The following is a 56,513-nucleotide window of genomic DNA, read 5'->3' on the forward strand; positions in this document are numbered from 1 at the left end:
GGAACACTCCTCCAAAATCGCTAGGGGTTTTGTGGCCCGCCACATTGCGCAAGTCAATGCGGCGGCGCAGCAAGGGCTTAGCCGTCGTCGCTGGTCCCCGCCTTCTTCGGCGCGGCCTTTTTCGCCGCAGGCTTCTTGGCGCCAGAGGTTTTGCTGGTAGGCTTGGCGGCTGCTTTTGCCGGGGCCTTTTTCGCGGGCGCTTTGCGGGCAGGGGTCTTCTTGCCCCCCTTGGCGGCCTTGGCCGCCAGCAGGGGCAGGGCCTCTTCCAGGGTGATCGCCTCGGGTGCGCTGTCCTTGGGGATGGTCGCGTTGACCTTGCCCCATTTCACATAGGGCCCATAGCGCCCGGGCATGACCTGGATCACGCCGCCATCGGGATGTTCACCCAGATCCTTGATCGGCTGGGCGGCGGCGCCCCGCCCGCCGGGGCCGCGCGCGGCCTTTTGCGCCAGAACCTCGACCGCGCGGTTCATGCCGATGGTGAAGACCTCATCGATATCGGGCAGGTTGGCGTAGGTCTTGTTGTGTTTCACATAGGGACCAAAGCGGCCGATGCTGGCCTCGACCGGCGCGCCATCCTCGGGGTGCGCGCCTATCTGGCGCGGCAGCGACAACAGCATCAGCGCGCGGTCCAGGTCGATGCTTTCGGGCGACCAGCCCTTGGGCAGGCTGGCGCGCGGGGGCTTGGGCTGATCGGCCGTTGCCTCGCCCTTCTGGACATAGGGGCCAAAACGGCCAATCCGCAGGGTGATGTCGGCGCCGTCATCCTGGCCCAGAACCTTGCCATCCAGCGCCGCCGCGTCGCCATCTTCCGGGGCGGACAACGGGCGGGTATAGCGGCATTCGGGATAGTTGGAACAGCCGATGAAGGCCCCGCCCGAACGCGCGGTTTTCAGGTTCAGCCGCCCCGCGCCACAGGTCGGGCAGGCGCGCGGGTCGCCACCATCGGCGCGCGGCGGGTACAGATGTGGACCCAGCACCTCATCGATCTTGTCCAGCACCTCGGAAATCCGCAGTTCCGCCGTTTCCCCCAGCGCCGCCGAGAAATCGCGCCAGAAGCGTGCCAGCACCTCTTTGTAATCACGGTCCCCGGCCGAGATGTCATCCAGCTGGTCTTCCAGATCGGCGGTGAAGTCATATTCGACGTAGCGGCGGAAGTAATTGGCCAGAAAGGCCGTCACCAGTCGCCCGGTATCTTCGGGGATCAGGCGGTTCTTGTCCTTGCGCACATAGCCGCGGTCCTGGATCGTGGTGACGATCGAGGCATAGGTCGACGGTCGCCCGATGCCCAGTTCTTCCATCCGCTTGACCAGCGTCGCCTCGGTATAGCGGGGTGGGGGCTGGGTGAAATGCTGTTCGGGCGTGATCGCGCGCTTGTCGGCGGGCTCACCCTGCATGATCTGCGGCAGGCGGGCGCCGTCTTCGCCTTCGTCGTCGTCGCGGCCCTGGTCATAGATCTTGAGGAAGCCGTCGAAGGTCACCACCTGGCCGGTGGCGCGCAACTCGACCTGGCCATCGTTGCTGCCCACGTCCACCGTGGTGCGTTCCATCCGCGCCGCCGCCATCTGACTGGCAATCGTGCGCTTCCAGATCAGATCATACAGCTTGCGCTGATCGGCCTCGACGTTCAGCCGGTCGGGCGACATTGCCATGTCGGTGGGGCGGATGCATTCATGCGCTTCCTGCGCATTCTTGGCCTTGTTCTTGTACATCCGCGGGCTGTCGGGGACGTAAGCCTCACCAAAGCGCCGCCTGATTTCATCGCGCGCGGCCATCACCGCCTCGGGGGCCATGTCGATGCCGTCGGTCCGCATATAGGTGATGTGACCCGCCTCATACAGCCGCTGCGCGGCCGACATGCAGGCCTTGGCGCCCATGCCGAACTTGCGGCTGGCTTCCTGCTGCAGGGTTGAGGTCATGAACGGCGGGTAGGGGTTGCGGGTGGCGGGTTTCGCCTCGACCGATTTGACCGCAAGCGGGCGCGATGTCACCGCCTGCACCGCCAGTTCCGCCGCCGTTGCATTGGCCAGATCGAACTTGTCCAGCTTCTTGCCGCCCAGCACGGTCAGCCGCGCGCTGAATTCCTGCCCGCGCGGGGTGACCAGCGTGGCGGTGACGGTCCAGTATTCGCGGGCCCGGAACGCCTCGATCTCCATTTCGCGCTCGACGATCAGGCGCAGGCAGACCGATTGTACCCGACCGGCCGACTTCGCACCCGGCAGCTTGCGCCACAACACCGGCGACAGGTTGAACCCCACCAGATAATCCAGCGCGCGGCGGGCCAGATAGGCCTCGACCAGCGCGGTATCCACCTGGCGGGGATGCTTCATCGCCTCCAGGATCGCGGGCTTGGTGATCGCGTTGAAGGTGACGCGGCTGACCTTCTTCTTCCTCAGCTTGTCGGCCAGCGCCTCTTGCAGGTGCCACGAAATTGCCTCGCCCTCGCGGTCGGGGTCGGTGGCCAGGATCAGTTCGTCATCGGTCTTCAGCGCCTCGGTGATCGCGCGGATGTGTTTCTTGCTGTCCGCCGCGACCTCCCATTTCATGGCGAATTCATGGTCGGGATCGACCGATCCATCCTTGGGCGGAAGGTCGCGCACATGCCCGAAAGAGGCCAGGACCGTATAGTCGGACCCCAGGTATTTGTTGATCGTCTTGGCCTTTGCGGGGGATTCGACAACGACAACGGCCATGATTTTCTCTTTCCATACTCGGGCAAAACGCTTTGGGCGCGGAACATGTGTGCCTTGCGGGGGGATTGTCAATGAGACTTTGCCGAAGTCCGACCGGGGGGGGGCGGGCGCGCCCTGCCTGCCCAGTGATCCGCGGGCCGGGCCGGTCCGCTAGACCGCGCGGGCGATCAGGCCACCGGGCTGGCGCTGGATCTGTCCGTCCATTTCCAGCTGCAACAGGGCGCCCGCGAACTGCGCTGCCGACAGGCCAAGATCCCGGATCAGCTGATCCTCGGCCACGGGGCTGGGACCCAGACGGTCCAGGATCCGCGCGCCGATCGCGCCGGAAACCGGGGCATTGGCCGGTTGCGCGGGTGTGACCGGCGATACGGGGGGCACCGCCGCCTGAGGCGCGCGGCCGGTTTCAGGCGCGGGCAGCCCGAAACCGGCCGCGTCAAGGGCGGCCAGAACATCCCCGGCGCCGCGGATCAAGGTTGCGCCGTCGCGGATCAGCGTGTTGCACCCGCCCGCCCGCGGATCGAGTGGATGACCCGGAACCGCCAGCACCTCGCGTCCCTGGTCCAGCGCCATCCGGGCGGTGATCAGGCTGCCCGATCGCGAGGCAGCCTCGACCACGACAACGGCGCGGCACAGCCCCGCGATGATACGGTTGCGCATCGGGAAATGGCGCGCCTGCGGTTCAAGCCCCATCGCCTGTTCGGACAGGCGCAGCCCTGATGCGGCGATCTGCGCGGCAAGGCCCGCGTTTTCCTCGGGGTATATCGTGTCGACCCCGCCGGCCTGAACCGCGACCGTGCCGGTGCCCAGTGCGGCCTGATGGGCCGCCGCGTCGATCCCGCGGGCCAGTCCCGAGACGACGACATAACCCGCCACGCCCAGCTCCTGGGCCAGCTTGCGCGCCATGCGCCCGCCTAGGGATGAGGCGTTGCGTGCGCCCACAAGCGCCACCATCGGGCGCGCCAGCAGCCCCGCATCCCCCAGGGTCCAGATCAGCGGGGGCGCATCGGGCAGGGCAGCCAGAAGCTGCGGATACCCCGGCGCGCCGATCCGCAACAGCCGCGCGCCCAGACGCCGCGCCGCCCGGATTTCGGCCCGTGCGACGCCTTCGGGGCAGGGGGCGTAATCCGCGATCCCGGCGGCGCGGGCCATCTCGGGCAGGGCAGCCAGCGCGGCATCTGCGCTGCCATGTTCGGCGATCATGCGGTGAAATGTCGCCGGCCCCACGCGGCGGGAACGAATGAGACGGAGCGACGACAGTTCATCTTCTTCCGTGGTGGGTGGGGTGAAGGGGGTGGGGTAAGAAAACAAATCTGCTTTCATCCGTCCCTCCGTCTCATTCGCAGGATCGGTATAGCGCCCTTAACGTTAACAAGTGGTTTACGTCGCAGCGATTCGGTGCCGGTCCGGCGATTTTCATGCGCGCCACCCCTGACCGCCGCGCAGGCGGAAAGGGGGCAGGGGGGCGCTGCCCCCCTCGGCGCGGGCGCGCCTCACCCCCCGGAGTATTTCGCCAAGAAGAAGCACAGGTTTCTTCTTGGCCCAAATACTCCCGCGCGGAGCGCTTCCGCAGGTGCCGACCGCGCCGCGTCCGTCAGCTGGCCGAACCGCCCACCGTCAGCCCGCCGATCATCAGCGTGGGTTGGCCCACGCCCACAGGCACCCATTGCCCGGCCTTGCCGCAATTGCCTATGCCGGGGTCAAGCGCCATGTCATTGCCGATGGCGCGGATCTGGCGCATTGTGGTGGGGCCGTCGCCGATCAGGGTGGCGCCTTTTACCGGGGCGCCCGCCACGCCGTTCTTTACCCGGTAGGCCTCGGTGCAGGAAAAGACGAATTTGCCGTTGGTGATGTCGACCTGCCCGCCGCCGAAGCCCACGGCATAGATTCCGTCTTTCAGATCGCTCAGGATTGCGGCCGGATCGGCGGTGCCGCCCAGCATATAGGTGTTGGTCATGCGCGGCATAGGGATATGGGCATAGCTTTCGCGCCGTCCGTTGCCGGTGGGGGCCACGCCCATCAGGCGCGCGTTCTGGCGATCCTGCATGAAGCCCACCAGGATGCCGTCCTCGATCAGCACGTTTTTCCCCGAAGGCGTGCCCTCATCATCCACCGAGATCGAGCCGCGCCGGTCGGGAATCGTGCCATCGTCCAGCACGGTCACGCCTTTCGCGGCCACCTGCTGACCCATCAGCCCGGCAAAGGCCGAGGTTTTCTTGCGGTTGAAATCGCCTTCCAGCCCGTGGCCCACCGCTTCATGCAGCAGAACGCCCGGCCAGCCGGGGCCAAGCACCACGTCCATCTGACCGGCCGGGGCGGGTTCGGCGCGCAGGTTCACCAATGCGATGCGCAACGCCTCTTGCGTGACGGGCTTCCAGTGCGCCGGGTCGATCAGTCCCGTCAGGCCAAAGCGCCCGCCGCCGCCATGGCCGCCCGATTCCCGGCGGCCGTTTTCTTCCACGATGACCGAGATGTTCAGTCGCGCCATCGGGCGGATGTCGCTGACCAGGCCACCTTCGGGGCGCAGGATGAAGACCTCTTGCAGGCTGGCCGCCATGCTGGCCGAGACCTGCACCACGCGCCGGTCCAGGTCGCGGGCATAGGCGTCGATGTCGCGCAGGATGTCGATCTTGGCGGCGAAGGGGGCATCGGCCATCGGATCGGCATCGCCATAAAGGTGGCGATTGGTGCCGGGCGGGGGCGGGGCCATGACACCGCCGCCATCGCCTACCGCCAGCCGTGCGGTTTCGGCGGCACGTTTCAGCGCCGCGCCCGAAATCCCGGTGGAATGGGCATAGCCCGCCACCTCGCCGCGCACGGCGCGCAGGCCGAATCCTTCCGAGGCATCATAGCTTGCGGTCTTGACCCTGCCATCGTCGAAGACCAGCGCCTCGGACCGGCGGCGTTCCAGGAACAATTCCCCATCCTCTGCACCGGCCGTGGCCGCGCGCAACGTGGCCAGGGCCTCGTCACGATCCAGCAAGGTGTCGAAGGGGGCGAAGCGCTCTGCGGTCATCGGTATCTCTTTCGTCATTGATCTGGATCAAAAAGCGGCATGGTGTCGCAGCTTTTGCTTGTTGCTGTGCATCTAATATGATTTTAAGCTGCCGTCATACAACGGGGGTGGGCCTTTCGGGGCCCAAAGGCGTTGCGCGGCAGGGAGAGCCGCATCAGGGAACGGGAAAACACTATGCGTTTTGCGACCATTCGCCGCGGTCTCGCGGCTGCTTTCACCTCGACCATGCTGGCCGGGACCGCGCTGGCCCAGGACATGATTGCCGGCCTGCCGCGTGTCGGCAAGCCTGTGGCCGACGGCATTGGCTTTCAGCCCGCCGCGACCGAACTGGCGCGCGACCAGCAATGGCTGGACGGGATGGTGCTGTATATCATCACCGCGGTCACGATCTTCGTGGTGGCGCTGATCGTCTATGCCATCCTGCGCTTCAACCGCCGGGTGAACCCGACGCCGGCGCGTTTTACCCACAACACCCCGATCGAGGTGACCTGGACGGTGGTTCCGATCCTGATTCTGGTCGTGATCGGGTCCTTCTCGCTGCCGGCGCTGTGGAAGCAGCAGGAAATCCCGGCGGCCGATGTCGTCATCAAGGCGACCGGCTATCAGTGGTACTGGGGCTATGAATATGCCGATGAGGGCATCGCCTTCGACGCGCTGATGCTGCCCAGGGAAGAGCTGGCCGCGCATGGCTATGAGCCCGACGAATATCTGCTGGCCACCGACAATGCGGTTGTCGTGCCGGTGAACAAGACCGTCGTCATGCAGGTGACCGCGGCCGATGTGATCCATTCCTGGACCATTCCGGCCTTTGCCGTGAAGCAGGACGCCGTTCCTGGCCGCATCGCGCAGCTGTGGTTCAAGGCTGAACAGGAAGGCGTCTATTTCGGCCAGTGTTCCGAACTGTGCGGCCAGGCCCATTCCTACATGCCCATCGTCGTCAAGGTCGTCTCGGAACAGGTTTATGCCGACTGGGTGGCCCGCGCGCAGGGTGGCTTTGCGGCGCTGGATACCGACACGCCCGTCAAGCTGGCGTCGAACTGATCTGATCGCGGCGCGCCGGGGCAGCCCGGCGCCCACACCCGGAGGGAGTAACGGGACATGAGCGATATCGGCATCATCGATCGCGGGGGCGAGGCGCAGTTCGGCGATTATGTCGCGCTGCTCAAGCCGCGGGTCATGTCGCTGGTGGTGTTCACCGCGCTGGTCGGGCTGTTGGTCGCGCCCGTGCCGGTGCACCCCTTTGTCGCCTTCACCGCCGTGCTGTTCATCGCGCTGGGCGGTGGCGCATCGGGCGCGCTGAACATGTGGTATGACGCCGACATCGACCGCGTGATGCGCCGCACCCGCAGCCGCCCGATTCCCGCGGGCCGTGTCAGCGAGGGCGAGGCGATGGGCTTTGGTCTGGCACTGGCCGGGATCAGCTGTGTCATGCTGGCGCTGGCGGCCAATGTCTTTGCCGGGCTGTTCCTGGCCTTTACCATCTTCTTCTATGCCGTCGTCTATACGATGTGGCTGAAACGCACGACCCCGCAGAACATCGTGATCGGCGGCGCGGCGGGGGCCTTTCCGCCGATGATCGGCTGGGCTGTGGCGACGGGGGGAATCAGCATCGAATCGGTGGCGATGTTCCTGCTGATCTTTCTGTGGACGCCGCCGCATTTCTGGGCGCTGGCGCTGTTCATGAAGGATGATTATTCCAATGCCGGCGTGCCGATGCTGACCGTGACGCATGGCCGCAAGGTTACCCGCCGCCACATCCTGGGCTACACGCTGATTCTGGCGCCGGTGGCGGTGGGCACGGCCTTCACCACGATCGGCGGGCCGGTCTATCTGTTGACCAGCCTTGTGCTGAACGCGCTGTTCATCCGCGGTGCCTGGGCGATCCGCGCCCGCGATGAGGCTGCGGCCGAGGCCGATGGCTACAAGGCCGAGAAGGCGTTTTTCCGGTTTTCGCTGCTGTATCTGTTCGCGCATTTCAGCGCGCTATTGGCCGATTCGGCGCTGCGCGCCTTTGGGTTGGGGATCTGGTAAGATGGCAATCACGAAAGACAGCGCCCTGCATCAGCGCCGCTTCGGGCGCAACATGGGGCTGGGTCTGGTTCTGCTGGGCTTTGCCGCGCTGGTCTTTGGCCTGACCATCGCCAAGGTGCAGACCGGCGCCAGCCTTGAGGGATTCGATCACCAGCCGCGCGTCTCGATCACCCCGGCGACCGAGACTGTCAGCCGCCCCGCCGCGCCGGTCATTGCCCCCGGCGCCCCGGTCGCGCCAGCCACCACCGGGTCCGGACAATGAGCGCGCAAGCCAACAACCGCATCGCCCTGCGTCTTGCGGGCGTGGTCGTGCTGATGGCCGCGCTGGCCTGGGCGGCGGTGCCGTTCTACGACTGGTTCTGCCGTGTCACCGGCTATGCCGGCACCACCAATGTCGCCGAGGCGGAATCCGACATCATCCTGGATGAACTGGTCACCGTGCGCTTTGACGCGAACACCGCCAAGGGGATGGACTGGCAGTTCAAGCCGGTCCAGCGTGAGATGACGCTTCGGATCGGTGAAACCGGTCTTGCCTTCTATGAGGCCTACAACCCCACCGACCGGGTGATCGCCGGCACCGCCAGCTACAACGTCGCCCCCGACCTTGCCGGTTACTATTTCGACAAGATCGACTGCTTTTGCTTTACCGAACAGGTGCTGCAACCCGGCGAGCGGGTGCAGATGCCGGTTTCGTTCTACGTCGATCCCGCGCTGGTGAAGGATCGTGATGCCGGCCACATCCGCCACATCACGCTGTCCTACACCTTTTATGAAACCAAGTTGCCCGAACAGCAGGCCGCCCTTGGGCCTGCGGTAACGGCGCCCGTCAACTGAGGCCCAACAGGAAATCGAAATGGCGCACGCGAAAAACCACGATTACCACATTCTGCCCCCGTCGATCTGGCCGCTGCTCAGCGCGGTTGGCGCTTTCGTCATGCTGTTCGGCGCCGTCCTGTGGATGAGCGGGACGACACCCTGGGTCTTCTTTATCGGCCTCGCGCTGGTGCTGTACTGCATGTACGGCTGGTGGGCCGATGTCGTGCACGAAGGGCAGACCGGCGATCATACCCCGGTGGTGCGGATCGGCCTGCGCTACGGCTTCATCCTGTTCATCATGTCCGAGGTGATGTTCTTCTCGGCCTGGTTCTGGAGCTTTTTCAAGCATGCGCTTTACCCGATGGGCCCCGACAGCCCGCTGGTCGATGGCGTCTGGCCGCCCGCGGGAATCGAAACCTTCGACCCCTGGCACCTGCCGCTGATCAACACGCTGATCCTGCTGCTGTCGGGTGCCACGCTGACCTGGGCGCACCACGCGCTGGTGCATGAAAACAACCGCAAGGATGTGATCAACGGCCTGGTGCTGACGGTGATCCTGGGTTTCTTCTTCACCCTGCTGCAGGCCTATGAATACAGCCACGCGGCCTTTGGTCTGGCCGGCAACATCTATGGCGCGAACTTCTTCATGGCGACGGGCTTCCATGGCTTCCACGTCATCGTCGGTACCATTTTCCTGCTGGTCTGCCTGATCCGCGTGCTGAAGGGTCATTTCACCCCGCAGCAGCATGTCGGCTTTGAGGCCGCGGCCTGGTACTGGCACTTTGTCGATGTGGTCTGGCTGTTCCTGTTCGCTTCGATCTATGTCTGGGGCCGCTAGGTCCTGACCGATGGAATCACGACCGGCGCGGGGGGAAACCCCCGCGTCTTGCATTTGGAGCCTGTGATGATGCGCTATGTCTTTCCCCTTCTTCTGGGCCTTGGCGGCTGCGCTGTCCTGCTGGCGCTGGGGTTCTGGCAGCTGGACCGCCTGGAATGGAAACGCGCGATGCTGGCCGGGATCACCGCCCAGATCGGTGGCGCGCCGGGGCCGCTGCCCGCGGCGGGGGGGGATCCGGCGGTGTTGAAATACACGCCCGTCGAACTGGCCGGCGCGACGACGGGGCAGGAAATTCTGGTGCTGTCGGGGCAAAAGGGCATCGGCGCTGGGTTTCAGGTGATTGCCGCCTTTGAAACCGGCGATGGCCGGCGGATCCTGCTGGATCGCGGCTTTCTGCCGGAAACGGGCCGCCGTGCCCCGCGCCCGGCGGTGCCGCTGATCGTCACCGGCAACCTGCACTGGCCCGCCGAGGCCGACAGCTATACCCCCGCGCCTGATCTGGACGAAGGTCTGTGGTTCGCCCGCGACGTACCCGCCATGGCCGCCCATCTGGGAACCGAGCCGCTGCTGGTCGTGGCTGCGCAGGTCGCGGGCGATACCCAGGGCATCAGCCCGCAGCCGGTATCCATAACCGGCATTCCGAATGACCATCTGCACTACGCCATCACCTGGTTTTCGCTGGCCGCCGTCTGGGCGGGGATGACAGCGTTCCTTCTGTGGCGTATCAGGCAAAGACAAATCTGAAGGGCGAGTTGATGCGCTATATCTCCACCCGGGGGCAGGCCCCGGTCCTGAGCTTCGGCGAAGCGATGCTGACGGGTCTGGCCCGCGACGGCGGCCTGTATGTGCCCGAGACGATTCCGGCGATGACCCCGGCTGAAATCGCCGCGTTGGCCGGTCTGCCCTATGAAGAGGTCGCGCTGCGCGTGATGAAGCCCTTTGTGGGCGACACTTTCACCGAAGACGAGCTTCGGGGCGCGATCGGGCGCGCCTATGCGGGCTTTGGCCATGTGGCGCGCGCGCCGCTGGTGCAGCTGGCACCAGGGCATTTCCTGCTGGAGCTGTTTCACGGGCCGACGCTGGCCTTCAAGGATTTCGCCATGCAGGTGATCGGGCAGCTGTTCCAGATCGCACTGGCGAAGGAAGGCCGCCGCATCACCATCGTCGGCGCCACCTCGGGCGATACCGGATCGGCCGCGATCGAGGCGTTCCGTGGCCTGGATAATGTCGACGTCGTGATCCTGTTCCCGCATGGCCGCGTGTCGGATGTGCAGCGCCGGCAGATGACCACCCCGTCCGAAGCCAATGTCCATGCGCTTGCGCTGGATGGCACTTTTGACGATTGCCAGAACCGTCTGAAGGACATGTTCAACGACTTTGCCTTCCGCGATGAGGTGGGGCTGGCGGGGGTGAACTCGATCAACTGGGCACGGGTGCTGGCGCAGGTGGTCTATTATTTCACCGCCGCCGTGGCGCTTGGCGCGCCCGCCCGCAAGGTCAGCTTTACCGTGCCGACCGGAAATTTCGGCGACATCTTCGCAGGATTCATCGCGCGCGAAATGGGCCTGCCGATCGACAAGCTGGTGGTGGCGACGAACCAGAACGACATTCTGCACCGCTGCCTGACGACGGGCGAATACCGGATGGACGGTGTGAAACCCTCGATCAGCCCGTCGATGGACATCCAGATCAGCTCAAACTTCGAACGCGCGTTGTTCTGGGCCTATGGCCGCGACGGCGCGGCGGTGGCGCATCTGATGGATGAATTGAAGGCGCAGGGCGGCTTTGGCGTCAGCCAGGGCGCGTTGCAGGCCCTGCGCGAAATCTACACCTCGGGCCGCGTTTCCGAGGCCGAGACCTCGGAAACCATCACCCAGGAACTGGCGCGGTCGGGCGAATTGCTGTGCCCGCATTCGGCGGTGGGCGTGCGCGTGGGCCATGCCAGGACGGCTGCGCCGGTGCCGATGGTGACGCTGGCCACCGCGCACCCCGCCAAATTCCCCGATGCGGTGCAGGCCGCCACCGGCATCCGTCCCGCGTTGCCGGCCCGTATGGCCGATCTGTTCGATCGGCCCGAACGGGTGACCCGTGTTCCCAATGACCTGTCGGCGCTTGAGGCGCTGATCCGCGAAAGGCGCCGCCATTGAGCATCAACCTGACCACGCTTCCCAACGGCCTGCGGATCGTGACCGAGAATATGCCGGGCCTGGCTTCGGCCTCAGTCGGGATCTGGGTGACGGCGGGCGGCCGGCATGAACGGGCCGAGCAGAACGGCATCGCGCATTTCCTGGAACACATGGCCTTCAAGGGCACCAAGACCCGCAGTGCCCTGCGCATCGCCGAGGAAATCGAGGATGTGGGCGGCTATATCAACGCCTATACCTCGCGCGAGATGACGGCCTATTACGCCCGCGTGCTGGGCGAGGATGTGGCCCGCGCGCTGGACGTGATTTCCGACATCGTGCTGAACCCGGTTTTCGACCCACGCGAGATCGAGGTGGAACGCCATGTGATCCTGCAGGAAATCGGCCAGGCGCTGGATACGCCCGATGACATCATCTTTGACTGGCTGCAGGAAGCTGCCTATCCCGATCAGCCGATGGGGCGCACGATTCTGGGCCCGGCGGAACGGGTTTCGGCCTTCGGGCGGGGGGATCTGTCGGGATTTGTCGCCGAACATTACGGCCCCGACCAGATGATCCTGTCGGCGGCGGGCGCGGTGGACCATGCCGCGATCGTGAAACAGGCCGAGGCGATCTTTGGCGCATTGCGTCCCGTGGGCGCGCATCCGGTGCAGCCCGCGCGCTGGCAGGGCGCGGAACGGCGCGAGGTGAAGGACCTGGAACAGGTCCATTTCGCGCTGGCGCTGGAAGGTCCGGGCTACCGCGATCCGGCGATCTATACCGCGCAGGTCTATACCACGGCGCTGGGGGGGGGCATGTCCAGCCGCCTGTTCCAGAAGATCCGCGAGGAACGCGGCCTGTGCTATTCGATCTTCGCGCAGGCCGGGGCCTATGACGATACCGGGATGATCACGATCTATGCCGGCACTTCGGCCGAGGAAATCGGTGAGCTGTGCGCGTTGACGATTGATGAGATGAAGCGCGCCGCCGAGGATATGACCGAGGCCGAAGTGGCCCGTGCCCGCGCGCAGATGAAGGCGGGAATGCTGATGGGGCTGGAAAGCCCTTCGGCCCGGGCTGAACGGATGGCACGCAACCTGGCGATCTGGGGCCGCATTCCGGGCCTGGAGGAGATCACCGCCAGGATCGACGCGGTCAGCCGTGATGCGGTGCGCGCCTATGGTGAAAGCCTGGCCGGGGCGGGCGGCGGCCGATCGGCGCTGGCGCTGTATGGCCCCGTTCAGGCCGCACCCACGCTGGAGGGCTTGCGCGACAGGCTTGCCGCCTGATGCTGACGCGCCGCCGGAAGCTGCGGATCGAGACGGAGCGGATGACGCTGCGTCTGCCGCAGCATTCGGATTTCCGCGACTGGGCCTGGCTGCGCGAGGAAAGCCGCGAATTCCTGACCCCGTGGGAGCCGTCCTGGTCGCATGACCATCTGGGCCGCAAGGCCTTTGCCAACCGTGTCTATTGGGCGGCGCGGGCGGAAAGTTCGGGTACGGCGCTGCCGCTGTTCCTGATCCGGCGCCAGGATGGCGCGGTGCTGGGCGCGATCACGCTGGACAATATCCGGCGGGGCCCCGCACAGGCGGGGACGCTGGGCTATTGGATCGGGGCGCGCCACGCCCGTCAGGGGTTCATGCGCGAGGCGATCCGCGCGGTGGTGCATCATGCCTTCAGTGTTCTGGACCTGAGCCGGATCGAGGCGGCATGCCTGCCGGAAAACGCGGCCTCGCGCGGGGTGCTGGAGAAGTCGGGCTTCAAATATGAAGGCGTGGCGCAAAGCTATCTGCAGATCAACGGGCGCTGGCGAAACCATGTGCTTTACGCCAATCTGCGTGGGGACAGGCGGGGGCGAACCGAAGTCGGCTGAGGGAATGGGGGCGCTGCCCCCGTCCTTCGGACTCCCCCGAGGTATTTGGGGCAAGATGAAAGCGGGAAGCGATGCTGAAACCGGCGACTGAAGAATTTGCGCGCGTTCTTGAGGCCGAGGTGGTGGGGCTGCGGGCCGAGCGGCCCGAGCCGCGGCATCTGGAAGAGCCGCGGGGCCGGTTCGCGGGAACCGGCGGGGTGCTGGTGCGCCCCCGTTCGGTTGATGAGGTGGCGGCGGTGGTGCGCCTGTGTTCCGCGGCGCGGGTGGGCGTGGTGCCCTATGGCGGTGGCACCGGGCTGGTCGGCGGGCAGGTTGCGCCCGGGGGTCCAGCGCCGGTGATCCTGTCGTTGGAGCGGATGGCGGTGGCGCGCGCGGTCGATCCGGTGGGCAATGTGCTGATCGTCGAGGCGGGGGCGACCTTGCAGGCGGTGCAGGAGGCGGCGGAGGCGGCCGGGCGGTTGTTTCCCTTGTCGCTGGCCAGCCAGGGCAGTGCGCGGATCGGCGGGTGTCTTGCGACCAATGCGGGCGGGGTAAATGTGCTGCGCTATGGCAATGCGCGGGATCTGTGCCTGGGGATTGAGGCGGTTTTGCCCGATGGCGCCGTGCTGCGCGGGTTGAAACGCCTGCGCAAGGACAACACCGGCTATGATCTGAAGGATCTGCTGATCGGGGCCGAGGGCACGCTGGGCGTGATCACCGCGGCCTGCCTGCGTTTGTTTCCGCGCCCCGCGGGGCAGGGGACGGCGATGCTGGCCGTGCCGGGCCCGGCCGAGGCGCTGGCGTTGCTGGCGCTGGCCGAGGCGCGGATGGGCGGCTGTGTGTCGGCCTTTGAACTGATCGGGCGTCAGGGGCTTTTGTTTCTGGATGAGGTTGGTCCCGAGCTGCGCCAGCCTTTTGCGCCCGCGCCGGCCTGGATGGTGCTGGTCGAGGTTGGCCTGCCGCAGGGTCTTGATCCCGAAGAGGCGCTGGCGGGCCTGTTCGAGGCGGGGGCCGAGGCCGGGCTGGTCAGCGATGGCGTGATCGCACAAAGCGAGGCACAGCGTGCCGCGTTCTGGACCCTGCGGGAAAGCCTGCCCGAAGCGAACCGCCGTATTGGCGCGATTTCCAGCCATGACATCTCGGTCCCGCTGGCGGCCTTGCCGGCGTTCATCGCGCGGGCCGATGCGGCGCTGGCGGCGATGGGGGATTATCGCGTCAACTGCTTTGGGCATGTGGGCGATGGCAACCTGCATTACAATGTCTTTCCGGCCGCGGGGCGGGCCCGCGCCGACCATGAGGCGGACCGGCCGAGGATCAAGGATTGCATTCATGACATCGTCGATTCACTGGGGGGATCGGTTTCGGCCGAGCACGGGATCGGGCGGCTGAAGGTGGCCGATCTGGAACGGTTCGGCGATCCGGGCAAGATGGCGGCGATGCGCGCGATCAAGGCGGCGCTGGACCCCCATGGCATCATGAACCCCGGCGCGGTGCTGCGTGCATCGTGATCCGGGGGGGCAAGACGCCCTGCCGGGGGGAACGGCAGGGCGCGGCATTTTGGTTCACATGTTTTGCAAGCAGCCCTGAACCATCAGGCATCTTCTGTGTGGCATGATTCGGGTTGCGGAATGGTTACCGACCCGCCGAATCCTGCGGGATCGCGCCTGAGGCCCCCCTAGAGCCCTTCGAATTCGCACAGGACATTGACCTGGACACCCAAGGATTCCAGAATCTTGCGTCCGCCCAGTTCGGGCAGATCGACGATGAAGGTGCAGCCGACGATTTCCGCGCCCAGGCGTTCGATCAGGCGGATGCCTGCCTCGCAGGTGCCCCCCGTGGCCAGCAGGTCATCGACGATCAGCACCCGCTCGCCCGGCTGCAGCGCATCGGCGTGTATTTCCATGATCGCCTCGCCATATTCCAGCTTGTAGGCCTGGCTGATCGTGGCACCCGGCAGCTTGCCCTTTTTCCGGATCGGCACGAAGCCCCTGGACAGCTGATGCGCGATCGCACCGCCCAGGATGAAGCCGCGCGCCTCAAGGCCCACGACCTTGTCGATCCGTTCGCCTGCCCAAGGGTGCAGCAGCTGATCCACCGCCATGCGAAAGCCGCGCGCATCGGCAAACAGCGTGGTGACATCGCGGAACAGGATGCCTTCGTGGGGGAAATCGGCGATGGTGCGGATGTAATCCTTGACGGTTTTCATGCTGTCTCCGGTCGGGGGGGAAGGACGCGGCCTGCCACGGCATCCAGCCGCGCGACAAGCTGGGGGTCGCGTTTGTCAGGCGCGGTCATGATCGCGTTGTCCAGCGCCCGGTCACAGCCGCAGGGGCAGGGCGCGCGGGGGCCGGGCAGGGCGCCGGGCAGATGCGCGACCATCTGGCGCGCGGCACCGGCGTTGCGCCCCAGCGTCTGGATGACCACCGCCACATCGACCGCGTCATGGTCGGGGTGCCAGCAATCGTAATCGGTGACCATGGCGATCGAGGCATAGCAAAGTTCCGCCTCGCGGGCGAGCTTGGCTTCGGGCATGCCGGTCATGCCGATCACGTCGCAGCCCCAGCTGCGGTACATCCGGCTTTCGGCAAGGGTGGAAAACTGCGGCCCTTCCATTGCCAGGTAGGTGCCGGTTCCGTGCACCATCACGCCGGTCCCGGCGGCGGCGCTGGCACAGGCCCGCGACAGGCGCGCGCAGGTGGGATGCGCCAGGCTGACATGGCCCACCAGGCCCGGCCCGAAGAAGGATTTCACCCGGCCGAAGGTGCGGTCGATATATTGATCGACCACCACGAAATCGCCCGGCGCCATTGCCGCATTCAACGACCCCACGGCCGAGACCGCGATTACGTCGGTGACCCCAAGCCGTTTCAGCGCATCGATATTGGCGCGGTAGGGCACGGTTGCCGGGGTATGCACATGTCCCCGTCCGTGGCGGGGCAGAAAGGCCATTGGCCTGCCGTCCAGCGTGCCGGTCAGGATCAGGTCCGAGGGCGCCCCCCAGGGGGTGTTCACCTCGACCCAGGTCGCGTCCTGCAGCCCCGCGATGTCATAGATCCCTGAACCGCCGATCACGCCGATCATGGTCTGCATCCGACACGCCTCCGTTGTGGTGGGGGCAGATTATGCCTGCGCATCAGCCGGGGAAAGCCCCGATTGCGCCTGTAAGCGCGTCGTGCCTGCGCTATACCAAGGCGACAGGGGCAGGGACGGCAAAGACGGGGGGCGCTTTGGAAAACATCCGGGGATCGGTGCTGATGGTCGCGGCCATGGGGCTGTTTGCGCTGGAAGACATGTTCATCAAGCGCGCGGCGCAGGCGCTGCCGGTCGGTCAGGTGCTGATGCTGTTCGGCCTTGGCGGAATGCTGGCCTTCATGGCGCTGACGGCGCTGCGCGGCGAACGGCTGTTTCATCCCGCGTTTCTGGGCCGCGCGATGATCGTGAAGGCGGTGATGGAGGTGATCGGCAGGCTTGGCTATACGCTGGGCATCGCGCTGACGCCGCTGTCGAACGCTTCGGCGATCCTGCAGGCGACGCCGCTGGTGGTGGTGGCCGGGGCGGCGCTGATCTTTGGCGAAAGGGTCGGGCCGCGGCGCTGGGCGGCCATTGCCATTGGTTTTCTGGGCGTGCTGATCGTGCTGCGCCCGGGGCTGGAGGGGTTCGTGCCGGCCGCGCTGTTCACGGTGATGGGCATGCTGGGCTTTGCCGGGCGCGATCTGGCCACGCGGGCCGCGCCGAAGGTGCTGTCGAACATGCAACTGGGCATCTACGGTTTTGCCATGCTAATCCCCACCGGGGCGGGGCTTCTGGCCTTCACCGGGGGGGCGGCCCTGCCGGGGCTGGGGGTGGCGGGCCAGATCCTGGCCGCCACCGTCTTTGGCGTCGCGGCCTATTGGGGCCTGACGGCGGCGATGCGCATCGGCGAGGTGTCGGTGGTGACGCCCTTCCGCTACACGCGGCTGATCTTTGCGCTGATCCTGGGCGCACTCGCCTTTGGCGAACGGCCCGATGCCGCCACGCTGATCGGTTCTGCGGTGATCATCGCCAGCGGCGTCTATACCCTGCTGCGGGGGCGCCGCGCCGCGTCTGGCGGCTAGGCACCGGGACGGCGCATTGCGAAGGTGCCGCGCACCGCCGCGTAATCGTGATAGCCCAGCCGCACCAGCCGGTCCGGCGGGGCATAGCGCCCGTCTTGCAGGCAATCGGGTCGGATATGCACGCCCGTCACCTGACCCAGCACCAGAAAGTTGTTGTCGCCCAACAAGGGCTCGATCCGCATCAGCCGGCATTCCAGGGCGGCCGGGGCCTGGGCCACGCGCGGGCAGGGGATGGTTTCGCAGTCTGCCTTTTCCACGCCCGCCACCTGGAATTCATCCGTCCCGGCGGGCAGGTCCGCGCAGCTTGCGTTCATCGCATCCTTCAGTGCAAGCTCTACCAGATTGACGCAGAACACCCCCGTTTCGCGGATCTGCGCGACCGTGTCCTTGGTGTCGCCCCGATCCGCCTTGGCCGAGGTCGAGGCGAACATCACCTGTGGCGGAACATAGGCCACGGCATTGAAAAACGAATAGGGCGCCAGGTTGTCACCCAGCCTGCCGCGGGTCGAAATCCAGGCGATGGGACGCGGGGCGACGATCGCGTTGAACGGGTTGTGGGGCAGACCGTGGCCGTCCTCGGGTCGGTAGAACATCGGGCAATCCTTACATGTTTGCCCCTGACCTAGCCCCGTGCTAGGCGCGTTTCCAGGTGATTCCGGGGGGCGGGGCGGGATGTATCAACTGGAAGAGGAAGCCGATGCCGACTGGTGGGAAGTAGAGGCCCTGTATGACCTGTGCTTCGCGCCGGGGCGCACGGCGCTGTCTTCCTACCGCCTGCGCGAAGGCGTGCCCAAGGTTGCGCCGCTGTGCCTGACCTTGCGCGAAGATGGCGTGCTGGCCGCCGTCATCCGCTATTGGCCGGTCGAGGTGGGCGGCAAGCGCGTCCTGCTTCTGGGTCCGGTGGCGGTGCACCCGACCCGCCAGGGCGAAGGCCTGGGCGGGCTTTTGATCCACGAAAGCCTGGCCGAGGCGCGCAAGCTGGGTTGGGAACGGGTCATGCTGGTGGGCGATGCGCCCTATTATTCGCGCTTCGGCTTTGAAAAGCTGGATGGGGTGATCATGCCGCCGCCGACCAACCCCGACCGTGTCCTGGGCCTGGAACTGGTGCCCGGTGCCTGGGTAGAGGTTCGGGGTGAGGTGAAAAAGGCGCGCGTCTGATCTGGCACAGCCCGCGCAACCCCCCATATCAGGGCGATGCGAAGGAGAAGGCGATGACCGCACAGCCCGAAATCCTGCCCCCGGTCACCGATCCGGCGATCCTTGGGGAACTTGATGCGCTGGCGCGCCGGCACAATGGCGCCAGCGGCCTGGGGATGCAGCTGCTGACCTATATCGGGGGCTCTGCCGAAACCCTGATGGCAAAACTTCCCGTCCCCGTGCGCGACGGGCTGGAGGGCGCGACCGCCCGCGCGCTGGAAACCGCCTTCGGCGCGGCCGAGCGGTCGCGCGGGCTGCTGGCCGACCGCGGCGACTGGGTCAACCGCGCGCTGACCACCGCAATGGGGGCGGCGGGGGGCTTTGGCGGCTTGCCGGGCGCGCTGGCGGAACTGCCTTTCACGGTGACGATGCTGCTGCGCGCGATCCAGGGCATCGCCGCCGAACACGGCTTTGATCCCGCGGATGAGGCGGTGCGCCTGGAATGCCTGCGGGTCTTTGCCTCGGCCGGGCCGCTGGCATATGACGACGGCACCGACATGGGGTTTCTGACGGCCAAGGTCACGATCACCGGGGCCAGCCTGCACGGCCTGATCGCACGCGTGGCGCCGCGGCTGGCGGCGGTCATGGGCCAGAAACTTGCGGCGCAGACAGCCCCCGTCCTGGGCGCCGTTGCGGGGGCCGCTATCAATTATACCTTCACCAGTTATTACCAGGATATCGCGCGCGTTCATTTCGGCCTGAAACGACTTGCCCGTGACAGCGCGCTGGATGAGGGGCTCTTGCGCGAGGAACTTGTGGCCCGGATCACCGCCAAAGCCTGACCGTTCCGCCAGCGTGGACCGCGGATGCCTCCGGCGGGAGTATTTGGTCCAAGAAGAAACGGCATGCTTCTTCTTGGACCAAATACTCATCCCCCCCATCGCCGGCCTGCCGCCGGGCTAAAGCGATGACAGATAGGCCGTCACCGCCGGGCGGACCGAGGGCGCGCCGTCTGCCCGGGCCTGGTCGATGACCGCTTTCAGCCGGGTCAGATCGGCGCGGCGCACCAGGTGCTTGACCGGCCCGATCGAGGCGGGCCGCATCGACAGCGTGCGAAAGCCCAGGGCGGCCAGTGTCATTGCCTCAACCGGACGGCCGGCATCCTCGCCGCAGAAGGACAGGGCCGTGCCGGATGCCGCGCAGCGCGCCACGATGGTTTCCAGGAAGGTCAGAAAGCTGGTGTCCAGCGTGTCATAGCGCCGACGCACGCGTTCGTTTTCGCGGTCGGCGGCAAAGAAGAACTGTTTCAGGTCATTGCCCCCGATCGACAGGAAATCGCAGCCCCGGAAAAAGTTGTCAGGGGCGTAGGCCAGCGAGGGTGTTTCCAGCATGGCGCCGACCCGCAGGTCTTCGGGCACGGCATGGCCCAGGCTGGCCTCACGGTCGCGTTCGCGCAACAGCATGGCGCGGGCGGCCTCGAATTCGCCGGGGGTCGCGACGAAGGGGAACATGACCGACAGCGGCCGTCCGCGCGCGCCGCGCAGCAGCGCCTGCAGTTGCATCCGCAGCACGCCCGTCTTGTCCAGCCCCACCCGGATCGCGCGCCAGCCCATTGCGGGGTTCGGCTCATCTTGCGGCTTCATATAGGGCAGGACCTTGTCTGATCCGATGTCCAGCGTGCGGAACTGTACCCGCCGGCCCTGGGCGGCATCCATCACCCGGCCATAGAGCGCCGCCAGTTCGGCGCGCCGGGGCACGCGGCTGCGGATCAGGAACTGCAGTTCGGTGCGGAACAGGCCGACGCCATCCGCGCCCGACCCTTCCAGCGAGGGCAGATCGGCCATCAGCCCCGCATTCATCATCAGCGACAGCCGTGTGCCACAGCGCGCCTCGGCGGGCTGGTCGCGCAGGCTGGCATAGCGTTTCTGTGCCTCGGCCTGCATCGCGATCTTGTCGCGGAAGGCGCTGGCGACGGTTTCTTCGGGGCGCAGATGTACCATGCCCTGATCGCCATCGACCAGGATCGCATCGCCGTTCAGCGCCTCGATGGTGATGCGGGCGGCGTGAATGACCAGCGGAATCGCCAGCGCCCGGGCCACGATGGCGGCATGGCTGCCGACCGAGCCTTCTTCCAGCACCACGCCTTTCAGCGCGCGACCATATTCCAGCAGTTCAGCCGGGCCGATGTTGCGCGCCACCAGCACCGGATTGTCGGGCAGTTCGGCGCCGGTATCCTTGCCCTGGCCGGTCAGGATGCGCAGCAGCCGGTTTGACAGGTCGTCGATGTCATGCAGGCGGTCACGCAGATAGGCATCGGTCGATTGTTCCAGCCGCGCCCGCGCGGTGGATTGTTCCTTTTCCACCGCCGCCTCGGCCGACAGGCCAAGGCCGATGTCTTCGGTCATCCGTCGCATCCAGCCGCGGGAATGGGCCAGCATCCGGTAGGTTTCCAGCACCTGCCGGTGGTCCTTGTCCATGCTGCTGCTGTCGGCCAGCATGCCGTCGATCTGGGCGCGCAGTTTCTCGACCGCCTCTTCCAGGCGGGCGCGCTCGGCTTCGGGGTCGTCGCCGACGGGGTTGATCACGACCACGCGCGGTTCATGCAGCCAGACGCGGCCTTCGGCGGCGCCTTCCTGGCCGGTGGCCCCGCGGAAGACCAGCGGGAACTGATGCGCCGCGCCTATGCCTTCGCCTTCGCCGTCGCCCACGAAGGCGCCCAGTTCCGTCATCTCGGCCAGGACCATCGCCACGACCTCAAGGCCATAGACCTCGTCTTCGGAAAACTGCCGCGCGTCTTTCGACTGCACCACCAGTACGCCCAGCCGTTCGCCGACCCGCTGGATCGGCACGCCAAGGAAGCTGGAATAGATTTCCTCGCCGGTTTCCGGCATGTAACGAAAGCCCTTTTCCGAGGGCGCATCGCCGGTATTGATCGGCCGGCCCGATCGGGCGACCCGGCCCACCAGACCCTCGCCCAGTTTCAGGCGGGTCTGGTGCACAGCTTCGGGTTTCAGCCCTTCGGTGGCGCACAGTTCAAGCGTTTCGGGATCACGGAACAGGTAGATCGAACAGACCTGCGTCTGCATGGAATCCGCGATCAGATGGGTGATCCGGTCAAGCCGTTCCTGCCCCTTGCCGGGGGTTGCCAGCGTGTCGCGCAGGCGCCGCAGCAGGGTGCGGCTGTCGCTCTTACTGCGGTCGGGCATGTGCCCTGCTTCGCCCCCGTGGTGCAGGCCGTCAGATCAGGCCGTTTTCTCCAGTTCGAAGGCATCATGAAGCGCCTGAACCGCCAGTTCCATATATTTTCGGTCGATGAGAACGGAAATCTTGATCTCTGAGGTGGAAATCACCTTGATGTTTACATTTTCCGCGGCGAGCGCCTTGAACATGGTCGCCGCAACCCCTGCGTGTGACCGCATGCCGATGCCCACGACCGAAACCTTGGCCACCTCGGTGTCGACGGCCAGATCGTCATAGTTGATCTGACCCGCGGTGCGGGCGTCTTCCATTGCCTTTTTCGCGCGCGCGACCTGGTTGATCGGACATGAAAAGGTCATGTCGGTCACCGCGCCGGGGTGGTTTTCATAATCCTTTTCGGAAATGTTCTGGACGATCATGTCCACGTTCACGCCGGCCTCGGACAGCGGGCCAAAGATTGCGGCGGCGATGCCGGGGCGATCCTCGACGGTGACGAGGGTGATCTTGGCTTCATCGCGGCTGTAGGCCACGCCGGAAACAACTTTCGATTCCATGATTTCTTCCTCACCGCAGACCAGGGTTCCAGAGGTTTCGTCGGTTTCCTCGAATGAGGACAGCACCCGCAGGCGCACGTTGAAGCGCATCGCCAGCTCGACCGAGCGGGTCTGCAGCACCTTCGCGCCCAGCGAGGCCAGTTCAAGCATCTCCTCATAGGCGATCTTGTCCAGCTTGCGCGCCTTTGAACTGATGCGCGGGTCGGTGGTATAGACCCCGTCCACATCGGTGTAGATGTCGCAGCGTTCCGCGCCGAAGGCGGCGGCAAAGGCCACGGCGGTCGTATCCGACCCGCCCCGGCCCAGGGTGGTGATCCGCCCCTCGGGGCTGACGCCCTGGAAACCCGCGACCACGGCAACCTTCATGCCTTCGGCGAATTTCGCGTCGATGTTGTCGCGGGGGATATTGACGAACCGGGCCGCCGAATGCGCCGAGGTTGTGTTGATCGGCACCTGCCAGCCTTGCCAGCTGCGTGCGGGAACGTCCATTCCCTGCAGCGTCAGCGCCATCAGGCCGGCGGTGACGTTTTCCCCTGACGACACGACCGCGTCATATTCGCGCGCATCGAACAGCGGCGAGGTCTGTTCGACCCAGCCCACAAGTTCGTTCGTCTTGCCCGACATGGCCGAGACGATGACGATCACGTCATAGCCGCGTTCCACCTCGCGTTTGACCTTTTGCGCCGCGTTCTTGATCCGCGCCAGATCGGCCACCGAGGTGCCACCGAATTTCATCACGAGAAGCGGCATGGATACCCCCCTGGACCGCCCGAAAGAATTGCGCCCCTGCTAGCGGAAGGGGACCGCGCTTGCAAGAGCGTGCTGCCGCGTGCCCCCCCCCCTTCATCGTGGTAACGCCTTGCGCTGTCCCATGCCGATCGAACGGGGGCGCCGGTGCAATTGCCCGCTGGCCGTGTCGGTCATGCCGGGGCCTGCGAATCGCGCTGCGGATCAGTTCGTCTTGCGGCTGGGAAGAAAGGGCAGGGGGGCCACGGCGATGCCGTCTTCCAGAAGGGCGCGGGCATCCTCAAGCTTTGCTTCGCCGTGGATCGCGCGTTCAGGCGACTCGCCCAGATGCATGGCGCGGGCCTCGGCGGCAAAGTTCAGGCCGACGTAATCGGAATTTTCCTCGACATGGCGGCGCAGGGCGGTGATCGCCTGTTCCAGCTCGGATGGCGGCGCGGCCAGGGGGCGTTCGGCGGCGGGCTGGGGGCTGGCCGCCTTGCGCGCGGGGCGCACCGCAGGGGCCATCAGCGCCTTTTCCACCTTGGCCGATCCGCAGACCGCGCAGGATACCATCCCCGAGGCCCTGAGCGTGTCGAAGGCTTCGGCAGATTTGAACCAGCTGTCAAAGCTGTGTTCCTGATCGCATTTTAGCGTGAACCGGATCATTGGCGCACCTGTTTCCCTGTCCCAACATCTATGCCAGCGCGCGGCGAATGCAAGCCTTTGGCCGCGCGGATGGCGCCCCCATCGCGGTGCGACGGGGGGCCATGGTTCAGGGACTGCGGGTCAGCCCGCGGCCAGCCTGGCTTCGCGCGCGGCGCGCCAGGCTTTGTCGGACGGCGAGATGAAGGTGTAGAACATCGGCACCACGAACAGCGTGAACATGGTGCCCACCAGCAGCCCGGCAAAGATGACGACGCCCATCGCCTGCCGGGCGGCGGCGCCTGCGCCTTCCGCGATGATCAAGGGCACCACTGCCAGCGCCATCGCCGCCGTCGTCATCAGGATCGGCCGCAGGCGGATCTTGGCGGCCTCAACGATCGCTTCGCGCCGGGTCAGGGCGTGGTCCTCGCGCTGCTGGTTGGCGAATTCCACCATCAGGATGCCGTGCTTGGTGATCAGCCCGATCAGTGTGATCAGACCCACCTGGCTGTAGATGTTCAGCGTCCCCAGCCCAAGGTTCAGCGGCAGCACCGCCCCGAAGATCGTCAGCGGCACCGACATCAGGATGATGAACGGGTCGCGGAAGCTTTCGAACTGCGCGGCCAGCACCAGATAGATCACCACCACCGCCGCGGCAAAGGCGATCAGGATGGTGTTGCCCTGCTGCACCTCCAGCCGGGACTGGCCGGAATAGTCGATGAAGAAACCGTCGGGCATCACCTCACGCGCGATCTGTTCGATTTCGGCCAGGCCGTCGCCGGTTGATTGACCGGGCAGCGGCAGCGCCGAGATAGTGGCGGAATTCAGTTGGTTGAACTGTTCGACCGAGGCGGCGGCGACGCCGGTGTCGATCGTCACGACCGAGGACAGCGGCACCATTTCGCCGGTCGCGGCGCGCACGAAGAAGCTGCCCAGCTGTTCGGGATTGGCGCGGAAGTCGCGCGGGACCTGAGAGATGATGTCATAGCTGTTGGAATCCCGGTCGAACTGCGCCACCGCACCGCCGCCCACCAAAAGGCCCAGCGTCGCGCCGATTTCGGCCACCGGCACGTTCAGCGTGGCGGCCCGGTCGCGGTCGATTGTCACCCGAACCTCGGGCGCATCGAAGGCCAGCGAGTTCTGGACGATGATGAATTTGCCCGTCGCCTGCGCGCGCGCCTTGATCTGGTCTGCCACCTCGGCCACGCGGTCGGGGGCGTGGATCGACTGGATCACCATGGAAATCGGCAGGCCGCCGCCCGTCCCCGGCAGGGTGGGGGGCGCGAAGACAAAGCCCTGCACGCCTGGCACGCTGTTCAGGCTTGCCTGGATGTCCTGCTGGATCTCTTTCTGGCTGCGGGTGCGTTCGGCCCAGTCCTTCAGCGCCCAGATATAAATGCCGGTATTGCCCTGGCCACCGAAGCCCGCGATGGAAAAGTCGGTTCGCACCTCTTCCATGTCGCCGGTGATCGCCTCGACCCGGTCGATATACATCTGCGTGTAATCGTCGGTGGCATAGCGCGGCCCGTTGAGGAAGGCGAAAAGCGCGCCCTGATCCTCTTCCGGGGCCAGCTCGGTCGAGGTGTTGACGAACATGAACCCCGTCACCCCCACCAGCACCGCCACGATCAGCACCGTGACCGGCCGGTAATCCAGCGACGACCCCACGCGCCGCCCATACCAGCCCGCCAGCCAGTCGGACTTGCGGTCCACCCAGCGCTGGAACCGCGAGGTGGTGCCGTGGCTTAAAAGGCGCGCCGACATCATCGGCGTGATCGTCAGCGCGATGATCCCCGACAGAATCACCGCCCCCGCCAGCGTAAAGGCGAATTCGGTGAACAGCGCCCCGGTCAGCCCGCCGGTAAAGGCCAGCGGCGCCAGCACCGCGGCCAACGTGATCGTCATGGCGATGACCGGGCCGGTGATTTCCTTCATGCCCTTTACCGCGGCGGGCAGGGGCTTCATGCCGTCTTCGATATGGCGGTGGATGTTTTCGACCACCACGATCGCGTCATCGACCACCAGCCCGATCGCCAGCACCATCGCCAGCAGCGTCAGCAGGTTGATCGAATAGCCCAGCGCCAGCAGCACCGCCATCACCCCCACCAGCGACAGCGGGATGGTGACGATCGGCATCAGCACCGACCGGAAGGATCCAAGGAACAGCAGGATCACCACCACCACGATCGCGACCGCCTCGGCGATGGTCTTGAACACCTCGGTGATCGAGGCCGAAATCGTCTCGGTCGAATCGTAGACCAGCTCGATCTTCATGCCCTGCGGCAGGGTTTCATTGATGCGCGGCAGTTCGGCGACCACCGCCGCGGCCGTGTCCAGCGGGTTGGCGGCCGGTGTCGGGAAGACGCCAATGAAGGTGCCGGGCTGGCCGTTGAAGGTGACGATCTCGCCCGACTGGTCCGAAGCGAGTTCGACCTGTGCCACATCGCGCAGCCGCACCACCGCATCGCCCGTGGCCCGGATCGGCAGCGCGCCGAACGCCTCGGATGTCTGCAGGGTGGATTTCAGCGTGATCGACTGGGCAACGAATTCGTTTTCGGTCTTGCCCGGCGCAGACAGGAAGTTCGACGCGCGAATCGCGGCCAGAACCTCGGATGCGGTTACGCCGCGCGCCGCCAGCTTCAGCGGATCGATCCAGACCCGCATCGCATAATTGGACGCGCCGATCACCTGAATTTCAGCGACACCCGGGATCGTGGACATGCGCGGGCGGATTACGCGTTCCAGATATTCGGTCAGCTGTTCCGGGGTCATGTTGGGGTTTTGTGCGGCCAGATACATCAGCGCGAACTGCATCCCCGTGCCCTTGACGATCACCGGGTCCTCGGCCTCGCCCGGCAGCTGGCCGCGGACCTGCTGCACCTTGGCCAGAACCTCGGTCAGGGCCACGTCGGGGTTGGCGCCCAGCTGCATCTGCACCGACACGACCGAAGCCGAGGGCCGCGATTGCGAGGTGACATAGTCGATGTTTTCCGTCGTCGCCACGGCGGCGGCGATGGGGGCGGTGATGAAGCCCTGGATCAGTTCGGGCGCGGCGCCGGGATAGATCGTGGTGATCGTCACCACGGTTTCCTCGACCTCGGGATATTGCCGGACGGGCAGGTTGAAAGCCGCCTGGAACCCCAGCAGCAGCATGAAGGCGCCAAGGACGGTGGACAGGACCGGGCGGCGGATGAAAAGTTCGGTAAAATGCATCGCACGCGCCTCAGTTGCCGGTCGCGGTGTCAGGCGACACGGTATTGTCGATGACCACCGTCGCACCAGATGTCAGCTTGTTCTGCCCCGCATTGACCACCCGGTCGCCGGGTTGCACCCCCTCGACAAGTTCCACCAGCGCGCCGGACCGCCGGCCCAGACGCACGAAGACCTGTTCCACCTTTTCGGGCGCGTCCGCCGTGTCGCCAGCGCGAACCACATAGACAGAATCGCCGTAAAGCGTTGAACTAACTACCGTTTGCGGCAGCGCGATCACCCCGTCTTCGGCGGGCAGGGCGACGGTGACGCGCAGGAACTGGCCCGGCGTCAGGCGGTCTTCGGCGTTTTCAACATCGGCGCGGATCGTCACCAGGCGCGAATTCGGGTCGATCTTGGGCTCGATCCCCGTAACCTTGCCCGTCAGCACCAGATCGCCCACCTCGGACACGACGGTCACCGGCTGCCCCGCCGAGACCAGGCCCACCTGCTGTTCGGTCAGCGTGAAATCGACGCGCATCCGGTCGCGATCCTGCAGCGTGGCATAGACGGTGCCGGGGGTGACGAACTGCCCCGGTTCCACCTGCGGAATGCCGATCACGCCGGAAAACGGTGCGGTCAGGCGCTTGGTTTCCAGAACCGCGTTCAGCTTGGCCACGGTGGCGCGGGCCGACACCGCCTCGGCCTCGGCCTGATCCAGCGTGGTGGTGGCTGAAACGCCGCGTTCGCGCAGTTCGCGCACCCGCGTCAGCGCGGTTTCGGCCAGCTCCAGCGCCGCCTGCGCCGCGGCCAGATCCGCCCGTTCGGTCCGGTCGTCGATCTGCAGCAGAACCTGCCCCTCTTCGACACGGTCATTGGCGGAAAAGGCGACCTCGCGCACGATGCCGGCAGCCTCGACCGCCAGGTCGACGCCCTGTGCGGCCCGCGCGGTGCCGATCGCATCAAGGCCCGGCTGCCAACGCTGCGGCTGCGCCTCGGTGATGGATACGGTTACCGGGGCCACGGGCATGTTGGCGAAGAAATCGGCGATCATCTTTGAACGGAACAGGTTGAACCCGACGATGCCGCCGCCGATGATCCCCAGAAGGATGACAGCGATGATGAGACGTTTGATCATGTTGGCCCCTGAATCCCGTTTAAACACATACTGCCAGCGCGGCGCGCGCCTTCTGGCGAATACTGAACCGAAAGGTTCAGATGCTGTCGGCAGAGTCAACCGCTTCTGCGCTGATGTGATGCACGAGACGATTTCGTAAAGGGAAATGTTGCAAAATCGCCCGACGCGGGGCGCGGTCCAGCCCCGGGCATCAGCCCCGGCAGGGTTTGGCGAAAACCTGCACCCACCAGGGACCCTGGTTGCCGGTGCGCGGCACATAGCCAATGCCGATTTCCCCTACGTTGCGGCGCAGGATGTTGTCGCGGTGGCCCTTGGATTGCATCAGATCCTGCATTACCTGTTCCGCCGATCGCCACCCGAACGAAATGTTCTCGGCCGTCAGGCAGGTCTTGTAGCCGACTTTCTTCACCCGCGTCCTGGGCGTGGACCCGCCCGGGCCGTTGTGCGAAAAGAAGCCGCGCCGCGCCATGTCGCAGGCATGGGACTGGGCGGCCTTGTCCAGTTTTCTGTCATGGCCAAGCGCGGGCAGCCCGACGCGCTTGCGTTCGGCATTCACCATCTGGATCATGGCGCGCGTCACCTCGGCCGGGGCGCCGCCGCAGCTGACCGCCAGCGCCGGCGCGGCGCCCGCGAACATCCAGCCAGTTGCGATCAGAATGAGAATTTCCTTGAAACGCCGCACCCAGCCCCCCTTGAACTGACAACTGCCGCGTGTGTAAACCGGATTCGCGGCCAAGTTCAGCCATGCTTGCGGAAATTTCATGACAAACCGTTAAGTCCGGCGGATTTTCGCGCGCTTGTCAGGCCAGACGGCCCCACAGGTCATAATCCCCCGCTTCTTCAACCGCGACGGTAACCATATCGCCGGGGGCCAGCCCTTCGAACCCGTCATCGATGAACAGGTTGCCGTCGATCTCGGGGGCGTCGGCGCGGGTCCGGCAGGTTGCGCCTTCGTCATCGACCCCATCCACGATCACCTGCTGGATCGTCCCCACCTTGGCGGCCAGTTTCGCCTCGGAAATGGCCTGCGCCTTTTCCATGAAGCGGTCCCAGCGTTCTTGCTTGACGGCATCGGGCACATGGTCGGGCAGGACGTTTGAGCGGGCGCCCGCCACATTTTCATACTGAAAGCATCCGACGCGATCCAGCTGCGCCTCGTCCAGCCAGTCCAGCAGGGTCTGGAATTCTTCTTCGGTCTCTCCGGGATAGCCCACGATAAAGGTCGAGCGCAGCGTGATGTCGGGGCAGGCGCGGCGCCAGGCGGCGATTTCATCCAGTGTCTTTGCCGCGGCGGCGGGCCGGGCCATGCGCCGCAGCGTATCGGGATGGGCGTGCTGGAACGGGATGTCCAGATAGGGCAGGATCAACCCGTCCGCCATCAGCGGGATCAGGTCGCGCACATGTGGGTAGGGGTAGACATAGTGCAGCCGCACCCAGGCACCCGCAGGCTGCGCCAGATGGCCCAGTTCGCGCGCCAGATCGGTGATGTGGGCGCGCACCTCGCCGTCTTTCCAGGGCGACAGGTCGTGCTTGCGGTCCACCCCATAGGCCGAGGTGTCCTGGCTGATCACCAAAAGCTCGCGCACCCCGGCATCCAGCAGCTTTTCGGCCTCGCGCAGAACGGCATGGGCAGGGCGGCTGACCAGACGGCCGCGCATGTCGGGGATGATGCAGAACTTGCACTTGTGGTTGCAGCCTTCGGATATTTTCAGATAGCTGAAATGGCGCGGGGTCAGCTTGATCCCGGTCGCGGGCAGCAGGTCGATGAACGGGTCGGGCGCGGGCGGTACGGCGGCATGGACCGCGTCCAGCACCTGTTCGTATTGATGCGGCCCGGTCACGGCCAGCACCCTGGGATGGGCACCGGTGATGTAGTCGGGTTCGGCGCCCAGGCAGCCGGTAACGATGACCTTGCCGTTTTCCTGCAACGCCTCGCCGATGGCTTCCAGGCTTTCCGCCTTGGCGCTGTCCAGAAACCCGCAGGTGTTCACGATTACCGCATCGGCGCCCTTGTAGTCGGGGCTGATCGCGTAGCCTTCGGCGCGCAGCCGGGTCAGGATGCGTTCGCTGTCAACCAGCGCCTTCGGGCACCCCAGCGAGACCATCCCGATCGTTGGCTGCCCGGCGCGGCGCGCGCTGTCGAACACCGGCGCGGGCGCCAGATCGGGGCGAAGGTTCGGGGGGTTGGTGGTCATTGCGGCCTCTGAATGAAAAAGCGGACCGAAACGGTCCCGCTTTCCTTGGGGTCGGACAGGGTCCGGGGCGGTCGGCGGGGGCAAGGCCCCGTCGCCTGTCGGTGCTGCCCGGTCAGCGCCGCCGGTCGCGGCGCGCGCTCATCGGTTGGAAAGCAACGCCGACATGGGCCTCGCAATAGGGTTTGCCGGGCTGGCTGGGCAGGCCGCAGAACCAGAAATGTTCGGTCGCCGGGTCGCCGATCGGCCATTTGCAGGTGCGCTCGGTCAGTTCCATCAGGCTGATCTTGCGGGCGCGCTTTTCGACCTCGCCCACCTTGGCCAGCGCCTCGGGGCTGATTTCATTGGCCGAAGGCTGCGGCGGCAGCGGCTGGCCTGCCGGAATGATCGCGCGGCGCAACGGCGCGGCGGGTTCGGGCGCCTTGGGGGCGGTGCTGATCGGGGCGGCCTGCGCCGGCTGGGCCGCGGGCCTGGGGGGGGCGGGCGCTGCGGCCGGGGCCGGGCGGGCCTGCGGCGCCGCGGCTTCTGGGGCGGGGTCGGCGGGGCGGGCGGGCTTGGCCACAGGCGCCGCCGCTTGCGGTGCCGCCGGGGCCGGCGCTGCGGGTTCGCCGGGGCCGCCGACGCGGTTCGACAGGCCCAGACGATGCACCTTGCCGATCACCGCATTGCGCGTCACGCCGCCCAGTTCCTTGGCGATCTGGCTGGCCGACTGGCCTTCGGCCCACATCTTCTTAAGCGTCTCGACGCGTTCATCGGTCCAGGACATGGACTGCCTTTCAACATTTCCGGCCCGGACATGCCGGGCACAGGTTCGGTTTGCCGCTTGGCCCCAATCTAATCGGGATGTACCGAGATACAAGCCGGGCCCCCGGATTTCAAGGCCCGCAGTAGTTCAGGGCGCGCAGTCCGCCGATGCCGCATCTGCCCCGGCTTCCGGACCTCCGGCGCGGCAGATGCCGGATGTCCCGCCCGCCCCGCCCGACTGCCTGCCCCGCCCGATTGCCCCCCCCGCCCGATTGCCCGCCCCGCCCGCCGGTGCTAGACCTGCGGCGCCGCGAACGCAGAGGTGGGCGATGATCGACATGGGGGTGCGCCGTTTCGGGCGGGTGAACTGGCTGGGCCTTGCGATGCTGGGCCGGCGCGAGATCCGCCGGTTTCTGGCGGTCTGGCAGCAAACGGTTCTGGCGCCCCTGATCACGGCGGGCCTGTTCCTGACCGTCTTTGCGCTGGCCTTTGGCGCGGGGCGGGCGGATGTGATGGGCGTGTCCTATTTGGTGTTCCTGGCCCCCGGCATCCTGATGATGACGGTGATCCAGAACGCGTTCGCCAATACGTCGTCCTCGATCGTGATCGCCAAGGTGCAGGGCAATATCGTTGACACACTGATGCCGCCGCTGGCGCCGTGGGAGATTCTGGCGGGCTATCTGATCGGCTCGGTGGCCCGCGCGCTGGTGGTGGCGGCGGTGATCGCGGCGGGGCTGTGGCTGGTGGTGGGGCAGGGGGTGGCCCACCCGCTTTGGGCGCTGGCCTGGGTGGTGCTGGGGGCGGTGCTGCTGGGGGGGCTGGGCGTGCTGGCTGCGATCTGGGCCAACAAGTTCGACCAGATGGCGGCGATCACCAATTTTGTCGTCACGCCGCTGTCCTTCCTTTCGGGCACCTTCTATTCGGTCGAGGCGCTGCCCCCGGCCTTTCGCGCCGCCACCCACGCCAATCCGGTATTCTACCTGATCGACGGCGCGCGCTATGGGTTCATCGGTGTTTCGGACGCCTCGCCCTGGCAGGGGCTGGGTGTGGTGGCATTGGCCTGCCTGATCGTTTCGGGTCTGGCCTGGTCGTGGCTGCGCTCGGGCTATCGGATGAAGCCCTGATTGCGGCTGGCGGGCAAGGGGGCGCTGCCCCCTCTTGGCGCGGGCGCGCCAATTCACCCCCGGGATATTTTCACAAAGCCGAAGCAGGAAGATTTTGACTTGGGCGCGCGGGCGCGCTAGGGGACGGACATGATCGCATCGACCGCCCTTTTCCGACGTCCCCGACGCCGCGCCTGACGCGCCTGACGTCCGATCACCCGTGGCCGCGTGCCACACACCGCCCAAATCCCGCGCAGAACCGCCGAAACCGTTGACAGCCCGTCGGGCCTGTTGCACCCCTTGGCCTTCCCTTTTCGGAGTCACATGATGATCCCTTCCATCCTGCCCACCTATAATCGTGCCCCGCTTGCCTTCGTGAAAGGCGCGGGCAGCTGGCTTGAGACGGCGGATGGCACCCGATACCTGGATCTGGGCGCGGGGATCGCGGTCAATGCGCTGGGCCATGCCAACCCCCAGCTGGTCGAGGCCCTGACCGCGCAGGCCGCGAAGCTGTGGCATGTGTCGAACCTGTATGAGATTCCCGGGCAGAAGCGCCTGGCCGACCTGCTGGTGGATCAGACCTTCGCCGATACGGTGTTTTTCACCAATTCGGGGACCGAGGCGGCGGAACTGGTCGTCAAGATGGCGCGCAAGTTCTGGTATGAACAGGGCGATCCCGACCGGGTCGAAATCGTCACCTTTGAAGGGGCGTTTCATGGCCGGTCCTCGGCCGCGATCGCGGCGGCGGGGTCGGAAAAGATGACCAGGGGGTTCGGCCCCCTGCTGCCCGGGTTCCGGCAGGTGAAATGGGGCGATCATGACGGGTTGCGCGCGGCGGTCACCAACCGTACCGCGGCCGTTCTGATCGAGCCGATCCAGGGCGAGGGGGGTATCCGGCCGGTGCCGGACCAGTGCCTGAAGGGCCTGCGCGATCTGTGCGATGAAACCGGCGCGCTGCTGATCCTTGACGAGGTGCAGTGCGGCATGGGCCGCACGGGCAAGCTGTTCGCGCATGAATGGGCGGGTGTCGCACCCGACATCATGATGATCGCCAAGGGCATCGGCGGCGGCTTTCCGCTGGGCGCGGTGCTGGCGACGGAAAAGGCGGCCGCGGGCATGACGGCGGGTACGCATGGGTCGACCTATGGCGGCAACCCGCTGGGATGCGCAGTGGGGGCACGGGTGCTTGAAATCGTCGCGGACCCAGGGTTCCTGGCCGAGGTGAACCGCAAGGCCGCACTGCTGCGCCAGAAGCTGGAAGGTCTTGTCGCCGCGCATCCGGACGTTTTTGATCATGTGCGCGGGCAGGGGCTGATGCTGGGGCTGAAATGCAGGGCCGCACCCGCCGATGTGGTCCAGGCCGGCTATGACCAGAGGCTGCTGACGGTGCCCGCGGCCGATAATGTCCTGCGGCTTTTGCCCGCGCTGAACATCACGGATGATGAGATCGTCGAAGCTGTCGCAAGGCTTGATCGCGCCGCGGCTGCCTTAAGGCCCTGATCCCTTTTCCTTCCAATCCCGAAAAGCCGGGCAGCATGTCCCGGCACCCGTCACGAAAGCCAGAGCGATGAGCCATTTCCTCGATATCCACACGACCCGGCCCGAAGATCTGCGCGCGATGATCGACACCGCCCGCGTGATGAAAGACGCCCGCAACGGTCGCCCGAAAGCGGCGCCCGATGATGAACAGCCGCTGGCGGGACACATGGTCGCGTTGATCTTCGAAAAGCCCTCGACCCGGACGCGCGTGTCCTTCGACGTGGGCGTGCGCCAGATGGGCGGGCAGACGATGGTGCTTTCGGGCAGGGAAATGCAGCTGGGCCACGGCGAGACGATCGCCGATACGGCCCGGGTGCTGTCGCGCTATGTCGACCTGATCATGATCCGTACCTTCGAGGAGCAGACCCTGCTGGAGATGGCGGAACACGCCACCGTGCCGGTGATCAACGGGCTGACCAACCGCACCCATCCCTGCCAGATCATGGCCGATATCGTGACCTATGAAGAACATCGCGGCCCCATCGCAGGGCGCAAGGTGGTCTGGTCGGGCGACGGCAACAACGTCTGCGCCAGCTTTCTGCATGCGGCGGGGCAGTTCGGCTTTGACTTCACCTTCACCGGGCCGCCGCCGCTGGACCCGGAGCGCGAATGGATCGACTTTGCCCGATCCAAAGGCGTGAAGGTCGAGGTCGAGCGCGACCCGTTCAAGGCGGTGCAGGGCGCGGATCTGGTGGTGACCGATACCTGGGTCAGCATGCATGACCCGGAATCGGCCAAGGAACGCCGCCACAACCAGCTGCGCGGGTATCAGGTCAATGAGTCCCTGATGGCCGAGGCAAAGCCTGATGCGCTGTTCATGCATTGTCTGCCCGCCCATCGCAACGATGAGGTGACCTCGGCGGTGATGGACGGCCCGCATTCGGTCGTCTTCGACGAGGCGGAAAACCGGCTGCACGCGCAAAAGGCGGTCATGCGCTGGTGTCTGGGCAAGTAAGGCAGGGGGGCGCTGCCCCCCTCGGCCTGTGGCCTCACCCCCCGGGATATTTATGCAAAGCCGAAGGGCAAACGAAAAACACCCGACTTGATCCGCAGAGGGGCGGGCAAGTCGGGTGCCTTCGGCTTTGACGGTCATCGGCGTCCCCGCCTGTACCGTGCACTGACCTTGCCCGATTCTGGTTAAGAAATTCCTGATGCTTTCGGCTTTGTCCAAATATCCCGGGGGTGAATTGGCGAAGCCAAGAGGGGGCAGCGCCCCCTGCGCTGCTCAGGCTCCGCGCGGTTTGGCACGCAGGGTGGGATCGGCCTCGCGCGGGTCTTCGGGCCAGGGATGGCGGGGATAGCGGCCGCGCATGTCCTTGCGGACATCCGCATAGGATGTCGCCCAGAACCCGGGCAGGTCCATCGTTACCTGCACCGGTTTGCCACCCGGCGACAGAAGCGTGATCCGCAGCGCCATGCGCCGTGGACCCACGGTCGGGTGTTCGGTCACGCCGAAGAGTTCCTGAAGGCGGACCTCGATGCCCGGCGCCGCGCCGTCATAGTCGATCGGCACGCGCCGGCCCAGGGGCGTTTCGAAATGGCTGGGGGCCAGGCGGTTGACCCGTTGCAACTGGTCCCAGTCAAGCGCGTCTTTCAACGCCTCGGTCAGGTCCAGCGCGCGCAGGTCGGCCTCGGTCCGTTTGCCTGCCAGATGCGGCAAGATCCAGTCTTCGGCGCGGGCCAGAAGGGCCTCGTCTGAGAAGTCGGGCAGGTCGGCGCCCTGGGCCCGCAGCAGTTCGACCCGCGCGCGAAAGCGTCGCGCGGCGGGGGTCAGCGGCAGGCCGATCTGGCGCAGCCCGTCCAGGGCGCCACGGGCCAGCGCCGCGGATGGGGCGTCGGGCCAGTGCCGGTCCTCCAGCACCAGTGCGCCGAAGCGTTCTTGCCGCCGGGCAATCACGCGGCCCTCGCGGCGGGACCATTCGCAGAGATCATGCCAGCCGATCGCATGGCCGAACAGGTGCCGCAGGCTGGCATCGGGCAGGGCGATGCCCTGGCGGATGCGGGCCTCGCGCGGGTCGCCGTCCAGATCGGTGGCGACGATCAGGCGGCTGGTGCCCAGCGGGTCGCCCTCGGCCGTGATCGCGCCCTTGCCGGCTGACAGGATGTAGCGCGGCGCATCGCCCTTGCGGCGCAGGCCGATGCGGTCGGGATAGGCCAGCGCGGCCATTTCCGGCAGGCTGAAGCTGCGCGCGGGCGGCTGAACCAGGCGCGACAGGCGCTTTGCCTCGGCGCGGATGCGGTCCACGGTGCCGCGATGGATGGGGTGGGGGTGATCCTGTTCAAACGCCCTTGGGTCGCGGATGGCGGCGATGCGCAGGGCCAGATCGGCGGGCGCGCCGCGCAGCGGATCACGTTCGGACAGCAGGGCGGCCAGCGTCGCGGACCCGGGGCCTGCGGTCACCAGCATGTGGCCCAGGCGCGGATGCAGCGGCAGGGCGGCCAGCGCCCGGCCATGCGCGGTGATGCGGCCGTGTTCCAGCGCGCCAAGGCTGTCCAGCAGCGCCCGCGCCTCGGCCAGGGCAGGTCCTGGCGGCGGGGTCAGGAAGGCCAGGTCAGACCCGTCCGACCCCCAGAGCGCCAGTTCCAGCGCAAGCCCTGCCAGATCGGCCACGGTGATTTCGGGGGGCGCAAAGGCGGGCAGCGCGCCTTCCTCGCCCCTGGTCCACATCCGGTAGCAGATGCCTTGTGCCACGCGCCCCGCGCGACCGCGGCGCTGTTCGGCCTCGGCCCGGCTGACGCGCTCGGTGACCAGCCGGGTCATGCCCGACCCGGGGTCAAAGCGCGCGCGCCGGGCGCGGCCGGCATCGACCACTACCCGGATATCCTGGATCGTCAGCGAGGTTTCCGCGATCGCGGTGGCCAGCACCACCTTGCGCCCCGATGCGGCGGGGGCAATGGCGGCGCGCTGGGCGGAAAAATCCATCGCGCCGAACAGCGGGCGGATCGCGGTGCCTTCGGGCAGGCGGCCCTTGAGCGCGGCCTCAACCCGGCGGATCTCGGCCTCGCCGGGCAGGAAGACCAGCACGCCGCCGTCGGTTTCCGCCACGGCCTGTTCAACAAGGCCGGCCACGGCGGTCTCAGGGCGCAGGCCCGGGGTGGTGGGGCGGCCCAGCCAGCGGATGTCCACCGGGAAGGCGCGACCTTCGGATCGCACCACCGGGGCATCATCCAGCAGCGCGGCGACGGGTTCGGCATCCAGCGTCGCCGACATCACCAGCAGCTGCAGATCGGGGCGCAGGGCGCCGCGCGCCTCCCACACCAGCGCCAGGCCCAGATCGGTGTTCAGGGATCGTTCGTGGAATTCGTCGAAGATCACCAGCCCCACGCCCGCAAGTTCCGGGTCGGACTGGATCATTCGGGTCAGGATGCCTTCGGTGACCACCTCGATCCGGGTGGATTTCGAAACTTTTGCCTCGCCGCGGATGCGATAGCCGACGGTTGCGCCCAAGGCTTCACCCAGGGTTTCGGCCATGCGTTCGGCGGCGGCGCGCGCGGCCAGGCGGCGGGGTTCCAGCATCACGATCCGGCCCGCGACCTGATCCAGCAGCGCCAGCGGAACGCGTGTCGTCTTGCCCGCGCCGGGCGGTGCCATCAGCACGGCGCGGCCAGCCCGGGTCAGGGCGTCCTTCAGCGCGGGCAGCGCGTCATCTATGGGCAGGCGGTCACTCACCCCGGCCTTATCGCCGTTTCAGCCGGCCTTTGCCATAGAGCGTGTCCATCGACACCTCCTGCACCCGCAGCCGTCCGTCGCCTGCGGGCACATAGGTCAGGCGAAAGGGGAAGCTGACCTTCTCGGCCATCTCTGATGCGGAAAACCCCGCGAGGCGGCGGTATTCGCCTGCGCAGGTGACGGTGCCATCGTCCGCGGGTTGCGGGGATGTCAGCGCGATCTGGCTGCGGCGGCGGCCGTCGAACATGAAGGCGCGAAAGGTGCAGGCCTGGGTCTCAGGCACGTCGCGCAGCACGGCGAACAGCGCGGTCAGCGGGTCGATGGTACCGCCCTGCGTGGCCGGGTCGATGTCGCCGGGGCGGGGGGCGCGGGGGGGATTGTAAACCTCGACCTGCGGCACGCCCGCCTTGTAGGCCATGACCGATTCCGATTGCCGCCTGGAGGTATCGGCCTTTTCGGTATAGCTGAACGGGGTGAACCGGCCCTGCGCATGGCTGCCCTGCACGGCGGCGTCATAGCGCACCTTGCGCACCGCCCCCAGGATGCCCGTGCTGCGCAATGTGCCGTTCACCGCATAGCTGGTGGCGTTGACCGTGCCCGAAAACTTCAGTTCGCCCGCCGGAAGACCGCGCAGCGACAGCGAAAAGGTGCCGCTGTCGGTCTGATTGGCCAGCACCGGCTGGCCCGTCACGGTCAGCAGCATTGCAACGGCCAGCCCATGACGTGCGGTGCGGGGGAAGGAAAGCATGGCAGACCTCGTGAATTCGGACCTTCGCTCTGGACATATACCGGCCAGAGCGGGCAAGAAACCCGTGCTGCCGTCACGATTGGTGACGGTTTCGTCATTTTTTTCGCGTGAAGGCCTGCCCATGACTGCCCATTCCCCCGCGACCGATCTTGCCCCGGCCATCCTGAACGGCGACCGCCGGGCGCTGGCGCGGGCGATCACGCTGGTGGAATCGGGGCGCGCCGATCACCGCGCGCAGGCCACAGCACTTTTGGAACGGCTGGCGGCTGCGGGGCGGCAGGCGCTGCGGATCGGCCTGTCGGGCACGCCGGGGGTGGGCAAATCCACCTTCATCGAAGCCTTCGGCATGATGCTGACGGCACAGGGGCTGAAGGTGGCGGTGCTGGCGGTGGACCCAAGCTCGGCCCGCTCGGGCGGGTCGATTCTGGGCGACAAGACCCGGATGGAACGTCTTTCGCGCGACCCGAACGCCTTTATCCGCCCCTCGCCCAGCCAGGCGCATCTGGGCGGCGTCGCCCGGCGTACCCGCGAAGCCGTCAGCCTGTGCGAGGCGGCGGGCTATGACGTGGTTCTGATCGAGACGGTGGGGGTAGGCCAGTCCGAAACGCTGGTGGCGGACATGTCGGATCTGTTCATCCTGCTGCTGGCGCCCGCCGGCGGGGATGAACTGCAAGGCGTGAAGCGTGGCATCATGGAAATGGCCGACCTGATTCTGGTCAACAAGGCCGATGGCGACCTGAAGCCCGCCGCGATGCGCACCGTGGCCGATTACGCGGGCGCGCTGCGGCTGTTGCGCAAGCGCCCGCAGGACCCCGCGGGTTTTCCCAGGGCGCTGCCGGTGTCCGCACTGGCCGAAGAGGGGCTGAAGGCCGCCTGGGACGACATGCAGGCCCTGGCCCGCTGGCGCCGCGATCACGGTCATTTCGACAGCCGCCGCGCCCAGCAGGCCCGCCACTGGTTCGAGGCCGAGGTGCGCGAGGGCCTTCTGGCGCGCCTGACCGCCGACCCCGCGATCCGCGCGCGGATGGAAACGCTGGGCGCGGATGTGGCCGGGGGGCGCACCGCGCCTGCGGCTGCGGCGGCCGAAATGCTTGCGGCGCTGCGGGGCTGAAGCGGGCGCGATTTCGGCGATGAATCGCTTGACGGCGCGCCGCTTTCCCCGTATCCCCCGCGAACGGAATTCCGGGCGCTGCCGTTGCGGCGCCCGTTGATGTTAGGAAAAGACGGGCAAATCGCCCTAAGGAAACGAAGGATTGATGCCATGTCGCGCGTCTGCGAACTGACCGGCAAGGGCCCGATGACGGGCAACAACGTGAGCCACGCGAACAACAAGACGCGTCGCCGCTTCCTGCCGAACCTCAACGAAGTTACCCTGATCTCGGACGTGCTGGGCCAGTCGTTCAAGCTGCGCATCTCGGCTGCCGGCCTGCGCTCGGTCGATCATCGCGGCGGTCTGGACGCGTTCCTGGCCAAGGCCAGGGACGAAGAACTGTCCGTCAATGCGCTGAAGATCAAGAAAGCCATCGCCAAGGCCCAGGCCGCCGCCTGATCGCGCGATTGCCGACCTTTTTGCAAGGCCCCGCCACTGGCGGGGCCTTTTGCTTGCGCCCACCCGTGGCCTTGTGCCGCGCGGCCTTCCATGGGCCGACGCAAAGCATTATGTGTGGATCATGACACGACGTCACGCCCGCAGCGCGGCCGCCCTTCTTTTCGCGGCGATCCTTGCGGCGACGAGCCTGACCATGGCCGTCGCGCGGGGGCAGGCGCGCGTTGCCGGTGAAATCGTGATCTGCACCGGCTATGGCATGACCACGATCAGCGTCGATGAACGCGGTCAGCCCACCGGGCCGGTGCATCTGTGCCCCGACATGGTGCTTGGGATGATGGCTGCGGTGGGGGGGCCAGCCTCTGTTCCGCTGCGCCCCGAAGGCCAGGCCGCCGCGCTGGTCACGCCCGAACCCGCCGCGCCCGACTCGCGCGCGGTGATGCGCGCCCGGGCCCGTGACCCGCCGCGGGCCTGATCCGCCCCCTTCGTTCCAATCAACCAAAAGATCATCCAAGGAGACGGGAATGTCCCTCCTCAAGTCGCTTCTGGCCGCCACGACGGTCGCCTTTGCCCTGCCTGCCTTTGCCGAAGGTATCGCCGTTCATGACCCCTATGCCCGGGTCTCGACCGCCATGTCGAAATCCGGCGCGGCGTTCATGCAGATTGAAAATACCGGCGCGGCCGATGACCGGCTGATCGCGGCCGCCTCTGACATTGCGGACCGGGTCGAGCTGCACACCCACAAAGCCGATGACAAGGGCGTCATGCAGATGCTTCACGTTCCCGAAGGTTTCGTCATTCCCGCCGGCGCCAGCCACGCCCTGCAACGCGGCGGCGATCATGTCATGTTTCTGGGCCTGCGCCAGGGCCTGAACCACGGCGATGTCGTCACCGTCACGCTGACCTTCGAACAGGCCGGCGAAGTCGTCGTGGACATCCCCGTTGACCTGCAGCGCGACGGGGCGCCGATGGGCCAGCAGATGCAGCACATGCATGGCGCGCCCGCGAACATGCCGCCCAAGCACATGCACGCCCCCTCGAACTGAGCCCTGCCAAACCAATCCTGCGGGCCGCCGGAAGGGGTGGCCCCAGCCCGCCCCCCAAGCCTGCCCCTTCGGCTTTGCCCAAATATCCCGGGGGGCGCCTTTCGGCCCCGTCCAGGGGCCGGGAAGGCGGGGGGCAGCGCCCCCCGTCGCCGCGATCAGGCCCGCAGCAAGCTGTCCACCCAGTCCGGCACGATCCGGCTTGCCGGACCCAGCCGCGCGTCGTCGAAATCCCGCGTGCCCAGCGATGGCTCCAGGTTCAGCTCCAGCGTGCGCGCCCCGGCGCGCGCGGCATCCTGTACGAAGGCCGCTGCCGGGTAGACGTTGCCCGATGTGCCGATCGAGACGAACAGATCCGCCTGCCGCAGCGCCTGCCAGATCCGGTCCATCTGATAGGGCATTTCGCCGAACCAGACGATATCGGGCCGCGTCGCGGGCCGCGCGCAGGCGGGGCAGGGGTCTTGCGGGGCCATGACCGCGGGGGCCGCCCAGCGGTGCCCGCAGGCCGCGCAAAGCGCGCCCGCCAGCGCACCGTGCATGTGGATCACATGCGCCGAGCCTGCACGTTCATGCAGGTCATCGACATTCTGCGTCACGATCAGCACCTCGTGCCGGCCCGCCGCTTCCAGCCGCGCCAGCGCCGCATGCGCCGCATTGGGCCGGGCCGCGACCGCCGCCGCGCGGCGCATGTTGTAGAAGTCATGTACCAGGGCCGGGTCGCGCGCAAAGGCCTCGGGGGTGGCGACATCTTCGATCCGGTAGCCTTCCCACAGCCCGCCCGCATCGCGGAAGGTGCGCAGCCCGCTTTCGGCCGAAATGCCCGCCCCGGTCAGAATGACGATCTTTTCCATCCCCGCCCCCTGCGTTACCCTGTTGTCATGCGTATCCTGTTTCTCTGCCTTGGCAATATCTGTCGTTCCCCCGCCGCCGAGGGGGTGTTTCGCCATCTGGCCGCCTGCGCGGGCCTGACTGTCGATGCCGACAGCGCCGGCACCGGCGGCTGGCATGTCGGCGAGCCGCCCTATGGCCCGATGCAGGCCGCGGCCCGGGCGCGGGGCTATGACCTGTCCAGCTTGCGCGCCCGGCAATTGCAGGCGCGCGATTTCCACGACTTCGACCTGATTCTGGCGATGGATGGGCAGAACCTGCGCGATGCGGCGCGGATCGCGCCCGCGCAGGCGCGCGCGGCGCTGCGGCTGTTTCTGGAGGATACGGTCACCGGCGCGCACACTGGCCTGGCCGATGTGCCGGACCCTTATTTCACCCGTGATTTCGACGGCTGCCTCGACCTGATCGAGTCCCGTGCCGCAGGGCTTGTCGCGGCACTTCAGCGCGCGCAATAAGCCTCGGCCGTGGCGGCGAAATTCTTGTAGCGCAGCCAGAACGCCTCATCGCTGCGGCGGCTGGACTGACGCACCTCTTGCGCCTTGTGGGGGTCCTTGAAGAAGGCGGCGGCCTTGCGCTGGTCGCCCCGGCTCAGCGTGCTGTTTGCGACTTGCTGGATGCAGCCGCACAGCGCCCGGTCGGCGGCGCGACCGGCCTTCATACAGGCGCTGTCGATGGGGCCGGCCAGCGCGGGCGCCGCGCCCAGTGCTACGAAAGCCGCCACAAGCAGGGATTTCTTCATTGCTCTGCCTCTTGTTCGGCGCGGAATCGGTGTCCGCGCGTTCTTATTTGCGCGTCATGATAGGCCGGCAGGCAAGAAAATTCAACGAAATGCGCGGGAATTCGCTGCTCTGCGCGGCTTGGCCGCAGGGCCCCAAGGGGTTGGGTGCGCGCCGGTGGCCCCCCCCAGAGATGGCTTAGCCGATCACCTCGGCCTCATACCCGGCGGCCTTCAGCGCGGCCAGGACCGTGGCTTCGGGCAGGCCCTCGACCTCAACCTCACGATTCTCCATGTCGAAATCGGCCTTGGCACCCACGGCGGCCAGGGCCGATTCGATGGCGGCCTTGCAATGGCCGCAGCTCATCTGGGGAACGGAAAGGATCATGGCGTTTCTCCTGTGCGGGCCGGTGTGGATCATTCGCCCGAAACACCCCGCGCGTCAATGGCGTGCGCCGCTGCAATCCCCCTTCCCGGCCCCTGTTTTCCAAGCTATATGCGCGGCCATGACCCAGCTTGATCACATCCGCAACTTCTCGATCGTGGCCCATATCGACCACGGCAAATCCACCCTCGCCGACCGGCTCATCCAGATGACCGGAACGGTGGCCGAACGCGACATGAAGGCGCAGCTGCTGGACAGCATGGATATCGAGCGGGAACGCGGGATCACCATCAAGGCCAACACGGTGCGGATCGAATATCCGGCCAGGGATGGCCAGACCTACATCCTGAACCTGATCGACACCCCCGGCCATGTCGATTTCGCCTATGAGGTCAGCCGGTCCATGCGCGCGGTCGAAGGCAGCCTGCTGGTGGTCGATGCGTCGCAGGGGGTCGAGGCGCAGACGCTGGCAAATGTCTATCAGGCGATCGACGCGGGCCATGAAATCGTGCCGGTGCTGAACAAGATTGACCTGCCGGCGGCGGAACCGGACCGGGTCAAGGAACAGATCGAGGATGTGATCGGCATCGACGCCAGCGATGCGATCCCGATTTCGGCGAAGTCGGGCCTGGGCATTCCCGACGTGCTGGAGGCGATCGTCACGCGCCTGCCCGCGCCCAGGGGCGACCGCAACGCACCGCTCAAGGCGATGCTGGTCGACAGCTGGTATGACCCCTATCTGGGCGTTGTTGTCATGATCCGCGTGATGGACGGTGTGATCCGCAAGGGCGACCGCATCAAGATGATGCAGACCGGCGCCGTTTACGGCATCGACAAGCTGGCGGTGCTGAAGCCGCAGATGGTCGATATCGCGGAATTGGGGCCGGGCGAGATTGGCGTTCTGACCGCATCGATCAAGCAGGTGCGCGATACCCGCGTGGGCGACACGATCACCCATGAAAAGAAGGGCTGCGAAGTGCCGCTGCCGGGCTTCAAGCCCGCCCAGCCGGTGGTGTTCTGCGGCCTGTTCCCGGTGGACGCCAATGATTTCGAGGCGCTGCGCGACGCGATCGAGAAACTGGCGCTGAACGACGCATCCTTCAGCTATGAAATGGAAACCTCGGCCGCGCTTGGCTTTGGTTTTCGCTGCGGCTTCCTGGGCCTTCTGCACCTGGAGGTCGTGCGCGACCGTCTGGAACGCGAATACGATCTGGATCTGATCACCACCGCGCCCAGCGTGGTGTTCAAGCTGCACATGAAGGATGGCGAGGTGCGCGACCTGCACAACCCCGCCGACATGCCCGACCTGACCTATGTCGACCATATCGAGGAACCGCGCATCAAGGCCACGATCATGGTGCCCGACGAATACCTGGGCGACGTGCTGAAGCTGTGCCAGGACCGCCGCGGCATCCAGCTGGACCTGACCTATGCCGGCAGCCGCGCGATGGTGGTCTATGACCTGCCGCTGGCCGAGGTGGTGTTCGATTTCTACGACCGGCTGAAATCGGTCACCAAGGGCTATGCCAGCTTCGACTATCAGATCTCGGAATATCGTGAGGATTTTCTGGTCAAGATGTCGATCCTTGTGAACGACGAACCGGTGGACGCGCTGTCGATCATGGTGCACCGCGACCGCGCCGAATCGCGCGGCCGCGCGATGGTGGAAAAGCTCAAGGAACTGATCCCGCGCCACATGTTCAAGATCCCGATCCAGGCCGCGATCGGTGGCCGCGTGATCGCGCGCGAAACGCTAAGCGCGATGCGCAAGGACGTGACCGCGAAATGCTATGGCGGCGATGCGACGCGCAAGAAGAAACTGCTGGAAAAGCAAAAGGCCGGCAAAAAGAAGATGCGTCAGTTCGGCAAGGTGGAAATCCCGCAATCCGCCTTCATCTCGGCGCTGAAGATGGATGACTGATAAAAAAACCCGGCCCAAGGATTGGGCCGGGTTTTTCGTTCTGCCGCGGCACAGGTCCGGTTCAGGCGACCTTCTCCAGGCTTGCGCCGGGCGTCACGCCAAGGGCGTGGCACACGTCGCGCGTCAGGCCGGGGCGGTTCAGCGTATAGAAATGCAGATCCTCGACCCCGCCGCGGATCAGCTCGTCGCACAGTTCGGTGCACAGCGCGGTCGCCAGCAGCTGTTCGCGCCCGTCGCGCACGGCGGCCACAAAGGCCTCTTCCACCCAGGCCGGCACACTGGTGCCGCAGCGCGCGGCAAATCGCTTTGCGCCTGCCCAGGACTGGATCGGCAGGATGCCGGGGATGATCTTCGCGGTGATCCCCTCTTTTTCGCAGGCATCGCGGAACCGAAAGAAGGTATCGGCCTCAAAGAAGAACTGGGTGATCGCACTGGTCGCGCCCGCATCCACCTTGCGCTTCAGCCAGCGCACATCCGCCAGCGGATCGGCGGCTTCGGGGTGGGGCTCGGGATAGGCGCCGCAGCGGATGGTAAAGCGGCCGTCCTGGGCCAGCGCCTCGATCAGCGCGACGGATGAGGCAAAACCCTGCGGATGGGGCGTGAACCTGTCGCTGCCCTTCGGCGGATCGCCCCGCAGCGCCACGATCTCGGTCACGCCCGCCGCGGCATAGGCATCGACGATTTCCATCGTCTCGGCCCGGGTTGCATCGACGCAGGTCAGATGCGCCGCCACGTTCAGGCCATAGTTCTTGTGGATCGTTTCCACCGCCTCATGGGTCAGCTTGCGCGTGGTGCCGCCCGCGCCATAGGTGACCGACACGAAGGACGGCTTCAGCGGCGCCAGAACCTGTGCGGTTTCCCACAGCCGGAACGATGCCTCCAGCGATTGCGGCGGGAAGAATTCAAAGCTGACGCGGGGCGAGGTCATGGTGGGTATCCTTTCGTTGGCCCCCTTGTGCCAGATATACCGATGTGAGACAAACTCATAATCCTCAAGAACGTTATGAGGTTTCGTTCAAGATGCACCTGGAACTTCGCCATCTGCGCACGATCAAGGCCATCCATGATGCGGGCGGTCTGGCCCGGGCCGCCGACATCCTGCACATCACCCAATCGGCGCTGTCGCATCAGGTCAAGGGGTTGGAAGACCAGGCCGGGGTGGAACTGTTCGTGCGCCGGTCCAAGCCGCTGAAACTGTCGGCGGCGGGGGTGCGGCTCTTGCGGCTGGCCGAACGCATCCTGCCCGAGATCAAGGCCGCCGAGGATGAATTCGCCGCCCTGCGCCAGGGCCGCGCGGGCCGGCTGCACATCGCCATCGAATGTCATGCCTGCTTTGACTGGCTGTTCCCGGTGCTGGAACAGTTCCGCCGCGCCTGGCCCGATATCGACGTCGACATCCGCGCGGGCCTGGCCTTCAACGCGCTGCCCGCCTTGATGCGCGAAGAGGTCGACCTGGTGATCTCCTCGGACCCCGAGGCGCTTGAGGGCATCGTCTTCAACCCGCTGTTCGACTATTCGCCAACCCTGGTCGCCGCCGCCAGCAACCCGCTGGCCGCAAAACCCTTCGTCGTGGCCGAGGATTTCCGCGACCAGACCCTGATCACCTATCCGGTCGACCGTGGCCGGATCGACATCTTCACCGAACTGCTGACGCCGGCCCGGGTGGAACCGCGCGCGCAGCGCCAGGTCGAACTGACCGCCGTGATCCTGATGCTGGTGGCGTCGGGGCGCGGCGTCGCCGTGCTGCCCGACTGGGTCCTGCGCGAGGTGAAATACCAGCCCGATTACATCACCCGCCCCGTCACCGAAAAGGGCCTGACCAAACGGCTTTATGCCGCCACCCGCGCCGAGGATGCCACCCAGCCCTTCATGGCCCATTTCCTGCGCCTGGCGCGGACCGAGCCGGTCAAGCTGCAGCGCGTCTGATCCTTCGGCTTTGCGAAAATATCCTCGGGGGGTGCGGGGGGCAGACAGCCCCCCGTTGCAACGCCAGCCGATCCGCGCAAAGCCCTTGGAATCCCGTCCCTGCCCGTGTATGGCACGCGCTTGATGTGAAGGAGCCCCCGATGCAAGGCAGCGCGAACCTCAACCTGATGATCAAGGCCGCCCGCAAGGCCGGCCGTTCCCTCGTGAAAGACTTCCGCGAGGTGGAAAACCTTCAGGTCTCGGCCAAGGGGCCGGGGGATTTCGTCACCCGCGCCGACCGCGAGGCGGAACGCATCATCAAGGAAGAACTCCGCGGTGCCCGCCCCTCGTACGGCTGGCTGGGCGAAGAAACCGGCGAAGAGCCCGGTGAAGATCCGACCCGGCGCTGGATCGTCGATCCGCTGGATGGCACCACGAACTTTCTGCACGGCCTGCCGCATTGGGCCGTGTCCATCGCGCTGGAACACAAGGGCGAGGTTGTCGCGGGTGTCATCTTCGACGCGGCGAAGGATGAACTTTACTATGCGGAAAAGGGTCTTGGCGCCTTCATGAACGAAACGCGCCTGCGCGTGTCGGGGCGGCGCAACATGATCGAGGCGATCTTTGCCACCGGTGTTCCCTTTGGGGGCAAGTCGACGCTGCCGGCCACGCTGCAGGATTTCGCCCGCCTGATGCCGGTCTGCGCCGGGGTGCGCCGCTTTGGCGCCGCCTCGCTGGATCTGGCCTATGTCGCCGCGGGCCGGTTCGATGGCTATTGGGAACGCGGGATCAGCGCCTGGGACATGGCGGCGGGGATGCTTCTGGTGAAGGAAGCCGGCGGCTTTACCGGCCCCGTGCGCGAAGGGCGCGACATTTTCGAATCGGGTGCGATCATCGCCACCAATGCCGCCCTGTTTGACCCGCTGTGCAGGATTCTGCGCGCATCGGTCTGACCCGCGCGCCGGTCTGACCCGCGCGCAAGGTTTGTGATCGCGGGCGGGGGGCGCCGCCCCCCGGGCCTCACCGGCCCCGTGCCGGGGCCGATGAGACCACCCCCCGGAGTATTTCGGCCAAGAAGAAGGGGCGCGATCAGCGTCGTCTGCGTACCACGGGTATGCTTGAGCGGCTGTATCGCGCTTCGGGGTGCGGCGGGTGGCCGTGGGTGCGGTTCCAGTAGGCCGGGCCGCCGCGTTTGAGCCAATGCGGGATCATCAGCGCCACACCGGCCGCAAAGCCGCCTGCATGGGCCCAATAGGCGACCCCGCCGCCGTCGCCCGCGGTGGTGCCGTTCAGAACCTGCAGCCCGAACCAGACCCCCAGCACGATCCAGGCGGGGATCGGGATGATCTTCACCAGGATCACGATGATGAACAGCACGTCGATCCGCGCCTTGGGGAACATCAGAAGATAGCCGCCCATCACGCCCGCGATCGCGCCCGAGGCGCCGACCATCGGGATGGTGCTGTAGGGATCGGCCAGGATCTGTGCCGCGGCTGCCGCAAGCCCGCCAGCCAGGTAGAAGAGGGCAAAGCCGAAATGGCCCAGCTGTTCTTCCATGTTGTCACCAAAGACCCACAGGAACAGCATGTTGCCTGCGATATGCATCAGCCCGGCATGCAGGAACATATGGGTGATGAGTCCGTGCAGCCAGAACCCCTCTATCACCGCGGCGGGGTAGAGCGCGCCCATTTCCCACAGACCGAACATCGCGCCCAGCCAGGGTGAGGTCAGCAGGAACATCCCCAGGTTGATCGCGATCAGCGCCCGGGTCATCCAGGGTGTCGTGGTGGCCGGGTTGTGGTCGCGGATCGGAAACATGGCGCGAGCCTTCCCGATCCGCGTGGCCCGGTCAAGCGGTTCCGGCGCTGGCCAGCAGGGCCGCGTTGCCGCCTGAGGCGGTGGTGTCGATGCAGATGTGGCGTTCATGCGCGACATGGGCCGCATCGGGCATGGCGCCGATCAGTGGCAGGATCGGGCCGGGGCGTCCGGCCAGGGCCTGCGCCAGCGCCGTGCCGGTTGCGGTATCGCCCCACCAGATCGCCGCGGAAAAGGCCCGGAGCGTGGTCAGCGCGTCCGGCGGCAGGGGGGCGGCGACCTCGACCGCGCGCCCGCCAAGCCGTTGCACGGCCTGTGCCTGGGCCCGTGCCGCCGCCGGTCCGGGGCCCAGGCACAGGATCGGGCCGCGGGCATGACGCGTCAGGCGGTTCGATTCCCCCGTGGGTCCGGGCAGCGCCGTGGCGGGCAGCGTGGGGGCAGGGGGGGCGGTATCCAGCGCGGCCTGAACCTGTGCCGCGCTGATGGTGGGTGCAGCGGATGCCGCTGGCGCGACGGGGGCGGCGGGTTGCGGGGCGCAGAACCGCGCCAGATAGTCCGGCCCGCCCGCCTTGGGCCCGGTGCCCGAAAGCCCCTCGCCGCCAAAGGGCTGGCTGCCGACCACAGCGCCGATCTGGTTGCGGTTGACGTAGATGTTGCCCACGGCCAGTGCCTCGGTCACCTCTTGCACGCGGTTGTCGATGCGGGTGTGCAGCCCGAAGGTCAGGCCATAGCCGGTGGCGTTGATATCGGCGATGACGCGGGGCAGGTCTTCGGCTTCGAAGGTGGCGACATGCAGCACGGGGCCAAAGATTTCACGCCCAAGGTCGGCAATGCCGGTTACGCGGATCACGGTGGGGCCGATGAAATGCCCCTGCGGCGGGGCGGGCAGGTCAAGGATCACGCGGCCGTCACGGCGGGCGGCGTCGATATGGGTGCGGATGTCACGGGCGGCCTCGTCATCGATCACCGGGCCGATGTCGGTGGCCAGATGCCAGGGGTCGCCCAGCCGCAGTTCCCGCATCGCGCCGCAGAGCATCTCGGTCAGATGCGGGGCGATGTCGTTTTGCACATAGAGACAGCGCAACGCCGAACAGCGTTGCCCCGCCGACTGGAAGGCCGAAGCCAGGATGTCGCGCACCGCCTGTTCGGGCAGGGCGGTGGAATCGACGATCATCGCGTTCAGCCCGCCGGTTTCCGCGATCAGCGGCGCATCGGGCGCCAGGTGCCGGGCCATGGCACGGCGGATTGCCTGGGCCGTCCCGGTCGAGCCGGTGAAGGCCACGCCTGCCACGCGCGGGTCCGAGGTCAGCGCCGCGCCGACCGTAGGTCCGTCACCGGGCAGCAGCTGCAGCGCATGGGGCGGAACGCCCGCCTGATGCAGAAGCCGCACCGCCTGCGCGGCGATCAGCGGCGTCTGTTCGGCGGGCTTGGCCAGCACGCCGTTTCCGGCCGCCAGCGCCGCCGCGATCTGGCCGGTGAAGATGGCCAGAGGAAAGTTCCAGGGGCTGATGCAGGTGAACACCCCGCGCGCGGGGGCGGTCAGGCCGCCGGCCTGCGCCGCATAATAACGCAGGAAATCCACCGCCTCGCGCAATTCGCCCACGGCATCGGCCAGTGTCTTGCCCGCCTCGCGTGCAAGGGTGGCAAAGATCGGGCCGAAGTCAGCCTCATACAGATCGGCGGCACGGTTCAGGATCTGCGCGCGTTCGGTCGCCGGGGCTTGCCAGATGCGGGCGGCGGCCAGCGCGGCCTGCACATCGGCCGCGCTGGCGGGGTGGACATGGCCCACCGTTTCGCCCGTCGCGGGGTTTTGCACCGGCTGGGCGGGCAAGGGCTGTGCCGGGGCGGCAAGCAGCGGCGCCGCGTCGGGCAGCAGGCCCGTGGCGGCGGGCGCACGCGCCGCCTCAATGGCCGCAAGCGTGCCGGCGTCGGTCAGATCGAAGCCCCGGCTGTTGCGCCGGTCCGGGGCAAACAGATCGGCGGGCCGGGTCAGTCGGGGGTTGACCGGATCGGCCATTGATTCCAGCGTGGTCAGGGGGCAGGCGGCGACCACCTCGGGGGGCACGTCCTCATCCACGATCTGGTTGACAAAGCTGGAATTCGCGCCGTTTTCCAGCAGCCGGCGCACCAGATAGGCCAGCAGGTCGCGATGCGCGCCGACGGGGGCATAGATCCGGCAGCGGGTGCCGCGATCCTTCAGCACGATGTCGTGCAGCCGTTCGCCCATGCCATGCAGGCGCTGGAATTCGAACGGCGCATCGCCCGCCATGTCCAGCACCGCGGCAACGGTATGGGCGTTGTGCGTGGCGAATTGCGGATAGATCCGGTCGGTCATCCCCAGCAGCTTGCGGGCATTGGCGATATAGCTGACATCGGTCGTGATCTTGCGGGTAAAGACCGGGAAATCGGCCAGCCCCAGCACCTGGGCACGCTTGATCTCGGCGTCCCAATAGGCGCCTTTCACCAGCCGCACCATGATCTTGCGGTCCAGCTGGCCCGCCAGCGCGTAAAGCCAGTCGATCACCGCGCCCGCGCGCCGGCCATAGGCCTGCACCACCACGCCAAAACCGTCCCATCCCGCCAGCCGCGGATCGGCCAGTACCGCCGCGATCACCTTGAGCGACAGGGTCAGGCGGTCGGCCTCTTCGGCGTCGATGTTGAACCCCATGCCCGCCGCCGCTGCCTGCCGGGCCAGCCGCGTGACCACGGGGACCAGTTCGGCCATCACGCGGGCCTCTTGCGCGACCTCATAGCGCGGATGCAGCGCCGAGAGCTTGACCGAGATACCCGGATTGGCGCGCACATCCCCACCCCGGCAGGCCCCGGCAATTGCGGCGATTGCGGCAGCATAGCTGGCCTCATAGCGTGTGGCGTCGGCGGCGGTGCGCGCAGCCTCACCCAGCATGTCATAGCTATAGCTGTAACCCGCCGCTTCCTGCGTCTGGGCGCGCTTCATCGCGGATTGTATGGTCTCGCCCAGCACGAACTGGCGCCCCATTTCCTTCATCGCGCGCGATACGGCGGTGCGGATCACCGGCTCGCCCAGCCGGCGCATGGCCGCGCGCAGATGGCCCACCACGCCGGGTTCGCGATCCTCCAGCACCTTGCCGGTCAGCATCAGGGCCCAGGTCGAGGCATTCACCAGGCTGGAGGCCGACTTGCCCAGATGGCGGCCCCAGTCCGAAGGCGCGATCTTGTCCTCGATCAGCGCGTCCATGGTTTCGGCATCGGGCACACGCAACAACGCCTCGGCCAGACACATCAGGGCAATTCCCTCTTCGGTCGAAAGGCCGTATTCTGCCAGGAACACCTCCATCAGGCCGGGCCGCACATCGGCGCGGATGCGGCGCACCAGATCTGCCCCGGTGGCGGCGATGCGGGCGCGGGCGGGGCCGTCCAGGGCGGCCTGTTCGATCAGCCGCGCCAGCAGGGGCGCTTCGGGCTGCAGGGTTCCGGTTTCGATGGTCTGTGTGATCATGTGCATTGCGCGCTCCTGCGGTTTGGGCCATCATATCGGGGATTTTGCAGGCGGTTTTCCCGTTCTTTGCCCTGTGGCGGGTGAAACGACTGAAATTCCGGGGGTGGGAATGCCAAACGACTTTCCGCAGGTGGACCGCTACGATCAGGCGATTCTGGCCCTTCTGTCGGCCGACGGGCGCATGTCCGCAACCGAGATTGCGCGCCGCGTGGGGCTGACCAAATCGCCCGTGCAGGCGCGGATCAAGCAGCTTGAGGAAAGCGGCGTGATCGCCGGATACCGCGCGATCCTGTCGCCGATTCGTCTGGGTCTGGCGCATGTGGCCTTCGTCGAGGTGCGTCTGTCCGACACCCGCGAAGCCGCGCTGCAGGCTTTCAACCGCGCCGTCCGCACCATCCCCGAGATCGAGGAATGCCACATGATCGCGGGCGGCTTCGACTATCTGCTGAAGGTCCGCACGGGCGATATCGGGGATTATCGCCGGGTCATGGCGGAAAGCATCTCATCCCTGCCGCATGTGGCGGCGACCTCGACCTATGTCGCGATGGAGGCGGTGAAGGACGCAGGCCCCGTCATGGCCCCCTGACCGCGCCCGCGACACCGCCGCCCGGGGCAAAGGCTTGCACAGCTTCAAGGCTCTGGACGCTTTCAAGAAAACCGAAAAACCCTAACCGTCAGGAGCGTGCGATGGATGAAACCGACCAACGGCTGATCGCGGCGCTGCGGCGCGACGGGCGGGCGGCGGTGTCCGATCTGGCCGTACAGCTGGACCTGTCGCGCGCCACGGTGCGCACCCGGATTGAGCGGTTGGTGGCGCGGGGGGAAATCGCGGGGTTCACGGTGATGACCCGCGCCGATGTCACCGCCGCCCCGGTCCGCGGGCTGATGATGATCGGCATCGAAGGCCGCGGCACCGACCGGATCGTCGCGCGCCTGCTGGGGCTGCCGGCGGTGCAGGCGGTGCATGCGACCAATGGGAAATGGGATCTGATCGTCGAGATCGGCACCCGCACACTGGCCGAACTGGACGACATCCTGGCGCAGATCCGGCGGCTTGAAGGGGTTACGACATCGGAAACGAATCTGCTTCTGGCCACCCGCCGGCCCTCGGCCCGGCTCTGATCCGCTTCCCACAGGCTGCCCCCGGACCCGCGTCCTTCGGCTTTGCGAAAATATCCCGGGGGGCGTCGCCGTCAGGCGACGGGGGGCAGCGCCCCCATTTCCTGTTCCCCCCGTTTCCTGTTCCCAGTGACGTGATCCCCGCGACATGGCGGCGCATCCTCCTTGGCCCCGGGCGCAGTTGGCCCTATGATCCCCCGGCGAACAGGAGGATGCGATGCTGACCGAACTTGGACATTTTGCCCTGATCCTCGCCTTCGGCGTGGCGATTATTCAGTCGGTGGTGCCGCTGATCGGGGCCTGGCGGGGCTGGTCGGGCTGGATGGCGGTGGGGGAGCCCGCGGCGTCTGCGCAATTCCTGCTGATCGGCTTTTCCTTCGCGGCGCTGACCTGGGCCTTTGTCACTTCGGATTTCTCGCTGGAACTGGTCTGGGCCAATTCGCATACCGACAAGCCGATGCTTTACAAGATTTCGGGCGTCTGGGGGAACCACGAAGGGTCGATGCTGCTGTGGGTGCTGATCGTGGCGCTGTTCGGGGCGGCGGCCTCGTGGTTCGGCACGGCCCTGCCGCCCAGGCTGCGCGCGCGGGTGCTGTCGGTTCAGGCGATGATCGGGGTGGCGTTTCTGGCCTTCATCCTGTTCACCTCGAACCCGTTCCTGCGGCTGGCGGAACCGCCTTTCAACGGGCGCGACCTGAACCCGCTGCTGCAAGACCCGGGCCTGGCCTTCCATCCGCCGTTTCTTTACCTGGGCTATGTGGGCCTTTCGATGGCCTTCAGCTTTGCCGTCGCCGCCCTGATCGAGGGCCGCGTGGATGCCGCCTGGGCGCGCTGGGTGCGGCCCTGGACGCTGGCGGCCTGGGTGTTCCTGACCATCGGCATCGCGCTGGGGTCGTGGTGGGCCTATTACGAACTGGGCTGGGGCGGCTTCTGGTTCTGGGACCCGGTGGAAAACGCCAGCTTCATGCCCTGGCTGCTGGCCGCCGCATTGCTGCATTCCGCCATCGTCGTGGAAAAGCGCGAGGCCCTGAAAAGCTGGACGATTCTTCTGGCGATCATGGCCTTCGGTTTCTCGCTGATCGGCACGTTCATCGTGCGTTCGGGCGTCATCACCTCGGTCCACAGTTTCGCCAATGACCCGGAACGCGGGATCTTCATCCTGATGATCCTGGCCGGTTTCGTGGGTGGGGCGCTGACGCTGTACGCCGCGCGTGCGGGCGCGATGCAGGCGCGCGGCATCTTTGGCATGGTCAGCCGCGAAAGCGCGCTGGTGCTGAACAACATCCTGCTGGCGGTCTCGGCGCTGGTGGTGTTCGTGGGCACGGTCTGGCCGCTGGTGGCCGAGATGTTCTGGGACCGCAAGCTTTCGGTGGGGGCGCCCTTCTTCAACCAGGCCTTTACCCCCTTCATGCTGATCCTGGCACTGGTGCTGCCGGTGGGCGCGATGATGCCCTGGAAGCGTGCCAGGCTGGCCCGCACGATCCGCCCGCTGATCCCGGCGGCGGTGCTGGCGCTGGCGGTGGGTCTTCTGGCCTGGTCGGTGGGCACCGGGCGGTCGGGGATCGCGCTGGTCGGCGCGGGACTGGGCAGCTGGCTGGTGTTCGGCGCGCTGACCGAATTGTGGGTCCGCGCCGGACGTACGCCCGCGCGCATCCTGCGCCTGCCGCGCGCGGATTGGGGCAAGGCCACCGCGCATGGCGGCCTTGGCGTCACCTTCATCGGCATCGCCCTGCTGACCGCCTGGCAGGCCGAGGATATCCGCGTGGCCCGGATCGGCCAGCCCTTCACCGTTGCGGGCTATGAAATCACGCTGGACAAGGTCGAAGAGATGCCGGGCCCGAACTATACCTCGACCATGGCGACGATGACCGTGCGCGAGGGTGGCCGGGTCACCGCCGTGCTGCACCCCGAAAAGCGCGTCTATCCGGTACAGGCCATGCCCACGACCGAGGCCGCGATCGATTATCGCTTTACCCGTGATGTCTATCTGGTGATCGGCGATGCGCAGGCGGATGGCGGCTGGGCGGTGCGCACCTATATCAAGCCTTTCGCCAACTGGATCTGGGCGGGTTCGATCCTGATGGCGCTGGGCGGTGTCCTGAGCCTGACCGACCGGCGCTTCCGCGTGGCCGCGGGCGCGCGCAAGGCCGCCTCCGTCACCGCAACCCCGGCGGAGTGAGCCGATGCTGAAACGTCTGACCCTGTGCCTGGCCCTGCTGGCCACCCCGCTGGCCGCCGTGCAACCCGATGAGGTCTTGCCCGATCCCGCGCTTGAAGCGCGGGCCCGTGAAATCAGCAAGGTTCTGCGCTGCCCGGTCTGTCAGGGCGAAAACATCGACGAATCGAACGCCGAGGTGTCGCGCGACCTGCGCGTGGCGGTGCGCGAACGGCTGCTGGCGGGCGATACCGACAGCCAGGTGCTGGATTACATCGTCACCCGCTATGGTGAATATGTGCTGTTCGAACCCGACCGCCGCGGTGCCAATCTGGTGCTGTGGCTGGTGGGCCCCGCTGCCCTTGCGCTGGCGCTGGGCGGTGCCTTTGTCTTTTTGCGCAACCGCCGGCGGGACGAAGCCGCAGGCCCCGCCCTGTCCGAGGCGGAACGCGCCCGGCTGGAAGAATTGCTGAAGGAATGACGCCACGTCGCGGCGCGCCCGCGAACCTGGCCCTTTCGCCGCCGCGCCCAGGCGTTAATCTGCCCCGTACAATGGCAGAGGAGCGGCGCGATGCCCTATACCACGATCCGATATGACCTGTCCGAGGGGCTGGCGGTGCTGACGCTGGCCCGCCCCGAGGTGATGAATGCGCTCAACACCCGGATGCGGGCGGAACTGACCGCGGCGCTGCACCGCGCGGCCGCCGAGGCGCGGGCGATTGTCCTGACGGGCGAGGGCCGGGCGTTCTGTTCAGGGCAGGATCTGGGCGACGGCGCCGATGCCGCGGGGCTGGATCTGGAACGCGTCCTGCGGGATGAATATGAACCCATGCTGCGCGCGATCTATGATTGCCCGGTTCCGGTGATCGCGGCGGTCAATGGCGCGGCGGCCGGGGCGGGGGCGAATCTGGCGCTTGCGGCGGATGTGGTGATCGCGGCCGAAAGCGCGGCCTTTCTGCAGGCTTTCACCCGGATCGGGTTGATGCCGGATGCGGGTGGTACCTATTGGCTGCCGCGCCAGATCGGCTTTGCCCGTGCGATGGGGGCGGCGCTGTTCGCCGACAGAATCAGCGCGCGGCAGGCTGCGGACTGGGGGATGATCTGGGAAGCCGTGCCAGATGCCGATTTTACGGCCCACTGGCGCGCCCGTGCCGCCCAGCTGGCATCAGGGCCGACCCTTGCCTACAGCGCCGTCAAACAGGCGCTGCGCGGCAGCTATGCCCAGGACCTGGACGGGCAACTGGCGCGCGAGGCGGAACTGCAGGGCCGGCTGGGTCAAAGCCGCGATTTCCGCGAAGGCGTCCTGGCGTTCCTGGAAAAGCGCCCCGCCCGGTTCGAGGGGCGCTGACCAGCGGCGCACGGCAGCGCGCCCTGTTCCGGGGCGCGCCCGGCACCCGGCCAGCGTGACACGCGGCGTTTCATCCAGATGATCGAAAATGGAGATTTGGTGGAGCCAAGGGGAGTCGAACCCCTGACCTCTTGAATGCCATTCAAGCGCTCTCC

The 56,513-nt window shown here is 66.7% G+C and carries 51 protein-coding genes and 1 tRNA gene (1 of these 52 running past the window's edge); 29 read left to right on the forward strand and 23 right to left on the reverse strand.

The window, feature by feature from the left end:
• Window positions 1-77 precede the first annotated feature (77 nt).
• The 3 genes from topA to tldD form a co-directional block, all read right to left on the reverse strand.
• A complete protein-coding gene (gene topA, locus ACK8OU_RS00005) occupies window positions 78-2,693 on the reverse strand; it encodes a type I DNA topoisomerase (protein ID WP_410301286.1) in 2,616 nt (871 codons plus the stop codon).
• 150 nt (window positions 2,694-2,843) lie between these two features.
• Window positions 2,844-4,013 (reverse strand): DNA-processing protein DprA, encoded by a 1,170-nt coding sequence (gene dprA, locus ACK8OU_RS00010; protein WP_410301287.1) that lies wholly within the window; start codon window positions 4,011-4,013, stop codon window positions 2,844-2,846.
• A 271-nt stretch (window positions 4,014-4,284) separates the two neighbouring features.
• A complete protein-coding gene (tldD, locus tag ACK8OU_RS00015; protein WP_410301288.1) occupies window positions 4,285-5,706 on the reverse strand; it encodes a metalloprotease TldD in 1,422 nt (473 codons plus the stop codon).
• Between the two features lie 174 nt (window positions 5,707-5,880).
• Here tldD and coxB point away from each other — a divergent pair, with 174 nt between their 5' ends.
• The 10 genes from coxB (at window position 5,881) to ACK8OU_RS00065 (ending at window position 14,874) form a co-directional block, all read left to right on the forward strand.
• The gene (coxB, locus tag ACK8OU_RS00020; protein ID WP_410301289.1) at window positions 5,881-6,747 is read left to right on the forward strand and encodes a cytochrome c oxidase subunit II; all 867 of its coding nucleotides are present in this window, start codon (window positions 5,881-5,883) and stop codon (window positions 6,745-6,747) included.
• 57 nt (window positions 6,748-6,804) lie between these two features.
• Window positions 6,805-7,737, forward strand: coding sequence for a heme o synthase (gene cyoE, locus ACK8OU_RS00025; RefSeq protein WP_410301290.1), 933 nt, complete (start codon window positions 6,805-6,807; stop codon window positions 7,735-7,737).
• A gap of 1 nt (window position 7,738) precedes the next feature.
• Entirely contained in the window at window positions 7,739-7,999 is a 261-nt protein-coding gene (locus ACK8OU_RS00030) for a hypothetical protein (RefSeq protein WP_410301291.1), read from the forward strand.
• Window positions 7,996-8,571, forward strand: a complete 576-nt coding sequence (locus ACK8OU_RS00035) for a cytochrome c oxidase assembly protein (RefSeq protein WP_410301292.1) — start codon at window positions 7,996-7,998, stop codon at window positions 8,569-8,571. The genes ACK8OU_RS00030 and ACK8OU_RS00035 overlap by 4 nt, the downstream gene beginning before the upstream one ends.
• A gap of 19 nt (window positions 8,572-8,590) precedes the next feature.
• A complete protein-coding gene (locus ACK8OU_RS00040) occupies window positions 8,591-9,391 on the forward strand; it encodes a cytochrome c oxidase subunit 3 (protein ID WP_410301293.1) in 801 nt (266 codons plus the stop codon).
• A gap of 63 nt (window positions 9,392-9,454) precedes the next feature.
• Entirely contained in the window at window positions 9,455-10,135 is a 681-nt protein-coding gene (locus tag ACK8OU_RS00045; RefSeq protein ID WP_458524347.1) for an SURF1 family protein, read from the forward strand.
• An 11-nt stretch (window positions 10,136-10,146) separates the two neighbouring features.
• Window positions 10,147-11,538, forward strand: a complete 1,392-nt coding sequence (gene thrC / locus ACK8OU_RS00050; RefSeq protein ID WP_410301295.1) for a threonine synthase — start codon at window positions 10,147-10,149, stop codon at window positions 11,536-11,538.
• Window positions 11,539-11,588: 50 nt separating this feature from the next.
• Window positions 11,589-12,803 (forward strand): M16 family metallopeptidase, encoded by a 1,215-nt coding sequence (locus tag ACK8OU_RS00055; protein ID WP_410301977.1) that lies wholly within the window; start codon window positions 11,589-11,591, stop codon window positions 12,801-12,803.
• The gene (locus ACK8OU_RS00060; protein ID WP_410301296.1) at window positions 12,803-13,387 is read left to right on the forward strand and encodes a GNAT family N-acetyltransferase; all 585 of its coding nucleotides are present in this window, start codon (window positions 12,803-12,805) and stop codon (window positions 13,385-13,387) included. The genes ACK8OU_RS00055 and ACK8OU_RS00060 overlap by 1 nt, the downstream gene beginning before the upstream one ends.
• A 71-nt stretch (window positions 13,388-13,458) precedes the next feature.
• Entirely contained in the window at window positions 13,459-14,874 is a 1,416-nt protein-coding gene (locus ACK8OU_RS00065; protein WP_410301297.1) for an FAD-binding oxidoreductase, read from the forward strand.
• A gap of 167 nt (window positions 14,875-15,041) precedes the next feature.
• Here ACK8OU_RS00065 and ACK8OU_RS00070 read toward each other — a convergent pair whose 3' ends face one another.
• Complete coding sequence (locus ACK8OU_RS00070) at window positions 15,042-15,572, reverse strand: adenine phosphoribosyltransferase (RefSeq protein ID WP_410301298.1); 531 nt, start codon at window positions 15,570-15,572, stop codon at window positions 15,042-15,044.
• Window positions 15,569-16,456 (reverse strand): S-methyl-5'-thioadenosine phosphorylase, encoded by an 888-nt coding sequence (locus ACK8OU_RS00075; RefSeq protein ID WP_410301299.1) that lies wholly within the window; start codon window positions 16,454-16,456, stop codon window positions 15,569-15,571. The genes ACK8OU_RS00070 and ACK8OU_RS00075 overlap by 4 nt, the downstream gene beginning before the upstream one ends.
• A 137-nt stretch (window positions 16,457-16,593) precedes the next feature.
• Here ACK8OU_RS00075 and ACK8OU_RS00080 point away from each other — a divergent pair, with 137 nt between their 5' ends.
• Entirely contained in the window at window positions 16,594-17,460 is an 867-nt protein-coding gene (locus tag ACK8OU_RS00080; protein WP_410301300.1) for a DMT family transporter, read from the forward strand.
• Here ACK8OU_RS00080 and ACK8OU_RS00085 read toward each other — a convergent pair.
• Entirely contained in the window at window positions 17,457-18,053 is a 597-nt protein-coding gene (locus ACK8OU_RS00085; RefSeq protein WP_410301301.1) for a flavin reductase family protein, read from the reverse strand. The genes ACK8OU_RS00080 and ACK8OU_RS00085 overlap by 4 nt on opposite strands.
• Before the next feature lie 79 nt (window positions 18,054-18,132).
• Between ACK8OU_RS00085 and ACK8OU_RS00090 the strand changes: the two genes are divergently transcribed.
• Both ACK8OU_RS00090 and ACK8OU_RS00095 read left to right on the forward strand, forming a co-directional pair.
• Window positions 18,133-18,618 (forward strand): GNAT family N-acetyltransferase, encoded by a 486-nt coding sequence (locus tag ACK8OU_RS00090; protein ID WP_410301302.1) that lies wholly within the window; start codon window positions 18,133-18,135, stop codon window positions 18,616-18,618.
• Between the two features lie 53 nt (window positions 18,619-18,671).
• Complete coding sequence (locus tag ACK8OU_RS00095) at window positions 18,672-19,439, forward strand: EcsC family protein (RefSeq protein WP_410301304.1); 768 nt, start codon at window positions 18,672-18,674, stop codon at window positions 19,437-19,439.
• Window positions 19,440-19,556: 117 nt separating this feature from the next.
• Here the strand turns inward: ACK8OU_RS00095 and ptsP are convergent, their stop codons facing one another.
• From ptsP to ACK8OU_RS00135, 8 genes are all read right to left on the reverse strand, one after another.
• Window positions 19,557-21,803 (reverse strand): phosphoenolpyruvate--protein phosphotransferase, encoded by a 2,247-nt coding sequence (gene ptsP / locus ACK8OU_RS00100; RefSeq protein WP_410301305.1) that lies wholly within the window; start codon window positions 21,801-21,803, stop codon window positions 19,557-19,559.
• 36 nt (window positions 21,804-21,839) lie between these two features.
• Complete coding sequence (locus ACK8OU_RS00105) at window positions 21,840-23,099, reverse strand: aspartate kinase (protein WP_410301306.1); 1,260 nt, start codon at window positions 23,097-23,099, stop codon at window positions 21,840-21,842.
• 201 nt (window positions 23,100-23,300) lie between these two features.
• On the reverse strand, window positions 23,301-23,741 hold the full coding sequence (locus ACK8OU_RS00110; protein WP_410301307.1) for a DUF1178 family protein: 441 nt from the start codon (window positions 23,739-23,741) through the stop codon (window positions 23,301-23,303).
• A 120-nt stretch (window positions 23,742-23,861) separates the two neighbouring features.
• Entirely contained in the window at window positions 23,862-26,930 is a 3,069-nt protein-coding gene (locus tag ACK8OU_RS00115) for an efflux RND transporter permease subunit (RefSeq protein WP_410301308.1), read from the reverse strand.
• Between the two features lie 10 nt (window positions 26,931-26,940).
• A complete protein-coding gene (locus tag ACK8OU_RS00120; RefSeq protein WP_410301309.1) occupies window positions 26,941-28,044 on the reverse strand; it encodes an efflux RND transporter periplasmic adaptor subunit in 1,104 nt (367 codons plus the stop codon).
• 190 nt (window positions 28,045-28,234) lie between these two features.
• Window positions 28,235-28,726 carry a CAP domain-containing protein gene (locus ACK8OU_RS00125; protein ID WP_410301310.1) on the reverse strand — a complete coding sequence of 164 codons (492 nt, stop codon included), beginning with the start codon at window positions 28,724-28,726 and terminating at the stop codon, window positions 28,235-28,237.
• 118 nt (window positions 28,727-28,844) lie between these two features.
• On the reverse strand, window positions 28,845-30,239 hold the full coding sequence (rimO, locus tag ACK8OU_RS00130) for a 30S ribosomal protein S12 methylthiotransferase RimO (RefSeq protein ID WP_410301311.1): 1,395 nt from the start codon (window positions 30,237-30,239) through the stop codon (window positions 28,845-28,847).
• Between the two features lie 112 nt (window positions 30,240-30,351).
• Window positions 30,352-31,002: a GcrA family cell cycle regulator gene (locus ACK8OU_RS00135; RefSeq protein WP_410301312.1), complete on the reverse strand. Its 651-nt coding sequence runs from the start codon at window positions 31,000-31,002 to the stop codon at window positions 30,352-30,354.
• Window positions 31,003-31,318: 316 nt separating this feature from the next.
• Here ACK8OU_RS00135 and ACK8OU_RS00140 point away from each other — a divergent pair, with 316 nt between their 5' ends.
• From ACK8OU_RS00140 to argF, 3 genes are all read left to right on the forward strand, one after another.
• The gene (locus ACK8OU_RS00140) at window positions 31,319-32,104 is read left to right on the forward strand and encodes an ABC transporter permease (protein WP_410301978.1); all 786 of its coding nucleotides are present in this window, start codon (window positions 31,319-31,321) and stop codon (window positions 32,102-32,104) included.
• Between the two features lie 306 nt (window positions 32,105-32,410).
• Window positions 32,411-33,583, forward strand: a complete 1,173-nt coding sequence (locus ACK8OU_RS00145; RefSeq protein ID WP_410301313.1) for an aspartate aminotransferase family protein — start codon at window positions 32,411-32,413, stop codon at window positions 33,581-33,583.
• A 67-nt stretch (window positions 33,584-33,650) separates the two neighbouring features.
• The gene (argF, locus tag ACK8OU_RS00150; RefSeq protein ID WP_410301314.1) at window positions 33,651-34,577 is read left to right on the forward strand and encodes an ornithine carbamoyltransferase; all 927 of its coding nucleotides are present in this window, start codon (window positions 33,651-33,653) and stop codon (window positions 34,575-34,577) included.
• A gap of 270 nt (window positions 34,578-34,847) precedes the next feature.
• Here the strand turns inward: argF and hrpB are convergent, their stop codons facing one another.
• The gene (gene hrpB, locus ACK8OU_RS00155) at window positions 34,848-37,292 is read right to left on the reverse strand and encodes an ATP-dependent helicase HrpB (protein ID WP_410301315.1); all 2,445 of its coding nucleotides are present in this window, start codon (window positions 37,290-37,292) and stop codon (window positions 34,848-34,850) included.
• Window positions 37,293-37,299: 7 nt separating this feature from the next.
• Window positions 37,300-38,040, reverse strand: a complete 741-nt coding sequence (locus ACK8OU_RS00160) for a DUF3108 domain-containing protein (RefSeq protein WP_410301316.1) — start codon at window positions 38,038-38,040, stop codon at window positions 37,300-37,302.
• A 121-nt stretch (window positions 38,041-38,161) separates the two neighbouring features.
• On the opposite strand from ACK8OU_RS00160, the gene meaB reads away from it, so the two are divergent.
• The 4 genes from meaB (at window position 38,162) to ACK8OU_RS00180 (ending at window position 40,632) form a co-directional block, all read left to right on the forward strand.
• On the forward strand, window positions 38,162-39,151 hold the full coding sequence (gene meaB / locus ACK8OU_RS00165) for a methylmalonyl Co-A mutase-associated GTPase MeaB (RefSeq protein ID WP_410301317.1): 990 nt from the start codon (window positions 38,162-38,164) through the stop codon (window positions 39,149-39,151).
• Between the two features lie 150 nt (window positions 39,152-39,301).
• On the forward strand, window positions 39,302-39,589 hold the full coding sequence (gene rpmB / locus ACK8OU_RS00170) for a 50S ribosomal protein L28 (protein ID WP_410301318.1): 288 nt from the start codon (window positions 39,302-39,304) through the stop codon (window positions 39,587-39,589).
• Between the two features lie 121 nt (window positions 39,590-39,710).
• Window positions 39,711-40,061 carry a hypothetical protein gene (locus ACK8OU_RS00175; protein WP_410301319.1) on the forward strand — a complete coding sequence of 117 codons (351 nt, stop codon included), beginning with the start codon at window positions 39,711-39,713 and terminating at the stop codon, window positions 40,059-40,061.
• A gap of 49 nt (window positions 40,062-40,110) precedes the next feature.
• Window positions 40,111-40,632: a copper chaperone PCu(A)C gene (locus ACK8OU_RS00180; RefSeq protein ID WP_410301320.1), complete on the forward strand. Its 522-nt coding sequence runs from the start codon at window positions 40,111-40,113 to the stop codon at window positions 40,630-40,632.
• A 155-nt stretch (window positions 40,633-40,787) separates the two neighbouring features.
• Here ACK8OU_RS00180 and ACK8OU_RS00185 read toward each other — a convergent pair whose 3' ends face one another.
• Entirely contained in the window at window positions 40,788-41,480 is a 693-nt protein-coding gene (locus tag ACK8OU_RS00185; protein ID WP_410301321.1) for an NAD-dependent deacylase, read from the reverse strand.
• Between the two features lie 27 nt (window positions 41,481-41,507).
• On the opposite strand from ACK8OU_RS00185, the gene ACK8OU_RS00190 reads away from it, so the two are divergent.
• Window positions 41,508-41,972 carry a low molecular weight protein-tyrosine-phosphatase gene (locus ACK8OU_RS00190; protein WP_410301322.1) on the forward strand — a complete coding sequence of 155 codons (465 nt, stop codon included), beginning with the start codon at window positions 41,508-41,510 and terminating at the stop codon, window positions 41,970-41,972.
• Here the strand turns inward: ACK8OU_RS00190 and ACK8OU_RS00195 are convergent.
• Together ACK8OU_RS00195 and ACK8OU_RS00200 are read right to left on the reverse strand one after the other, a co-directional pair.
• A complete protein-coding gene (locus ACK8OU_RS00195; protein WP_250039982.1) occupies window positions 41,957-42,256 on the reverse strand; it encodes a hypothetical protein in 300 nt (99 codons plus the stop codon). The two genes, ACK8OU_RS00190 and ACK8OU_RS00195, sit on opposite strands and share 16 nt — an antisense overlap.
• A gap of 175 nt (window positions 42,257-42,431) precedes the next feature.
• Entirely contained in the window at window positions 42,432-42,620 is a 189-nt protein-coding gene (locus ACK8OU_RS00200; protein ID WP_250039980.1) for a heavy-metal-associated domain-containing protein, read from the reverse strand.
• A 118-nt stretch (window positions 42,621-42,738) separates the two neighbouring features.
• Here ACK8OU_RS00200 and lepA point away from each other — a divergent pair, with 118 nt between their 5' ends.
• Complete coding sequence (gene lepA / locus ACK8OU_RS00205) at window positions 42,739-44,538, forward strand: translation elongation factor 4 (protein ID WP_410301323.1); 1,800 nt, start codon at window positions 42,739-42,741, stop codon at window positions 44,536-44,538.
• A gap of 61 nt (window positions 44,539-44,599) precedes the next feature.
• Here the strand turns inward: lepA and metF are convergent, their stop codons facing one another.
• On the reverse strand, window positions 44,600-45,466 hold the full coding sequence (gene metF / locus ACK8OU_RS00210) for a methylenetetrahydrofolate reductase [NAD(P)H] (protein WP_410301324.1): 867 nt from the start codon (window positions 45,464-45,466) through the stop codon (window positions 44,600-44,602).
• 92 nt (window positions 45,467-45,558) lie between these two features.
• Here metF and ACK8OU_RS00215 point away from each other — a divergent pair, with 92 nt between their 5' ends.
• Complete coding sequence (locus ACK8OU_RS00215; protein ID WP_410301325.1) at window positions 45,559-46,464, forward strand: LysR family transcriptional regulator; 906 nt, start codon at window positions 45,559-45,561, stop codon at window positions 46,462-46,464.
• 140 nt (window positions 46,465-46,604) lie between these two features.
• A complete protein-coding gene (locus ACK8OU_RS00220; protein WP_410301326.1) occupies window positions 46,605-47,396 on the forward strand; it encodes an inositol monophosphatase family protein in 792 nt (263 codons plus the stop codon).
• Between the two features lie 136 nt (window positions 47,397-47,532).
• On the opposite strand, the gene ACK8OU_RS00225 is transcribed toward ACK8OU_RS00220, so the two are convergent.
• Complete coding sequence (locus ACK8OU_RS00225; protein WP_410301327.1) at window positions 47,533-48,261, reverse strand: rhomboid family intramembrane serine protease; 729 nt, start codon at window positions 48,259-48,261, stop codon at window positions 47,533-47,535.
• A 31-nt stretch (window positions 48,262-48,292) separates the two neighbouring features.
• The gene (putA, locus tag ACK8OU_RS00230) at window positions 48,293-51,742 is read right to left on the reverse strand and encodes a bifunctional proline dehydrogenase/L-glutamate gamma-semialdehyde dehydrogenase PutA (RefSeq protein ID WP_410301328.1); all 3,450 of its coding nucleotides are present in this window, start codon (window positions 51,740-51,742) and stop codon (window positions 48,293-48,295) included.
• Window positions 51,743-51,845: 103 nt separating this feature from the next.
• Here putA and ACK8OU_RS00235 point away from each other — a divergent pair, with 103 nt between their 5' ends.
• The 5 genes from ACK8OU_RS00235 to ACK8OU_RS00255 all read left to right on the forward strand — a co-directional run bounded on the left by ACK8OU_RS00235 (window position 51,846) and on the right by ACK8OU_RS00255 (window position 56,358).
• Window positions 51,846-52,322 (forward strand): Lrp/AsnC family transcriptional regulator, encoded by a 477-nt coding sequence (locus tag ACK8OU_RS00235; RefSeq protein WP_410301329.1) that lies wholly within the window; start codon window positions 51,846-51,848, stop codon window positions 52,320-52,322.
• Window positions 52,323-52,423: 101 nt separating this feature from the next.
• Window positions 52,424-52,858, forward strand: a complete 435-nt coding sequence (locus tag ACK8OU_RS00240) for an Lrp/AsnC family transcriptional regulator (RefSeq protein ID WP_410301330.1) — start codon at window positions 52,424-52,426, stop codon at window positions 52,856-52,858.
• A 214-nt stretch (window positions 52,859-53,072) separates the two neighbouring features.
• On the forward strand, window positions 53,073-55,034 hold the full coding sequence (locus ACK8OU_RS00245) for a heme lyase CcmF/NrfE family subunit (RefSeq protein WP_410301331.1): 1,962 nt from the start codon (window positions 53,073-53,075) through the stop codon (window positions 55,032-55,034).
• A gap of 4 nt (window positions 55,035-55,038) precedes the next feature.
• Window positions 55,039-55,491, forward strand: a complete 453-nt coding sequence (locus tag ACK8OU_RS00250; protein WP_410301332.1) for a cytochrome c-type biogenesis protein — start codon at window positions 55,039-55,041, stop codon at window positions 55,489-55,491.
• 90 nt (window positions 55,492-55,581) lie between these two features.
• Window positions 55,582-56,358 carry an enoyl-CoA hydratase-related protein gene (locus ACK8OU_RS00255; RefSeq protein ID WP_410301333.1) on the forward strand — a complete coding sequence of 259 codons (777 nt, stop codon included), beginning with the start codon at window positions 55,582-55,584 and terminating at the stop codon, window positions 56,356-56,358.
• A 97-nt stretch (window positions 56,359-56,455) separates the two neighbouring features.
• Here ACK8OU_RS00255 and ACK8OU_RS00260 read toward each other — a convergent pair.
• Window positions 56,456-56,513, reverse strand: a tRNA-Ala gene (locus ACK8OU_RS00260); it runs 18 nt beyond the window's last position.

Source organism: Pontitalea aquivivens (assembly GCF_046507575.1).
Classification (GTDB): Bacteria; Pseudomonadota; Alphaproteobacteria; order Rhodobacterales; family Rhodobacteraceae; genus Pontitalea; species Pontitalea aquivivens.

Coding starts and splice junctions, on each gene's coding strand:
- ACK8OU_RS00120 (WP_410301309.1), bottom strand. CDS start 28,044: ATGATCAAACGTCTCATCATCGCTGTCATCCTTCTGGGGATCATCGGC.
- ACK8OU_RS00110 (WP_410301307.1), bottom strand. CDS start 23,741: ATGATCCGGTTCACGCTAAAATGCGATCAGGAACACAGCTTTGACAGC.
- topA (WP_410301286.1), bottom strand. CDS start 2,693: ATGGCCGTTGTCGTTGTCGAATCCCCCGCAAAGGCCAAGACGATCAAC.
- ACK8OU_RS00065 (WP_410301297.1), top strand. CDS start 13,459: ATGCTGAAACCGGCGACTGAAGAATTTGCGCGCGTTCTTGAGGCCGAG.
- ACK8OU_RS00090 (WP_410301302.1), top strand. CDS start 18,133: ATGTATCAACTGGAAGAGGAAGCCGATGCCGACTGGTGGGAAGTAGAG.
- ACK8OU_RS00235 (WP_410301329.1), top strand. CDS start 51,846: ATGCCAAACGACTTTCCGCAGGTGGACCGCTACGATCAGGCGATTCTG.
- cyoE (WP_410301290.1), top strand. CDS start 6,805: ATGAGCGATATCGGCATCATCGATCGCGGGGGCGAGGCGCAGTTCGGC.
- ACK8OU_RS00175 (WP_410301319.1), top strand. CDS start 39,711: ATGACACGACGTCACGCCCGCAGCGCGGCCGCCCTTCTTTTCGCGGCG.
- lepA (WP_410301323.1), top strand. CDS start 42,739: ATGACCCAGCTTGATCACATCCGCAACTTCTCGATCGTGGCCCATATC.
- ACK8OU_RS00245 (WP_410301331.1), top strand. CDS start 53,073: ATGCTGACCGAACTTGGACATTTTGCCCTGATCCTCGCCTTCGGCGTG.
- meaB (WP_410301317.1), top strand. CDS start 38,162: ATGACTGCCCATTCCCCCGCGACCGATCTTGCCCCGGCCATCCTGAAC.
- ACK8OU_RS00255 (WP_410301333.1), top strand. CDS start 55,582: ATGCCCTATACCACGATCCGATATGACCTGTCCGAGGGGCTGGCGGTG.
- ACK8OU_RS00200 (WP_250039980.1), bottom strand. CDS start 42,620: ATGATCCTTTCCGTTCCCCAGATGAGCTGCGGCCATTGCAAGGCCGCC.
- dprA (WP_410301287.1), bottom strand. CDS start 4,013: ATGAAAGCAGATTTGTTTTCTTACCCCACCCCCTTCACCCCACCCACC.
- ACK8OU_RS00195 (WP_250039982.1), bottom strand. CDS start 42,256: ATGAAGAAATCCCTGCTTGTGGCGGCTTTCGTAGCACTGGGCGCGGCG.
- ACK8OU_RS00075 (WP_410301299.1), bottom strand. CDS start 16,456: ATGCAGACCATGATCGGCGTGATCGGCGGTTCAGGGATCTATGACATC.
- ACK8OU_RS00035 (WP_410301292.1), top strand. CDS start 7,996: ATGAGCGCGCAAGCCAACAACCGCATCGCCCTGCGTCTTGCGGGCGTG.
- ACK8OU_RS00115 (WP_410301308.1), bottom strand. CDS start 26,930: ATGCATTTTACCGAACTTTTCATCCGCCGCCCGGTCCTGTCCACCGTC.
- ACK8OU_RS00135 (WP_410301312.1), bottom strand. CDS start 31,002: ATGTCCTGGACCGATGAACGCGTCGAGACGCTTAAGAAGATGTGGGCC.
- ACK8OU_RS00030 (WP_410301291.1), top strand. CDS start 7,739: ATGGCAATCACGAAAGACAGCGCCCTGCATCAGCGCCGCTTCGGGCGC.
- ACK8OU_RS00095 (WP_410301304.1), top strand. CDS start 18,672: ATGACCGCACAGCCCGAAATCCTGCCCCCGGTCACCGATCCGGCGATC.
- ACK8OU_RS00190 (WP_410301322.1), top strand. CDS start 41,508: ATGCGTATCCTGTTTCTCTGCCTTGGCAATATCTGTCGTTCCCCCGCC.
- ACK8OU_RS00185 (WP_410301321.1), bottom strand. CDS start 41,480: ATGGAAAAGATCGTCATTCTGACCGGGGCGGGCATTTCGGCCGAAAGC.
- tldD (WP_410301288.1), bottom strand. CDS start 5,706: ATGACCGCAGAGCGCTTCGCCCCCTTCGACACCTTGCTGGATCGTGAC.
- ACK8OU_RS00240 (WP_410301330.1), top strand. CDS start 52,424: ATGGATGAAACCGACCAACGGCTGATCGCGGCGCTGCGGCGCGACGGG.
- ACK8OU_RS00220 (WP_410301326.1), top strand. CDS start 46,605: ATGCAAGGCAGCGCGAACCTCAACCTGATGATCAAGGCCGCCCGCAAG.
- argF (WP_410301314.1), top strand. CDS start 33,651: ATGAGCCATTTCCTCGATATCCACACGACCCGGCCCGAAGATCTGCGC.
- ACK8OU_RS00060 (WP_410301296.1), top strand. CDS start 12,803: ATGCTGACGCGCCGCCGGAAGCTGCGGATCGAGACGGAGCGGATGACG.
- ACK8OU_RS00040 (WP_410301293.1), top strand. CDS start 8,591: ATGGCGCACGCGAAAAACCACGATTACCACATTCTGCCCCCGTCGATC.
- putA (WP_410301328.1), bottom strand. CDS start 51,742: ATGCACATGATCACACAGACCATCGAAACCGGAACCCTGCAGCCCGAA.
- rpmB (WP_410301318.1), top strand. CDS start 39,302: ATGTCGCGCGTCTGCGAACTGACCGGCAAGGGCCCGATGACGGGCAAC.
- metF (WP_410301324.1), bottom strand. CDS start 45,466: ATGACCTCGCCCCGCGTCAGCTTTGAATTCTTCCCGCCGCAATCGCTG.
- ACK8OU_RS00160 (WP_410301316.1), bottom strand. CDS start 38,040: ATGCTTTCCTTCCCCCGCACCGCACGTCATGGGCTGGCCGTTGCAATG.
- ACK8OU_RS00225 (WP_410301327.1), bottom strand. CDS start 48,261: ATGTTTCCGATCCGCGACCACAACCCGGCCACCACGACACCCTGGATG.
- thrC (WP_410301295.1), top strand. CDS start 10,147: ATGCGCTATATCTCCACCCGGGGGCAGGCCCCGGTCCTGAGCTTCGGC.
- ACK8OU_RS00140 (WP_410301978.1), top strand. CDS start 31,319: ATGGGGGTGCGCCGTTTCGGGCGGGTGAACTGGCTGGGCCTTGCGATG.
- ACK8OU_RS00180 (WP_410301320.1), top strand. CDS start 40,111: ATGTCCCTCCTCAAGTCGCTTCTGGCCGCCACGACGGTCGCCTTTGCC.
- ACK8OU_RS00070 (WP_410301298.1), bottom strand. CDS start 15,572: ATGAAAACCGTCAAGGATTACATCCGCACCATCGCCGATTTCCCCCAC.
- ACK8OU_RS00250 (WP_410301332.1), top strand. CDS start 55,039: ATGCTGAAACGTCTGACCCTGTGCCTGGCCCTGCTGGCCACCCCGCTG.
- coxB (WP_410301289.1), top strand. CDS start 5,881: ATGCGTTTTGCGACCATTCGCCGCGGTCTCGCGGCTGCTTTCACCTCG.
- ACK8OU_RS00145 (WP_410301313.1), top strand. CDS start 32,411: ATGATCCCTTCCATCCTGCCCACCTATAATCGTGCCCCGCTTGCCTTC.
- ptsP (WP_410301305.1), bottom strand. CDS start 21,803: ATGCCCGACCGCAGTAAGAGCGACAGCCGCACCCTGCTGCGGCGCCTG.
- ACK8OU_RS00215 (WP_410301325.1), top strand. CDS start 45,559: ATGCACCTGGAACTTCGCCATCTGCGCACGATCAAGGCCATCCATGAT.
- rimO (WP_410301311.1), bottom strand. CDS start 30,239: ATGACCACCAACCCCCCGAACCTTCGCCCCGATCTGGCGCCCGCGCCG.
- ACK8OU_RS00085 (WP_410301301.1), bottom strand. CDS start 18,053: ATGTTCTACCGACCCGAGGACGGCCACGGTCTGCCCCACAACCCGTTC.
- ACK8OU_RS00055 (WP_410301977.1), top strand. CDS start 11,589: ATGCCGGGCCTGGCTTCGGCCTCAGTCGGGATCTGGGTGACGGCGGGC.
- ACK8OU_RS00105 (WP_410301306.1), bottom strand. CDS start 23,099: ATGCCGCTTCTCGTGATGAAATTCGGTGGCACCTCGGTGGCCGATCTG.